The sequence below is a fragment of the Herbiconiux aconitum genome, assembly GCF_024979235.1.
GTDB lineage: Bacteria > Actinomycetota > Actinomycetes > Actinomycetales > Microbacteriaceae > Herbiconiux > Herbiconiux aconitum.
This window is the reverse complement of the sequence record NZ_JANLCM010000001.1, coordinates 2,215,256-2,270,170: the sequence shown is the minus strand read 5'-3', so window position 1 is coordinate 2,270,170 and position 54,915 is coordinate 2,215,256. Positions and strand designations below refer to the sequence as shown.

General features: G+C 66.7%; 64 protein-coding genes and 1 pseudogene (1 of these 65 running past the window's edge). 21 read left to right on the top strand and 44 right to left on the bottom strand.

What is annotated here, in order from left to right; all coding sequences use genetic code 11:
• The first annotated feature begins 176 nt into the window (after positions 1-176).
• Positions 177-1,232 (top strand): AI-2E family transporter, encoded by a 1,056-nt coding sequence (locus N1027_RS10810; RefSeq protein WP_259507624.1) that lies wholly within the window; start codon positions 177-179, stop codon positions 1,230-1,232.
• A 7-nt stretch (positions 1,233-1,239) separates the two neighbouring features.
• Here N1027_RS10810 and N1027_RS10805 read toward each other — a convergent pair whose 3' ends face one another.
• The 16 genes from N1027_RS10805 to N1027_RS10730 form a co-directional block, all read right to left on the bottom strand.
• A complete protein-coding gene (locus N1027_RS10805) occupies positions 1,240-1,962 on the bottom strand; it encodes an alpha/beta hydrolase (protein ID WP_259507972.1) in 723 nt (240 codons plus the stop codon).
• 37 nt (positions 1,963-1,999) lie between these two features.
• Complete coding sequence (locus tag N1027_RS10800) at positions 2,000-2,296, bottom strand: Rv1322 family protein (RefSeq protein WP_259507623.1); 297 nt, start codon at positions 2,294-2,296, stop codon at positions 2,000-2,002.
• A gap of 85 nt (positions 2,297-2,381) precedes the next feature.
• Positions 2,382-4,019, bottom strand: coding sequence for a Na+/H+ antiporter (locus N1027_RS10795; protein WP_259507621.1), 1,638 nt, complete (start codon positions 4,017-4,019; stop codon positions 2,382-2,384).
• A gap of 76 nt (positions 4,020-4,095) precedes the next feature.
• Positions 4,096-4,746: an aggregation-promoting factor C-terminal-like domain-containing protein gene (locus N1027_RS10790; RefSeq protein ID WP_259507620.1), complete on the bottom strand. Its 651-nt coding sequence runs from the start codon at positions 4,744-4,746 to the stop codon at positions 4,096-4,098.
• A 5-nt stretch (positions 4,747-4,751) separates the two neighbouring features.
• Positions 4,752-5,438: an aggregation-promoting factor C-terminal-like domain-containing protein gene (locus N1027_RS10785; RefSeq protein ID WP_259507619.1), complete on the bottom strand. Its 687-nt coding sequence runs from the start codon at positions 5,436-5,438 to the stop codon at positions 4,752-4,754.
• Positions 5,439-5,510: 72 nt separating this feature from the next.
• Positions 5,511-7,229, bottom strand: a complete 1,719-nt coding sequence (locus tag N1027_RS10780; protein ID WP_259507617.1) for a dipeptide ABC transporter ATP-binding protein — start codon at positions 7,227-7,229, stop codon at positions 5,511-5,513.
• Complete coding sequence (locus N1027_RS10775) at positions 7,226-8,266, bottom strand: ABC transporter permease (RefSeq protein WP_259507616.1); 1,041 nt, start codon at positions 8,264-8,266, stop codon at positions 7,226-7,228. Before N1027_RS10775 ends, N1027_RS10780 begins: the two co-directional genes overlap by 4 nt.
• A 2-nt stretch (positions 8,267-8,268) precedes the next feature.
• Positions 8,269-9,354 carry an ABC transporter permease gene (locus tag N1027_RS10770; RefSeq protein WP_259507614.1) on the bottom strand — a complete coding sequence of 362 codons (1,086 nt, stop codon included), beginning with the start codon at positions 9,352-9,354 and terminating at the stop codon, positions 8,269-8,271.
• Between the two features lie 74 nt (positions 9,355-9,428).
• Complete coding sequence (locus tag N1027_RS10765) at positions 9,429-11,051, bottom strand: ABC transporter substrate-binding protein (protein WP_259507970.1); 1,623 nt, start codon at positions 11,049-11,051, stop codon at positions 9,429-9,431.
• 230 nt (positions 11,052-11,281) lie between these two features.
• On the bottom strand, positions 11,282-11,839 hold the full coding sequence (locus N1027_RS10760; protein ID WP_259507613.1) for a DivIVA domain-containing protein: 558 nt from the start codon (positions 11,837-11,839) through the stop codon (positions 11,282-11,284).
• Positions 11,840-11,887: 48 nt separating this feature from the next.
• Positions 11,888-12,850 carry a phosphatidate cytidylyltransferase gene (locus N1027_RS10755; RefSeq protein WP_259507612.1) on the bottom strand — a complete coding sequence of 321 codons (963 nt, stop codon included), beginning with the start codon at positions 12,848-12,850 and terminating at the stop codon, positions 11,888-11,890.
• Positions 12,851-12,866: 16 nt separating this feature from the next.
• Positions 12,867-13,421, bottom strand: a complete 555-nt coding sequence (gene frr / locus N1027_RS10750; RefSeq protein ID WP_259507609.1) for a ribosome recycling factor — start codon at positions 13,419-13,421, stop codon at positions 12,867-12,869.
• An 89-nt stretch (positions 13,422-13,510) separates the two neighbouring features.
• Positions 13,511-14,233, bottom strand: a complete 723-nt coding sequence (pyrH, locus tag N1027_RS10745; RefSeq protein ID WP_259507608.1) for a UMP kinase — start codon at positions 14,231-14,233, stop codon at positions 13,511-13,513.
• 126 nt (positions 14,234-14,359) lie between these two features.
• Positions 14,360-15,187: a translation elongation factor Ts gene (gene tsf / locus N1027_RS10740; protein WP_259507606.1), complete on the bottom strand. Its 828-nt coding sequence runs from the start codon at positions 15,185-15,187 to the stop codon at positions 14,360-14,362.
• Positions 15,188-15,238: 51 nt separating this feature from the next.
• A complete protein-coding gene (gene rpsB, locus N1027_RS10735; RefSeq protein ID WP_259507604.1) occupies positions 15,239-16,288 on the bottom strand; it encodes a 30S ribosomal protein S2 in 1,050 nt (349 codons plus the stop codon).
• A 195-nt stretch (positions 16,289-16,483) separates the two neighbouring features.
• The gene (locus N1027_RS10730) at positions 16,484-17,977 is read right to left on the bottom strand and encodes a sugar porter family MFS transporter (RefSeq protein WP_259507602.1); all 1,494 of its coding nucleotides are present in this window, start codon (positions 17,975-17,977) and stop codon (positions 16,484-16,486) included.
• Positions 17,978-18,057: 80 nt separating this feature from the next.
• Between N1027_RS10730 and N1027_RS20240 the strand changes: the two are divergent.
• Positions 18,058-18,648 (top strand): annotated as a pseudogene (locus N1027_RS20240) (M23 family metallopeptidase); the annotation flags it as partial.
• A gap of 60 nt (positions 18,649-18,708) precedes the next feature.
• Here N1027_RS20240 and N1027_RS10725 read toward each other — a convergent pair.
• From N1027_RS10725 to N1027_RS20130, 3 genes are all read right to left on the bottom strand, one after another.
• Positions 18,709-19,635 (bottom strand): tyrosine recombinase XerC, encoded by a 927-nt coding sequence (locus tag N1027_RS10725; protein ID WP_259507601.1) that lies wholly within the window; start codon positions 19,633-19,635, stop codon positions 18,709-18,711.
• A 413-nt stretch (positions 19,636-20,048) separates the two neighbouring features.
• Complete coding sequence (locus tag N1027_RS10720) at positions 20,049-20,939, bottom strand: phosphodiesterase (protein WP_259507600.1); 891 nt, start codon at positions 20,937-20,939, stop codon at positions 20,049-20,051.
• 43 nt (positions 20,940-20,982) lie between these two features.
• Positions 20,983-21,477, bottom strand: coding sequence for a DNA-processing protein DprA (locus N1027_RS20130; protein ID WP_372499721.1), 495 nt, complete (start codon positions 21,475-21,477; stop codon positions 20,983-20,985).
• A 17-nt stretch (positions 21,478-21,494) separates the two neighbouring features.
• On the opposite strand from N1027_RS20130, the gene N1027_RS10710 reads away from it, so the two are divergent.
• The 11 genes from N1027_RS10710 to N1027_RS10660 all read left to right on the top strand — a co-directional run bounded on the left by N1027_RS10710 (position 21,495) and on the right by N1027_RS10660 (position 27,788).
• Positions 21,495-22,940, top strand: coding sequence for a recombinase family protein (locus tag N1027_RS10710; protein WP_259507599.1), 1,446 nt, complete (start codon positions 21,495-21,497; stop codon positions 22,938-22,940).
• Between the two features lie 413 nt (positions 22,941-23,353).
• Positions 23,354-24,154 (top strand): hypothetical protein, encoded by an 801-nt coding sequence (locus N1027_RS10705; RefSeq protein ID WP_259507598.1) that lies wholly within the window; start codon positions 23,354-23,356, stop codon positions 24,152-24,154.
• On the top strand, positions 24,151-24,396 hold the full coding sequence (locus N1027_RS10700; protein ID WP_259507596.1) for a hypothetical protein: 246 nt from the start codon (positions 24,151-24,153) through the stop codon (positions 24,394-24,396). The genes N1027_RS10705 and N1027_RS10700 overlap by 4 nt, the downstream gene beginning before the upstream one ends.
• A gap of 96 nt (positions 24,397-24,492) precedes the next feature.
• Positions 24,493-24,714, top strand: a complete 222-nt coding sequence (locus N1027_RS10695) for a hypothetical protein (RefSeq protein ID WP_259507594.1) — start codon at positions 24,493-24,495, stop codon at positions 24,712-24,714.
• 17 nt (positions 24,715-24,731) lie between these two features.
• Positions 24,732-25,406 (top strand): hypothetical protein, encoded by a 675-nt coding sequence (locus tag N1027_RS10690; protein WP_259507592.1) that lies wholly within the window; start codon positions 24,732-24,734, stop codon positions 25,404-25,406.
• Positions 25,406-25,624 (top strand): hypothetical protein, encoded by a 219-nt coding sequence (locus N1027_RS10685; RefSeq protein WP_259507590.1) that lies wholly within the window; start codon positions 25,406-25,408, stop codon positions 25,622-25,624. The genes N1027_RS10690 and N1027_RS10685 overlap by 1 nt, the downstream gene beginning before the upstream one ends.
• Positions 25,621-25,758, top strand: a complete 138-nt coding sequence (locus tag N1027_RS10680) for a hypothetical protein (RefSeq protein ID WP_259507588.1) — start codon at positions 25,621-25,623, stop codon at positions 25,756-25,758. Before N1027_RS10685 ends, N1027_RS10680 begins: the two co-directional genes overlap by 4 nt.
• 178 nt (positions 25,759-25,936) lie before the next feature.
• A complete protein-coding gene (locus N1027_RS10675) occupies positions 25,937-26,245 on the top strand; it encodes a DUF7169 domain-containing protein (protein ID WP_259507587.1) in 309 nt (102 codons plus the stop codon).
• A gap of 60 nt (positions 26,246-26,305) precedes the next feature.
• Complete coding sequence (locus N1027_RS10670) at positions 26,306-26,713, top strand: hypothetical protein (protein ID WP_259507584.1); 408 nt, start codon at positions 26,306-26,308, stop codon at positions 26,711-26,713.
• A 443-nt stretch (positions 26,714-27,156) separates the two neighbouring features.
• The gene (locus N1027_RS10665) at positions 27,157-27,492 is read left to right on the top strand and encodes a terminase (RefSeq protein WP_259507582.1); all 336 of its coding nucleotides are present in this window, start codon (positions 27,157-27,159) and stop codon (positions 27,490-27,492) included.
• A 2-nt stretch (positions 27,493-27,494) separates the two neighbouring features.
• Positions 27,495-27,788, top strand: coding sequence for a hypothetical protein (locus N1027_RS10660; protein ID WP_259507581.1), 294 nt, complete (start codon positions 27,495-27,497; stop codon positions 27,786-27,788).
• 202 nt (positions 27,789-27,990) lie between these two features.
• Here the strand turns inward: N1027_RS10660 and N1027_RS10655 are convergent, their stop codons facing one another.
• Together N1027_RS10655 and N1027_RS10650 are read right to left on the bottom strand one after the other, a co-directional pair.
• Entirely contained in the window at positions 27,991-28,206 is a 216-nt protein-coding gene (locus N1027_RS10655) for a hypothetical protein (protein ID WP_259507580.1), read from the bottom strand.
• A 39-nt stretch (positions 28,207-28,245) separates the two neighbouring features.
• A complete protein-coding gene (locus N1027_RS10650) occupies positions 28,246-28,578 on the bottom strand; it encodes a hypothetical protein (RefSeq protein WP_259507578.1) in 333 nt (110 codons plus the stop codon).
• Positions 28,579-28,868: 290 nt separating this feature from the next.
• On the opposite strand from N1027_RS10650, the gene N1027_RS10645 reads away from it, so the two are divergent.
• Positions 28,869-29,804 (top strand): DUF2510 domain-containing protein, encoded by a 936-nt coding sequence (locus tag N1027_RS10645; protein ID WP_259507577.1) that lies wholly within the window; start codon positions 28,869-28,871, stop codon positions 29,802-29,804.
• Positions 29,805-29,898: 94 nt separating this feature from the next.
• On the opposite strand, the gene N1027_RS10640 is transcribed toward N1027_RS10645, so the two are convergent.
• From N1027_RS10640 to N1027_RS10585, 12 genes are all read right to left on the bottom strand, one after another.
• Positions 29,899-30,171 carry a hypothetical protein gene (locus N1027_RS10640; RefSeq protein ID WP_259507575.1) on the bottom strand — a complete coding sequence of 91 codons (273 nt, stop codon included), beginning with the start codon at positions 30,169-30,171 and terminating at the stop codon, positions 29,899-29,901.
• A gap of 235 nt (positions 30,172-30,406) precedes the next feature.
• Complete coding sequence (locus N1027_RS10635; protein WP_259507573.1) at positions 30,407-30,664, bottom strand: hypothetical protein; 258 nt, start codon at positions 30,662-30,664, stop codon at positions 30,407-30,409.
• A gap of 181 nt (positions 30,665-30,845) precedes the next feature.
• The gene (locus N1027_RS10630) at positions 30,846-31,295 is read right to left on the bottom strand and encodes a hypothetical protein (RefSeq protein ID WP_259507571.1); all 450 of its coding nucleotides are present in this window, start codon (positions 31,293-31,295) and stop codon (positions 30,846-30,848) included.
• A 226-nt stretch (positions 31,296-31,521) separates the two neighbouring features.
• Complete coding sequence (locus N1027_RS10625) at positions 31,522-31,830, bottom strand: hypothetical protein (protein WP_259507569.1); 309 nt, start codon at positions 31,828-31,830, stop codon at positions 31,522-31,524.
• Between the two features lie 55 nt (positions 31,831-31,885).
• Entirely contained in the window at positions 31,886-32,752 is an 867-nt protein-coding gene (locus tag N1027_RS10620) for a DNA-processing protein DprA (protein WP_259507568.1), read from the bottom strand.
• On the bottom strand, positions 32,749-34,284 hold the full coding sequence (locus N1027_RS10615) for a YifB family Mg chelatase-like AAA ATPase (protein ID WP_259507966.1): 1,536 nt from the start codon (positions 34,282-34,284) through the stop codon (positions 32,749-32,751). The genes N1027_RS10620 and N1027_RS10615 overlap by 4 nt, the downstream gene beginning before the upstream one ends.
• Positions 34,281-34,640 carry a YraN family protein gene (locus tag N1027_RS10610; protein WP_259507566.1) on the bottom strand — a complete coding sequence of 120 codons (360 nt, stop codon included), beginning with the start codon at positions 34,638-34,640 and terminating at the stop codon, positions 34,281-34,283. Before N1027_RS10610 ends, N1027_RS10615 begins: the two co-directional genes overlap by 4 nt.
• A gap of 120 nt (positions 34,641-34,760) precedes the next feature.
• On the bottom strand, positions 34,761-35,084 hold the full coding sequence (locus N1027_RS10605) for a DUF2469 domain-containing protein (protein ID WP_092555240.1): 324 nt from the start codon (positions 35,082-35,084) through the stop codon (positions 34,761-34,763).
• Positions 35,085-35,096: 12 nt separating this feature from the next.
• On the bottom strand, positions 35,097-35,999 hold the full coding sequence (rnhB, locus tag N1027_RS20125; RefSeq protein ID WP_308199793.1) for a ribonuclease HII: 903 nt from the start codon (positions 35,997-35,999) through the stop codon (positions 35,097-35,099).
• Positions 35,996-36,796 (bottom strand): signal peptidase I, encoded by an 801-nt coding sequence (gene lepB / locus N1027_RS10595; protein WP_259507563.1) that lies wholly within the window; start codon positions 36,794-36,796, stop codon positions 35,996-35,998. Before lepB ends, rnhB begins: the two co-directional genes overlap by 4 nt.
• A gap of 87 nt (positions 36,797-36,883) precedes the next feature.
• Entirely contained in the window at positions 36,884-37,231 is a 348-nt protein-coding gene (gene rplS / locus N1027_RS10590) for a 50S ribosomal protein L19 (RefSeq protein WP_092555233.1), read from the bottom strand.
• 173 nt (positions 37,232-37,404) lie between these two features.
• A complete protein-coding gene (locus tag N1027_RS10585; protein WP_259507560.1) occupies positions 37,405-37,911 on the bottom strand; it encodes a hypothetical protein in 507 nt (168 codons plus the stop codon).
• A gap of 94 nt (positions 37,912-38,005) precedes the next feature.
• Between N1027_RS10585 and map the strand changes: the two genes are divergently transcribed.
• Positions 38,006-38,776: a type I methionyl aminopeptidase gene (gene map / locus N1027_RS10580; RefSeq protein ID WP_259507558.1), complete on the top strand. Its 771-nt coding sequence runs from the start codon at positions 38,006-38,008 to the stop codon at positions 38,774-38,776.
• Positions 38,777-38,798: 22 nt separating this feature from the next.
• Here the strand turns inward: map and trmD are convergent, their stop codons facing one another.
• The 5 genes from trmD to rpsP form a co-directional block, all read right to left on the bottom strand.
• Positions 38,799-39,539 (bottom strand): tRNA (guanosine(37)-N1)-methyltransferase TrmD, encoded by a 741-nt coding sequence (trmD, locus tag N1027_RS10575; protein ID WP_259507556.1) that lies wholly within the window; start codon positions 39,537-39,539, stop codon positions 38,799-38,801.
• Positions 39,540-39,561: 22 nt separating this feature from the next.
• Entirely contained in the window at positions 39,562-40,491 is a 930-nt protein-coding gene (locus tag N1027_RS10570) for a type IV toxin-antitoxin system AbiEi family antitoxin domain-containing protein (protein WP_259507554.1), read from the bottom strand.
• Between the two features lie 82 nt (positions 40,492-40,573).
• Positions 40,574-41,155, bottom strand: a complete 582-nt coding sequence (gene rimM, locus N1027_RS10565; protein WP_259507964.1) for a ribosome maturation factor RimM — start codon at positions 41,153-41,155, stop codon at positions 40,574-40,576.
• Positions 41,148-41,384, bottom strand: coding sequence for an RNA-binding protein (locus tag N1027_RS10560; RefSeq protein ID WP_092555221.1), 237 nt, complete (start codon positions 41,382-41,384; stop codon positions 41,148-41,150). The genes rimM and N1027_RS10560 overlap by 8 nt, the downstream gene beginning before the upstream one ends.
• A gap of 2 nt (positions 41,385-41,386) precedes the next feature.
• Positions 41,387-41,872, bottom strand: a complete 486-nt coding sequence (gene rpsP, locus N1027_RS10555) for a 30S ribosomal protein S16 (protein WP_259507552.1) — start codon at positions 41,870-41,872, stop codon at positions 41,387-41,389.
• A gap of 175 nt (positions 41,873-42,047) precedes the next feature.
• Here rpsP and N1027_RS10550 point away from each other — a divergent pair, with 175 nt between their 5' ends.
• Positions 42,048-43,181: a glutamate--cysteine ligase gene (locus N1027_RS10550; protein WP_259507550.1), complete on the top strand. Its 1,134-nt coding sequence runs from the start codon at positions 42,048-42,050 to the stop codon at positions 43,179-43,181.
• A 12-nt stretch (positions 43,182-43,193) separates the two neighbouring features.
• Here N1027_RS10550 and N1027_RS10545 read toward each other — a convergent pair whose 3' ends face one another.
• Both N1027_RS10545 and ffh read right to left on the bottom strand, forming a co-directional pair.
• Positions 43,194-44,000 carry an LLM class F420-dependent oxidoreductase gene (locus N1027_RS10545; RefSeq protein ID WP_259507548.1) on the bottom strand — a complete coding sequence of 269 codons (807 nt, stop codon included), beginning with the start codon at positions 43,998-44,000 and terminating at the stop codon, positions 43,194-43,196.
• A 51-nt stretch (positions 44,001-44,051) separates the two neighbouring features.
• On the bottom strand, positions 44,052-45,629 hold the full coding sequence (gene ffh, locus N1027_RS10540) for a signal recognition particle protein (protein WP_259507547.1): 1,578 nt from the start codon (positions 45,627-45,629) through the stop codon (positions 44,052-44,054).
• 117 nt (positions 45,630-45,746) lie between these two features.
• Between ffh and N1027_RS10535 the strand changes: the two genes are divergently transcribed.
• The 4 genes from N1027_RS10535 (at position 45,747) to N1027_RS10520 (ending at position 48,960) form a co-directional block, all read left to right on the top strand.
• On the top strand, positions 45,747-46,178 hold the full coding sequence (locus tag N1027_RS10535; RefSeq protein ID WP_259507546.1) for a MarR family winged helix-turn-helix transcriptional regulator: 432 nt from the start codon (positions 45,747-45,749) through the stop codon (positions 46,176-46,178).
• Complete coding sequence (locus N1027_RS10530; RefSeq protein ID WP_259507545.1) at positions 46,175-47,530, top strand: MFS transporter; 1,356 nt, start codon at positions 46,175-46,177, stop codon at positions 47,528-47,530. Before N1027_RS10535 ends, N1027_RS10530 begins: the two co-directional genes overlap by 4 nt.
• 227 nt (positions 47,531-47,757) lie before the next feature.
• Positions 47,758-48,642 (top strand): LLM class flavin-dependent oxidoreductase, encoded by an 885-nt coding sequence (locus N1027_RS10525; RefSeq protein ID WP_259507543.1) that lies wholly within the window; start codon positions 47,758-47,760, stop codon positions 48,640-48,642.
• Between the two features lie 60 nt (positions 48,643-48,702).
• A complete protein-coding gene (locus tag N1027_RS10520) occupies positions 48,703-48,960 on the top strand; it encodes a DUF6458 family protein (RefSeq protein WP_259507541.1) in 258 nt (85 codons plus the stop codon).
• 9 nt (positions 48,961-48,969) lie between these two features.
• Here the strand turns inward: N1027_RS10520 and N1027_RS10515 are convergent, their stop codons facing one another.
• Entirely contained in the window at positions 48,970-51,297 is a 2,328-nt protein-coding gene (locus N1027_RS10515; protein WP_259507540.1) for an LLM class flavin-dependent oxidoreductase, read from the bottom strand.
• A 64-nt stretch (positions 51,298-51,361) separates the two neighbouring features.
• Here N1027_RS10515 and N1027_RS10510 point away from each other — a divergent pair, with 64 nt between their 5' ends.
• Positions 51,362-51,805, top strand: a complete 444-nt coding sequence (locus tag N1027_RS10510) for a winged helix-turn-helix transcriptional regulator (protein ID WP_259507539.1) — start codon at positions 51,362-51,364, stop codon at positions 51,803-51,805.
• Positions 51,806-52,985: 1,180 nt separating this feature from the next.
• Here N1027_RS10510 and N1027_RS10505 read toward each other — a convergent pair.
• The 3 genes from N1027_RS10505 to N1027_RS10495 form a co-directional block, all read right to left on the bottom strand.
• Entirely contained in the window at positions 52,986-53,459 is a 474-nt protein-coding gene (locus tag N1027_RS10505; RefSeq protein WP_259507537.1) for a hypothetical protein, read from the bottom strand.
• Between the two features lie 460 nt (positions 53,460-53,919).
• Positions 53,920-54,219: a hypothetical protein gene (locus N1027_RS10500; protein WP_259507536.1), complete on the bottom strand. Its 300-nt coding sequence runs from the start codon at positions 54,217-54,219 to the stop codon at positions 53,920-53,922.
• Between the two features lie 110 nt (positions 54,220-54,329).
• Positions 54,330-54,915 carry the end of a PA14 domain-containing protein gene (locus N1027_RS10495; protein WP_259507534.1) on the bottom strand. It continues 6,278 nt past the right edge of the window, so only the last 586 of its 6,864 coding nucleotides appear in the window; the start codon falls outside the window, past its right edge; its stop codon occupies positions 54,330-54,332.

Sequence of the window (54,915 nt, the reverse complement as noted above, 5' to 3'; positions counted from 1 at the left end):
CTCCTGACAAAGACATTAAAAGATAGCCGATGCCGCCGACAGTCTCCCACAGCGAACGTTCAGGGGGCGTTCACTACGACACGATCGGGGTGCGCGGAGATACCGGATCGTGACCTCCACGGCCCCGTAGTATTGAGCAACGCCCACCCGGACGACGCCTTCGAGGGAGCAACTGAGTGAAGATCCAGAACGCGTTCACCCTCGGACTCGTCGCAACGCTCGGGGTGGGTGTCGGCCTTCTGATCCTTGGTGCCGTGGCGAGTTTGGCCACCATCCTCACTTACATCGGCGTGGCGATCTTCATCGCTCTGGGCCTCGATCCGATCGTCTCCTGGCTCGAGCGGAAGCACTGGCCGCGCTGGCTCGCGATCCTCACCGTTCTCGTAGCAGTTCTGGGCGTCTTCACAGGCCTGGTGTTCGCCGTGGTGCCCATCATCGTCGAGCAGACCTCCCAATTGATCACGCTGGTGCCGAACCTCATCAACCAGATCCTCGACCAGAATTGGCGCGACACGGTCACAGAGCAGCTCGGCGGTTTCATCGACGTCAACGAGGTCTACAACGCCGTCGTCGACTATTTCAAAGACGCCGGAAACGTCACCGCTCTCGCCGGTGGCGCGCTCGAAGTGGGCATCGGTATCGCGAGCGGCGTGTTCGGCGCCATCATCGTGCTGATCCTCACCCTCTATTTCACGGCGTCGCTGAACGGCATGAAGCGCGCGGTCTACCGCCTGGTGCCGGCCTCGAAGCGCGAGCGCTTCGCCGACCTCAGCGAGCAGGTCACGGGGGCGGTCGGCCGTTACGTGGTCGGTCAGATCAGTCTCGGCCTCATCAACGGCGTGCTGAGCTTCATCTTCCTGTCCATCATCAACGCACCGTTCTCGGCCGTGCTGGCCTTCCTCGCCGGCATGCTCTCACTGATCCCGCTGGTCGGCACGCTCTCCGGCTCGGTGATCATCGTTCTGGTCTGCCTCATCCCCGGCCTCGGATCGCCGCTCACCGCGCTCGTGGCCGCCATCTACTACATCGTGTACATGCAGGTGGAGGCCTACCTGCTGAGTCCCAAGATCATGAACCGCGCCGTGTCGGTGCCGGGATCGATCGTCGTCATCGCGGCTCTAGCCGGCGGCACCTTGCTCGGCGTGCTCGGGGCGCTCATCGCCATCCCGATCGCGGCGTCGTTCCTGCTCATCATCAAGCAGGTCGTCATCCCGATCCAGAACGAACGCTGAGCCGCGCTCAGTCGGTCGACGACGACGCGTACGTGGTCGGCAAGGGGTAGGCGGCGGCGTTGACGCGCGCGACGATCTCGTCGAGCACCCGCCGGGTCTGCAGTTCCCCCACCCAGAGATGCTTGCCGCCCTCGACCTCCACGAGCTCGACGCTCGGCACGGATGCGAAGCGCTCCCGCGCCTCGGCGGGCCGCAGATAGTCGTCGAACTCGGGAATGACCGCCACGAGGCGTTTGCCGTTGCCCTCCCACGCGGCGACATCCTCAGCGCTCGCGCGGTGCAGCGGCGGGGAGAGCAGGATGGCGCCGTCGATCGGGTACTGGGCTCCGTAGCGCAGCACCAGTTCGGTGCCGAACGACCATCCGACGAGCCACGGGTGCGGCAGGCCGCGATCGGCGACGAAGTCCATCGCGGCCTTCACGTCGAATCGTTCGCTGTCGCCTCCGTCGAAGGCGCCACCGCTCGTGCCCCGTGGTGAGCTGACGCCCCGCAGGTTGAACCGCAGCACCGCGAGGTCGGCGAGGGCGGGAAGGCGGGCGGCAGCCTTGCGGAAGATGTGCGAGTCCATGAATCCGCCGTGGGTGGGCAGCGGATGCAGCGTCACCAGCGTCGCGACCGGGTCGCCCGAGAGCGGCAGGGCGAGTTCGCCGACCAGGATGTGCCCGTCGTCGGTGTGCAGCTCGATCTCCTCGCGGCGCGCGGGCAGCTCGGTGGCGCTGCGGATCTCGATCTCGGTCACGGCGTCGGACTCCTCATGTCGGTCACGGTCAGGCCCCGATTCTCCAGCAGTGGCTGTGCCAGTGCCGTCGGGCGGCCAGGTCGCTCGCATCGCCGAGCACGCCGTCGGCACGCCAGGTAACCAGGTGGGCGACGCCGGGTGACACCACCAGGCCGCAGCCCGGGCAGAGGTATTCCTTCACGGCAGAAGCACCAGAGACGGGCTGTACGTTCCAGTCGCCGTCGCGACGATGCTCGACGCGGCGCCATCCGGTCATCAGGTGCGTCAGATCGGATTCCTCGTCGCCGTCACCCGCGCGTCGGCGCGGACGGTTGTTGCGAGGCATGCACCCATTCTAGGAGCGCCCGTGGTTCCCATGTCGGCCGACGGCTGGGAGGCCGCCGAGGCCTCCCCGGCTGATGGTGAGAGCGTCAGCGCATGTCGGAGCCGTCGGTCTGCTGCAGCCGCGACTCCTCCTGATCGAGCATGAGCTGCGCCCGCACCAGGATGCGCGAGGCGTACTCTCCTCGCCGGCGCGCATCGAGCAGCGCCGATCGCTCGGCCTTCAGCACCTCGAGCCGCAGCACCCGGTACTGCCGATGCGGCGCACCCACCGACTCGTTCTCGGAGTGGGCGCGTTCCCACGCCGATTCGCTGCGCAGATCGGCGTCGCTCCGCACCCGGTCGACCACGCTCTCGTCGACCCGCTCACCGCTCGGCAGACTGATCTCCGGACTCTCGAGCACCTGCAGCCCCGCGGCCCGCAGTTCGTCGACGAGGGTGGCGAACTCGGTGTGATCGGCGAGCTCGTCGACGCCCTTCAGCTTCGTGATCCGGAGGATCCACGGCAGAGTTCCGCCCTGCAAGACGAGGGTGACGATCGAGACCGTGAAGGCGATGAGCACGAGCTGGTTGCGGTAGGGGGTCGCCTCCGGCAGCGACTGGGCGGCCGCAACGGTGACGACCCCTCGCATCCCGGCCCACGAGAGCACCACACCGCCCTTCCAGCCGGTCGCCTCGAGGGCTTCGGCGCCCGTGGGGTCTCGTCGCCGTGCCCGGGCTCTCTGCACCGACAGCAGCGGTGTCACGAAGGCGAAGCGGACGAGCAACAGCACCAGCGCCGCGCCGAGGCCGAGCACCACCGCTCCGACGGCATTGAGATTGTCGTTCTCGTCGCTCTCCTGAATGGCGGCGATGAAGATGTCCTTCAACTCGAGGCCCATCAACAAGAACACGCCGTTCTCCAGCAGGAACTGGATCGTGCGCCAGTTCAGCCGCTCACTGATGCGGGTCGATGCGGAGAAATACCTCGCCCCCATGTGCCCGGTGTAGAGACCGGCCACCACGACGGCAAGCACTCCGGATGCGCCGATCGTCTCGGCGGGGATGTAGGCGATGAAGGGGATGACGAACGAGACCGCGGTCGTGAGCACCGAGTCGCTCAACTTGGATCGCAGGAACACGGTCACGAACCCGACGGCCAGGCCCACTGCGACGGCCACGACGGACGAGTAGGCGAAGTCGAGCGCCACCCCGCCGGCGCCGGCGAACGCCAGTGTGCCGGACGTCGCGCCGATCGCCGTGCGCAGCAGCACCAGCGCCGACGCGTCGTTCACGAGGCTCTCGCCTTCGAGCACTGCGATCAGTCGCGGCGGCATTCCGAGGCGTTTGCCGATGGACGTCGCGGCCACCGCATCCGTGGGGCTGATCACGGCGCCCAGCGCGATCGCTGCTGCCAGGTTCAGGTCGGGCAGGATCATGAACAGCAGGAAGCCGGTGATGAGGGCACTGACGATCACGAGCAGCACCGACAGCATCGAGATGGCGCCGAAGTTCTTGCGGAAGTCGACCAGCGGCAGGTTGATCGCCGACGAGTACAGCAGGGGCGGAAGCACGCCGGCGAGGATGATCTCCGAGGGAATGTGCACGGGGGGTACGCCGGGAATCAGCGAGATCAGGATGCCGATCACCACGAGCACGATCGGCGTCGCCAGCCGCAGCCTCGGGGAGAGGACGGAGACACCGACGATGATGATCAGGCAGATCACTGCGACGATCTCGGGCCTCATGCGCTCAGCCTACTGAACGCCCCGGGCACGCCGCGGTCGGATGACGGATGCGCCTGGAAGGGTCACCGCGTGAGTCCTAGTACCAGCCTTGGTTCTCCGACGTGGCCCAGGCCTCGCAGGGCGTGCCGTAGGAGCCAGCGATGTATTGCAGACCCCAGTTGATCTGCACATTGGGGTCGGACTCCCAGCCCGGGCCCATCTTGCTGCCGGGAAGGGCTTGGGGGATTCCGTAGGCGCCGGACGGGTTCGATGCGGTCGGGTTCCAGCCCGACTCCCGGTTCCAGAGCGCCAGCAGGTAGTAGTAGTTCTGCTCGCCCCACCCATAGCCCATGACGGCTTGGTAGGCGATGTCCTGCAACGACCCGGGCGCGGGCGGGCCCGGCGTCGGAACCACGTTCGCCTCGCAGCCGGCTCCTGCGGCAGCGGGAGCGTCGGTCGAGGGCTCAGCCTTCACCGCGACCGGCACCACCACGGGCTCCGGAGCGGGCGGATCTTTCACCGTGTAGCCGTCGCGCGTCACCGATTGGGCCGATCCGGCCGCCACATCGAGCGACTGCTCGCCGCCCGCCGCGGCGACGACGGTCGGCTCGAAGTTCTGCGACGCGTTGGCGCCGACGGAATGAGGATCGACCGCGAAGAGCAGCACGAATGCGGCCGCGACGCCGAATGCCATCACCTGAATGCCCGTGCGGATGACGGGGTTCGTGGAGGTGCGTGTGGAATGCATCGGTATCAATACCAGTGCTCTGCGTCGGAATGCGCAAGTGCTGCGATGGGATCGCCGTACCTGCCTTGGATGTAATTGAGGCCCCAGGTGATCTGCGTGGCGGGATTGGTCTGCCAATCCGGTGCCACGTCGCCCATCTTCTTGCCGGGAAGGGCCTGCGGAATGCCATAGGCGCAGCTCGAGCTGTTCAGCGCATTGACGCGCCATCCGGATTCGCGGCTCCACAGTGCGACGAGCGCGTCGAACTGTGCGCCGGTCCAACCGCGTTCGGCGGCGAGCGCGGCGGCGACGACTTGGGCTCCGGCGGGGTCGGCGACCGCCAGATCGGGGTCGGGGCACCCCGTGTCGGCGCTCGTGCCGGTGTCGGCTTTCGCCTCGATGACGACGGGCACGGGCTTCGGCGCCTCGGTCACGCCGTAGGCGTCTCGGAAGACGCTCGCCGAGACCGTGCCGTTCACGCTGAGCGTCTGCGCCGTGGCTTGGCCCTCCGAGAAGTCGCCGTCGAACGACGATGACGCGGTGGCTGTGGCCCCGACATTCGGAGCCACCACGGTGACGAAGGCGCAGGCCGTCACCGCCGCCAGTCCGAGCATCTGCAACGAGAACCGGCCGAGGTTCGTGGTTCGCCGACCGACGCCACGAACCTGGGTTGAGGTCTGCGTGCGCGCTTCGATCAGGGAGTGCTTGGCCACGATTCGACCGATTTTAGCCCATCAGGCTGTGTTCCGTCGGTGACTCTTTTCGGGGAAGGCGGCACCAGCCCCCTAGATCTGCGCACTCTTCGCCTCGGCTTCGGCCTGAATACGGGCCAGAACGGTCCGCCGGGCCGCCTGCTCGACCGGATCGGGAACCGGCAGCGAGGCGAGCAGTCGACGCGTGTACGGGTCTTTCGGGTCGCCGAGAACCTCGGCGCCCGTGCCCTCCTCGACGAGTCGGCCGTGGTAGAGCACCGCGATCCGGTCGGCCAGGAGATCCACCACGGCGAGGTCGTGACTGATGAACAGGGCGGCGAAGCCGAACTCGAGTTGCAGCTCGGCGAAGAGCTCGAGCACACGCGCCTGCACCGAGACGTCGAGGGCCGAGGTCGGCTCGTCGGCGATCAGCAGTTTCGGCTGCAGCGCCAGGCCGCGGGCCAGACTCGCGCGCTGACGCTGCCCGCCACTCAGCTCATGCGGGAAGCGGTCGCCATAGCTCTTCGGTAGCTGCACCGCCTCGAGCAGTTCGTCGACGCGCGCACGCGCCTGCCGCGGGTTGGACGCCCGCCCCTGGATCACGAGCGGCTCGGCCACCGCATCGGCGATCGTGAGCAGCGGGTTGAAGCTCGCCGCCGGGTCTTGGAACACGAATCCGATGTCGGCCCGCAGGGGCTTGAAGCGGCGCTCGGCGAAATCGAGCATCTCGAAGCCGAGCACCTTCAGCGAACCACCGGTGATCCGCGTCAGACCGCCGATGGCACGACCGATCGTGGTCTTGCCCGATCCGCTCTCCCCCACCAGGCCCAGCACTTCGCCCGGACCGATCCGGAACGACACGTCGTCGACGGCCCGGAAGCCCTTGCTGCCGAATCGGCCCGGATATTCGATGGTGAGATTCGTCGCCTCCACCACCGGCACGTCGACGACGCCAGCGGATGCGCGCTCTGCTCGCACCTGCTGCCGCTCCTCGGTGCGCATGCGGCCCTGACCGATGCGCGGAACGGAGTCGAGCAGCCGTTTGGTGTAGTCGGCCCGCGGATGCGCGAACAGCGTCTTCGCATCCGCCTCCTCCACGACCTTGCCCTGGTACATCACCGCGACACGATCGGCGAGATCGGCGACCACGCCCATGTTGTGGGTGATGAGCACGATCGCGGTGTCGAACTCGTCGCGGAGCCGGCGCAGCAGGTCGAGGATCTCGGCCTGCACCGTCACGTCGAGCGCCGTCGTCGGCTCGTCGGCCACGATCAGTCCCGGGTTGAGCACCAACGCCGATGCGATGACCACACGCTGCTTCTGACCGCCTGAGAACTGGTGCGGGTAGTAGTTGACGCGCAGCTCGGGCTCGGGGATGCCGACCTTGCGGAGGATCTCGACCGCTTCGCGCTTCGCTTCGGCTTTCGAGAACTTGCCGTGGGCGCGCAGCCCCTCCGCGATCTGCCAGCCCACCGTGTACACCGGGTTCAGCGCCGTCGAGGGCTCCTGGAACACCATCGAGACATCCGCCCCACGCACCGCGCGCAACTGCTTCTTGTTGAGCGACACGACGTCGGAGACCGAGGTGCCCGCCCGATTGGAGAGCAGCACGGCGCCGCCGGTCGTCGCCGTCTCAGGCAGCAGACCGAGGATCGTCTTCGCGGTCACGGTCTTGCCGCTCCCGGACTCCCCCACGATGGCCAGCACTTCGCCGCGGTTGACCGACAGGCTGACCCCGTCGACCGCGTTGACCGCGCCGGCATCGGTGGCGAAGGAGATGGTCAGGTCTTTGATGTCCACGACGTGACTCATGATGCGTTCTCCTCGAGGATGTCGACGTCGGAGGGCAGTGTCTGGTCGACCGAGGTGGCCGACACAGCACCGGACTTCGCCTTCACACGCTTGCGGCCGCGCAGGCGCGGATCGGCCAGGTCGTTGAGGCTCTCACCGACCAGGGTGATGCCGAGCACGGCGAGAACGATCGCGAGGCCCGGGTAGAGCGCGGTCCACCAGATGCCGCTGGTCACGTCCGAGAGCGCCTTGTTGAGGTCGTAGCCCCACTCGGCGGCAGCGGTCGGCTCGATGCCGAACCCCAGGAAGCCCAAGCCTGCCAGCGTCAACAGGGCCTCAGAGGAGTTCAAGGTGAAGATGATCGGCAGCGTGCGCGTGGCGTTGCGCAGAATGTGCCGGAACATGATGCGCGGTGTGGAGGCTCCGAGCATCTTCGCCGACTCGACGTAGGGCTCCGCCTTGATGCGGATCGTCTCGGCCCGGATGACGCGGAAATACTGCGGGATGAACACGACCGTGATCGACAACGCCGCCGCCAGGATGCCGCCCCAAAGACTGGACTGGCCTCCCGAGATCGCGATCGACAGCACGATCGCGAGCAGCAGCGACGGGAACGCGTAGATCGCGTCGGCGATCACCACGAGCACTCGATCGAGCCAGCCGCCGAGATAGCCGGAAATCAGACCGAGCAGGATGCCCAGGAAGATCGAGCAGAGCACCGCGATGACGATCACCAGGATGGCGGTCTGTGCCCCCCAGATCACGCGGGAGAAGACGTCGTAGCCGCCGACCGTCGTGCCCATGATGTGGGCGGCACTCGGTGGCTGCTGAGCGCCGAAGGGCCCTGCGGCGTCGCGCAGCTGGGCGAAGCCGTAGGGGGCGATCAGCGGTGCGAAGATCGCGACGAGAACGAAGATGGCCGTCATCACGAGGCCGGCGATGAGCATCCCGCGTTGCAGGCCGACGCTCTGACGCAGTTGCTTCAGCACCGGGAGCCGGCTGAAGAAGCCGGGCTCGGTCGGTGGCAGCGCGGTGACGGGTTCGGCGGTGGTGGTCATCACTAGTACCTCACTCGCGGATCAATGAGCGCCGCGATGATGTCGACGACGAAGTTGGTGAGGGCGACGATCACGGCCAGAAGTGCCACGATCCCCTGCACCGCGACGAAGTCGCGGGCCGCGAGATAGGCGGCGAGCTGGAACCCGAGACCCTTCCATTCGAAGGTGGTCTCGGTCAGCACCGCGCCGCCCAGCAGAAGGGCGATCTGCAGTCCGATCACGGTGATGATCGGGATGAGGGCCGGCTTGAAGGCGTGCTTGCGCACGAGCCGCCCCTCTCCGACACCGCGCGACCTCGCCGCATCCACGTAGTCGGTGCCGAGAGTGCCGATGACGTTGGTGCGCACCAGACGTAGGAACACCCCGGCTGTCAGCAGGCCCAGGGTGATGCCGGGCAGCACGGCGTGCAGGAGCACATCGCCGACGGCTGCCGGGCTGCCGAGTTGGATCGCGTCGATGAGGTAGATGCCGGTGCGGTTGGGCAGGGTCTGCATCGCGAGCTCGGTGCGCGTCGTCGCTCGCCCGGCCACCGGTAGCCACTGCAGGTAGACGGAGAACACGAGCTTCAGCAGCATGCCCGCGAAGAACACGGGGGTCGCGTACCAGAGGATGGCGATGATGCGCAGAACCGCGTCGGGGAACCGGTCGCGATAGTAGGCGGCGAGCATGCCGAGCGGGATGCCCACGATGAACGCCACGACGAGGGCGTAGAAGGCCAGCTCCAGAGTCGCGCCGCCGAAGGTGAGCAGCACCTCGGTGATCGGGCGGTTGTCGCTGATGGTGTTGCCGAAGTTGCCGGTGAACACCTGCCCGAGGTACTCGAAATACTGCACGATCACCGGGCGGTCGTAACCGGCGGCGTGGATGCGCTCCTGCAACTGCTCGGCCGTGAGCCGACCGCCCTGCGCCGCCGTGATCGGGTCGCCGACCGTGCGCAGCAGAAGGAAGACGAGAGTGACCAGGATGAAGATGGTCGGGAAGATCAGGAGGAACCTGATCAGCAGGTAACGCCCGAAGCCGCCACCCGAGCTCTTGGGTTTCGGAGCGATCACCGACGGGGCGTCGGTCGGAAGCAGACTTGTCGTCATCGTTGCCTATCAGTCGGGGACCGAACGAAGGGCGGCCGGTGTGAACCGGCCGCCCCCCATTGCGGATGTGTGTATTAGCCCTTTGTCAGCGGAGCGTAGCGGAACTTGAACGATGCGTCGAGGGTGACCCCGTCGACATCCGTTCCCGCCACGGCAACCTGAGCACCCTGCAGGTAGGGCACGGTCGACAGATCCGCACCCACCTTGGCCTGGATGTCCTCGATGATCGCCTGACGAGCGGCCGGGTCGGTCGTCGACGACTGCTGCAGGATGAGGTCGTTGACTTCCTGGTTGTCGTAGTGGTTGCCGAGGAAGTTCTCGGTGAGGAAGAACGGCGTCAGGTAGTTGTCGGCGTCGGAGTAGTCGGGGAACCAACCCAGCTGGTAGGCGGGGTAGAGGTCTGCCGTACGGTCTTTCGCGTACTGCACCCATTCGGTGGACTGCAGGTTGACCGTGAAGAGTCCATCGGCTTCCAGCTGGTCCTTGATGAGCGCGTACTCGTCGCCCGAGGAGGGGCCGTAGTGGTCGGGGCTGTACTGCAGGTTCAGCTCGACCGGCGTGGTCACGCCTGCGGCCGCAAGCGTCGACTTCGCCTTGTCGGCCGAGGGGCCGCCCTGGCCGTCGCCGTAGAGGTCCTTCAGCACCTCGGTGGCACCGGTCAGACCGGCGGGAACGAAGGAGTACAGCGGCGTGTAGGTGCCCTTGTAGACCTGTGAGGCGATCTCGTCACGGTCGATGAGGTCGGCGACGGCCTGGCGCACGGCCAGGGCCTTGACTGCGTCGGGCTCCGACGAGGTCACACCGAAGGGCTGCGTGTCGAAGTTGAACGTGATGTAGCGGATCTCGCCACCCGGGCCGTCCCACACCTTCACCTTGTCGTTCTTCGAGAGGTCATCGACGTCAGTGGCCGAGAGGCTACGGAAGGCCACATCGATGTTGCCCTCCTGCACGTCGAGCTTGAGGTTCGACGAGTCGGCGTAGTACTTCGCGTTGATCGGCGAGACCGCGGCCGGCAGAACGCCCTTGTAGCCGTCGAACGGCTCGTAGGAGATCAGGTTGTTGAAGTCGTAGCTCGTGATCTTGTACTGACCGGCGAACGCCTCGCCCTTGACGATGTCTTCGTCGGGGGTGACCGAGTCGGCGGAGAAGACCTCTTCGTCGACGATCGGGCCGGCGGGGCTCGACAAGATCTGCGGGAAGACCTGGTCGTCGGGGTTCTTCAGGTTGAAGACCACGGTGAGGTCATCGGGCGTGTCGACGCTGTCGAGGTTGTAGAGCAGCGACGAGGGGCCGTTCGGATCGGCGATCGCGATGTCGCGGTCGAAGGTGAACTTGACGTCGGAGGAGGTCAGCTCGTTGCCGTTGGCGAAGGTCAGACCCTCCTTCAGCTTCACGGTGTAGGCGGTGGGGCTCGTGAACTCGGCGCTCTCCGCGATGTCGGGCTCGACGTCCGGGCTGCCGTACGGCGTGTTCATGAGGAACGGGAAGACCTGGTTCATCACGGCGAAGGAGCCGTTGTCGTACGAACCGGCCGGGTCGAGCGTGGTGACCTTGTCGGTCGTGCCGACGATGATGGCGTCTCCGGCGGAGGCGGTGCTGCCGGAGTTGCCGGCGCAGCCGGTGAGCACCAGCGCGAAGGCGGCACCTCCGGCAGCCACGACGAGCGCGCGTCGGGCGAATGTGGATGCGGATGTCATATCCGTCATTACCTCTTCCTGATCATGTTGCGGTGCGCACCGGGCGCACCGAAGGGCGCACCGCACGCAATTGCTGTGAGACATGGTTAACACACTCCGGAGCCGTGACCCAACCGGGGGACGCTCAGAGCGGTATTTCTTTACGCGATCGAAATGTACGGCGCAGGAATTCGGATGCGCACGCACGATCCTGCGATGCTCCGGGCACGCGATGCAGGATTCCTTCTTCGTTACCGAACGGCGAGCATCACATCGACGACGGCGTCGAGCACGGCATCGACCTGCGCTTCGTTGTAGCCCCCGCGTCGCGACCGGAAGACGACGGTGCGCACATCGGTCACGGTCACGTCGGCACCCGACCGGAAGTACTCGACGAGGTAGTCGGCGAAGGCGTCGACGTCTTTCGGGTGGTAACCCACTCGGAGGAATCCCGCGCGCCGGAACTTCTGGCCGTCAGGCCGCTCCAAGCGCGCCAGTATCTCGGCGGCCCGGCCGCGGGCGCTCGCGAACCAGGCCTCGTCGCCGGCAGCCTGGTAGGCACGGTCGCGCTCCCGCAGGGCGAAGGCGTCTTCGAGCCGCTCGAGGGCCGCGTCGACGGCGGGGGCGTAGTAGCCGCCCTTCTGCATCGTGAAGGCGGTGTGCCGAACCGTGTCGCTCGTGAGCGGAGACGGGCCGGAGCCCGCGGTTCGCTCGTCGTAGGCCATCCGCGCCTGCGCGAGGAAGTCGTCGACCTCATTGACGTCGTAGCCGAGGGTCGAGTTGCGGGTGCGGGGAAACGGTACGCTCACGGCTCTATTGTGCCAACGATTTGCTGGCAACTCCGCACCGCGGTGCCGCTAGCTCGCGAAGATCACCCAGAGCACGTAGGCGGCGGCCGCCGAGGGCAGGATCGAGTCGAGTCGATCGAGGATTCCGCCGTGGCCCGGAAGCCAGCTGCTCATGTCTTTGATGCCGATGTCGCGCTTCAGCAGCGACTCGCAGAGATCGCCCACCGTCGCCGTGATGACGATCACCGCACCGAAGATGAGACCGAACCACCACGGCTGCTGCAGCATGAAGATCGCCAGCAGCACTCCGCCGATCAGGGCCACCACGACGGCCCCCGCCAGGCCCTCCCAGGTCTTCTTCGGGCTGATCGTCGGGGCCATCGGATGCTTGCCGAAGTTCAGTCCGCTGGCATACGCCCCGACGTCCACCAGCACCACCACGACGATGAAGGCCAGCACCCACCACTGCCCGCCGTCTTTGGAGAGCAGCAGAACCGAGACGCTGGCGAGGAAGGAGACGTAGACCTGCACGAAGGTCGCGGCCGCGACATCCCGCACCGTGCCGGCGAATCCCGGCCGCGGCGGAATGAACGCCACCTCGAGCACCCGCCAGAGCGCCACGAGCACGACGCCTCCGAGGAAGACCAGCCACTGCCCCTCGGCGCCCCAGTAGTAGGCCGCGGGCACCAGCGCCACACCGGCGATGACCGTCGGGATGCGCGGCACATGGATTCCCGCGTGCTTCAGAGCCGTCGCGAGCTCGAGCGTGGCGAAGGCCACCAGCACGGCGGCCAGGGCCATGAAGATCTCTTTGACCACCACCAGGCTGAACACCATGACGGCTGCGAGCACGAGGCCGATCGCGATGGCCGAGAGGAGATTGCGGCCGGAGCGTTCCGTTATCTTCTCGTTCGCCTCGTCGAACTGCTCTTTGCGCGCCCTCACCTGGGCCTGGATGTCGGCGCGCGACAACGACCGCCCACGCCGCGACGGCGGCGTCCGGGTGGGGTCGGGGTCGGAGGCGTGGCTCATGAGCGGCCGATCGAGGTCAGACCTCGAGGAGTTCGGCTTCCTTGCGCTTCAAGGCGTCATCGATGGCGTCGACCGCCTTCTTGGTGATCGACTCGAGCTCCTTCTCACCGCGCGACACCTCGTCGTCGCCGACCTCGCTCTTCTGCGCGTCGAGATCGTCTTTCGCCTTGCGCCGGATGTTGCGGATCGCCACCTTGCCGTCTTCGGCCTTGGTGCGCACGATCTTCACGTATTCCTTGCGCCGCTCCTCGGTGAGGTCGGGCAGGGTGATGCGGATGATGTTGCCGTCGTTGGTGGGGTTGGCGCCCAGGTTGGGCACGTCGCGGATGGACTGCTCGATGTCGCGGAGCGCCCCCTTGTCGTACGGCGTGACGATGAGGGTGCGCGCCTCGGGGTTCTGCAGAGACGCCAACTGGGCGAGCGGCGTCGGTGTGCCGTAGTAGGGCACCATGATCTTCTGGAACAGAGCCGGATTCGCGCGCCCGGTGCGGACGTTCGAGAAGTCGTCCTTGGTCACCTCGACGGCTTTGTTCATGCGTTCGGTCGCATCGGCCAGTACATCCGCAATCACGGGAACTCCTTCGTGGATCAGTCGTCACAAGTGTAGTCAGTGGTGCCGTGGGTGACCCGGAACTCGGTGCCGGGAACTCAGGGCCGGGTTCAGTGGCTGGTGGCCACCAGCGTGCCGATGCGTTCGCCCCGGATCGCCTTCGCGACGTTGCCCGCCGGCTCCATGCCGAAGACGTGCATCGGCATCCCGTTGTCCATGCAGAGGCTGAAGGCCGTGGAGTCGACGACCTTCAGGCCCTTCACCAAGGCCTCGTTGTAGGTGAGGAACTCGAGCTTCACCGCAGCCGGATCGACGCGCGGATCGGCCGAGTAGACGCCGTCGACACCGTTCTTGGCCACGAGCACCTCATCGGCATGGATCTCGAGTGCCCGCTGTGCCGACACTGTGTCGGTCGAGAAGTACGGCAGCCCGGCGCCGGCGCCGAAGATGACCACGCGGCCCTTCTCGAGGTGACGGATGGCGCGACGCGGGATGTACGGCTCGGCGACCTGGGTCATCGAGATCGCCGACTGCACGCGGGTCTCGGCGCCGGCCTGCTCGAGGAAGTCCTGCAAGGCGAGAGCGTTCATCACCGTGCCGAGCATGCCCATGTAGTCGGCCCGCCCGCGGTCCATGCCGCGCTGGGAGAGCTCGGCGCCACGGAAGAAGTTGCCTCCGCCGACGACGATCGCGACCTCCACATCCTTGGCCGCTTCGGCGATCTCCCGGGCCAGGCCGCTGACGACGTCGGGATTGACCCCGAGGGCCCCGCCCCCGAACGCCTCACCGGAAAGTTTGAGTAGTACCCTGCGTTTGGTTTCCGGCTCTGACATCCGTCATGCATCCCTTCGTCGTGCCCGTGTTCAGGCTACCGTTACCTGTCGAGTGCCCGGGGTCCGGGCAGAGAAAAGGCCCGAGTCGATGACCGACCCGGGCCTTTCCTGAGTTCTCACACTCGGTTACGCACCGACCTTGAAGCGGGCGAAACCGGTGACCGTGATGCCGGCATCCGCCAGCACCTTGGAGACGGAGAGCTTGTTGTCCTTCGCGTAGTCCTGCTCGAGCAGGGCGACCTGCTTGAAGTAGGCCTGCACGCGACCCTCGACGATCTTGGGCAGAGCCGCTTCGGGCTTGCCCTCGTTCTTCGAGATCTCGGTCACGATGGCGCGCTCCTTCTCGACGGCGTCGGCGGGGACGTCGTCGCGGGAGAGGTACTGCGGATCGGCGAACGAGATGTGCTGCGCGATGGAGCGAGCGGTCTCGGCATCCGAACCCGTGTAGGCCACGACCACGCCGACCTGCGGAGGCAGGTCTTTGCTGGTCTTGTGAAGGTAGACCTCGAACGCGTCGCCGGTGAGGCGCACGATGCGACGGAGCTCGATCTTCTCGCCCAGGATGGCGGCCTCATCGTTGATGAGGTCGGCCACGGTCTTGTCGCCGGCGGGGGCGGCGAGCGCCTCCTCGACGGTCGTGGCATCCGCGGCGAACGTCGCGTTCAGCACGGCGTCGGCGAGAGCGATGAACTTGTCGCCCTTGGCGACGAAGTCGGTCTCGCAGGCGAGCTCGATCAGCGTCGCAGCGCCGTCGCCCTGCTTCGCGGCGACGAGGCCCTCGCTCGTGGAGCGGTCGGCACGCTTCGCGTTGCCTTTCGCACCCTTGAGGCGCAAGATCTCGACGGCCTTCTCCATGTCGCCATCGGCCTCGACGAGCGCGTTCTTGGTGTCGACCATGCCGGTGCCGAGCTGCTCGCGCAGCGCCTTCACATCGGCCAGGCTGATATTTGCCATGTTGCTACTGACTCCTTGAAAGAATTGTCTGTTGGACGGAGCGGGGCAGAGTTACTCGGCCGCCGGAGCCTTCTCGGCGTCGGCCGCGGGAGCCTTCTCGGCGTCGGTCGCCTCGGCCTCGATCTTGGCCTCGGTCTCGGCGTCGGACTCGACGTGGTGCTCGACGACCAGCTCGGGGTCGGTGATCTCGGCCAGATCGGCCTGAGCTGCGGCGTCGGCGTCGTTCTCCTCGGTGGGCGTCTCGGCCGCGACGACCTCGGCCACGGCCTCGGTGTTCACCTCGCCCGTGATCTCACCGTCGACGGCCTCGATCTTCTCGGCCTCCGACTGCGGGTTCTCGGATGCCTGGAGCAGCTCGCGCTCCCACTCGGCCAGCGGCTCGGCGGGGGCGTCGCCCTCTTCGGGCTTCTGGTGACGCTGGATGAGGCCCTCGGCGGCGGCGTCGGCCACGATGCGGGTCAGCAGGGCGACGGAGCGGATCGCGTCGTCGTTGCCCGGGATCGGGTAGGTGACCTCGTCGGGGTCGCAGTTGGTGTCGAGGATGCCGATGACCGGGATGCCCAGCTTCTTGGCCTCGTCGATCGCGAGGTGCTCCTTCTTGGTGTCCACGACCCACAGCGCCGACGGCGTCTTGGTGAGGTTGCGGATACCGCCGAGCGACTTGTGCAGCTTGTCGAGCTCGCGCTTCTTGATGAGCAGCTCCTTCTTCGTGAAACCGCTCTTCGCGGTGTCTTCGAAGTCGAGCTCCTCGAGTTCCTTCATGCGCGCAAGACGCTTGGAGACCGTCTGGAAGTTGGTGAGGAGGCCACCGAGCCAGCGCTGGTTCACGTAGGGCTGGCCGACGCGGGTCGCCTGCTCGGCGATGGACTCCTGAGCCTGCTTCTTCGTGCCGACGAAGAGGATGGTGCCACCGTGGGCGACCGTCTCCTTGACGAAGTCGTAGGCCTTGTCGATGTAGCCCAGCGACTGCTGCAGGTCGATGATGTAGATGCCGGAGCGCTCGGTGAAGATGAATCGCTTCATCTTCGGGTTCCAACGGCGGGTCTGGTGCCCGAAGTGAACGCCGCTGTCGAGCAGCTGGCGGATTGTGACGACGGCCATTGCCGTACTCCTTCTGTTCTCGGTTTGCTCCGCGACGATGGCCGCGAATCCTGGTGCCCGGCGCGCATCCCGCCCGGTCTCGAGATATCTCGAAAGCGGGACCGAATGGATGCTGCTGCCTCGCGGGCACGCGAAGTCACCCCGACAGGCGGGGTGCTCCGAGAACTATAACACTTCGGGCGACGGCTACTGCGGCTATTGCGGGGCGACCACGCGGTCGCGCCTGCGCACGACCTTCAGACTGTCCATGCTCTCGAGCGACCGGCCCTTCGTCTCGGGAACGGCGAAGAATACGAAGAAGAACGAGACCAGAGCGAAGAACGTGTAGAGCCCGTAGGTGAACGCCAGCGAGAAGCTCGACAGCGCCGGGAAGGACACGGTGATGGCGAAGTTCGTGAGCCACTGGGCCGCTGCCGCGATGCCGAGAGCACGGGCACGGATGCGGTTGGGGAAGATCTCGCCGAGCAGCACCCAGACGATCGGACCCCAGGTGGCGCCGAAGAAGATGACGAACAGGTTCGCGCCCACCAAGGCCAGGGGACCCCAAGCGCCGGGCAGCTGCGGAGCGCCGTCGACCAGGACGGACTGCGAGAAGGCGACCGCCATCAGGCCGAGCGAGAGCGCCATGCCGGCGGAACCGGTGAGCAGCAGCGGACGGCGACCGATCTTGTCGACGAAGAAGATGGCGACGAAGGTGACGGCCACGTTGACGATGCTGGTGACGACCGAGATCGTGAAGCTGGTGGATGCGTTCGTGGTGTCGAAGCCGACGGAGCTCCAGAGACTGGTGGAGTAGTAGAAGATGACGTTGATGCCCACCAGCTGCTGGAACATCGAGAGCAGGATGCCCACCCAGACCACCGGCAGCAGACCGAACATCTTGCCGCGGAGAGATCCGGTGCGGGCATTCTCCTTGTCTTGCTTGAGCGACTGCTCGATCTCGGAGAGGGCGTCGTCGACTTCAGATTTCGGCATGACGGTCTCGAGCACTTTTCGAGCGTCTTCCTGACGGTTCTTGCCGGCGAGATAGCGGGGCGATTCTGGGAGTCGCCAGGCCAGCAGGCCATACACGAGCGCGGGGATCACGCAGGCCACGAACATCCAACGCCAGGCATCGGCGCCGAACCAGAGCGGTTCATTCGCGCCACCGGCTGCACCCTGCAGCAGGGTGTCGGAGAGCAGGGCCGCGAAAATACCGAGGGTGATGGCGAGCTGCTGCAGGCTGGCGAGGCCACCGCGCACCGCCTTCGGGGCGATCTCGGCGATGTAGGCCGGGGCGATGACGGACGCGATGCCGATGCCGAGACCACCGATGACGCGCCACAGGATCAAGTCCCAGACGGCGAAGGCGAAGCCGGAGCCGATGGAGCTGACGAGGAAGAGGGCGGCCCCGATCAGCATCACCGGGATGCGGCCGATGCGGTCGGCGATGCGGCCGGCGAAGTAGGCGCCGATCACACTACCGAGGAGCGCCGATGCAACGGTGAAGCCGCTGAGCAGCGGCAGGTCTCCGAGGTTGAAGTCCTCTTCGATCGCCTTCACCGCGCCGTTGATGACGGAGGAGTCGAATCCGAAGAGGAAGCCGCCGAGCGCCGCGGCGATGGAGAGGGCAATGACTTTGCGACGAAGACGTCGTGCGCTGGCATGGTCGTCAACCGCTCCGCGGGTGGCAGGTTCACTCGAACTCATGACGAACTCCTTCGTTCCGGCCGGATCGGGGTGCGGGCTTTCTCGTCCACTCCCCCACATCTCCGATTTTGGCACGGTTCATGCACCAAAGTCGTCATCGAATATCGGCGGAGTCGGAATTCGGCGAACGTGTCGGGATGAGACGTGGTGCAGTGCGCGGGGTTCGGCGCGGAGTGGTGGTTCTGCTGGCGGTTGGGGCGGTTGTCGGAGGTGGGGGCGTTCCGGGCGTGGGCGTGGGTGAGGGTGTGGGTGTGGGTGTGGCTTCGTCGGGCGGTGCTGCTTCGGGATGGGTTCGGCCGGCGAGCTTCGTTCGAGCGATGGCCGTTCGCTCGTGGCAGTGGCCGGTCCACGAACCCGCGATGGTGACTGCGGAGTTCCTGGCTCCAGCGACGAAGTACAGTGCCGGACACCGGGGCGTCGATCTCGCGTCGTCGGCCGATTCGCCGGTACTGGCCGCCCGAGACGGCGTGGTGGCATTCGCCGGGCAGGTCGCCGGCCGACCGGTCGTCTCGATCGATCACTCGGGCGACTATCGCTCGAGCGTCGAACCCGTCGTCGCGACGGTCGCCGTGGGTGACGCAGTGCAGCGGGGGCAGGTGATCGGCACAGTGGGGTCCGGTGGGCACTGCGGCGCGGAGTGCCTGCATTTCGGCGTGCGTCTGCATGGCGAGTACGTGAACCCGCGGGGTCTTGTCGGCACGATCCCTCGCGCGATCCTGCTGCCCCGCATCTCAGGCGCGGGGGTGGGCCGCCTGGTAAGAGGCGCGGAGGCGCTCGACCGTGACGTGGGTGTAGATCTGGGTGGTGCCGAGGCTGGCGTGTCCGAGCATCTCCTGCACGGCCCGCAGGTCGGCGCCACCATCGAGCAGGTGGGTCGCTGCGGTGTGCCGCAATGCGTGCGGGCCGGCCGGCCCCCCGCCAGGAACGGCCTCCAGGAGCCCGGATACCAGTTCGTACACCGAGCGGGTGCCGAGCCGCCCTCCTCGAACACCGAGGAACAGTGCCGCGCTGGGCCGGGCGGCGGCGGTCGTCGACCGGCGCTCGAGCAGACTCCGGCGGGAGCGGCCGAGGTAGTCGACGAGCGCGAAGTGGGCGGGCACTCCGAAGGGAACGATGCGTTCCTTCGAGCCTTTGCCGACCACCCGAACCGTCCGTCGATCGAGGTCGAGGTCGTCGATGTCGATGCCGACGAGTTCGGAGACGCGCAACGCCGACGCATACAGCAGTTCGACGACGGCGACGTCTCGCACAGCGACGGGATCGGCTTCCGCGGCCCGTGAGTGGAGCACCTCGAGCACGCCCTTCATGGAGTCGCCCGACAGAACCCGAGGCAGCGTGCGGTCGGGTTTGGGTGCGCGCAGGCGGATCGCCGCATCGATCTCGATCCGCCCGGTGCGCCGCAGCCACGCCGAGAACGTCTTGGCCGTGGCAGCGCGCCGGGCGAGGGTCGACTTGGCGAGTTCGCGCTGCGCCGCGGCCCAGAGCCAGTCCCGGTAGAACGACAGGTCGAGGTCGGCGACATGGATGATGCCGCGCGCTCGGGCGAACGCTTCGAGATCGGTCAGATCGGCGCCATAGGAGCGCACGGTGTGCGCGGAGTAGCCGCGTTCCAGCCGCAGATAGCGGTCGTACTCGCCGCGTGCCTCGGAGATCTCCACCCCACAAGCATCCCCTGCGCTCGGCCGAATGTGCTCACCCGCGCACGTGTGTTCCCCGCGCGTTGAGCCCGGGCGCCGTGCGAGCGCGGAGGGCGTGCGCCGACTCCGATGGCTGAGGTCGGCGTGCGGATTGGCAGTGGCGTGCAGGTACGCAGTGTGAGGGCGCGCCCCCGCCCGGGAAGCTCGGTGGCTATGCGGGCGCGCGGCAGTTGAGGGGTTGCCGTGGCCCGACCGGCTCAGATCGTGCGGGCGCGCGCAGTGGTTGAGCCTTACGCCCGCCCGAGTGGCTCAGGTCACCGTGCGGCCGCGCACAGTGGTTGAGGCTTGCGCCCGCGCGAGTGGGTCAGGCTACCGTGCGGCCGCGCGTCGGTAGTGGGCCGTGCGCCTGCCCGAGGGTTGCGCCTGACCGAGGGTCAGGGCTTTCGCTGACGGGAGAAGGCCTCGAGGCGGTCGTCCTCGGAGAGGGCGTCGAGGCGATCGACGAAGGCGTTGTCGAAGCCCGAGACCACCGGGAAGTCGCCGATCGGAACCGTCGAATGCACGATGCGGTCGTCGTAGACGTGCACGATCGAGAACGACTGGCCGCCTCCGAGGCCGGAGAGCCGCCCCCGCGGCGCCGCCACGTCCATCGTGTAGCAGGTGGCCGCAGCGACCGACACGGGCACCCCCGCGAACAGGCTGTGCGTCGAGTAGTGCAGATGACCTCCGAGAATGGCCCGCACGTCTGTGCCCCGGATGACCTCGGCCAGCTCGTTCTGCCGCTGCAGCTCGAGAATGGGCATGAGCGGGATCGTCGTCGGGATCGGCGGGTGGTGCAACGCGATGATCGTGCCCTCGGGCGCCGTGCTGGCGAGCTCGCCCCGCAGCCACTCGAGCTGCTCGGCCGAGAGTTCGCCGTGGTGGTAGCCCGGCACGCTCGTGTCGAGCGCAATCAGGCGGAGCCCGCCGAGAAGGATGCTCGTGACCACCGGATCGGCCAGAGGCTCCTCGTCGAGCAGTTCGACGCGCATCCGGGCCCGGTTGTCGTGGTTGCCCATCACCCACAGCACTCGCGACCCGAGTCTTTCGGCTGCCGGGCCCACGATCCCGCGGATGCGGCGGTAGGCATCGTCTTCTCCGAGGTCGGCGATGTCGCCCGTGAACACCAGCGCTTCGGGCCGGATGCCCGAGCCCTCCAGCTGGCGCAGCGCTTGCGTCAGGGTGGCATCGGTGTCGACCTTGCCGTAGAGCGGCTGTTCTTCCGCCAGGAAGTGGGTGTCGCTGAGGTGGACGATCGTGTGCAGGGGCTCGCCGTACTGGGCCATGATTTCCAGTCTTGCAGATCCAGGAGCCCGGACTCGTCGGCGCTCACAGCCTTAACCAGCCGTTCTCGTTCTCGTAGGCTGCTCCGTCGAGCGCGAGCCCTCCGAGCGTCACGGCCACGGCCCGCGGAGCCATTCCGGTGCGCCGAGCCAGGTCAGAGACCCCGCGGGCGGATCGTGCGCTCAGGGCGTCCAGCACCCTGGTCGCATCCGGACCGGAAGCCGTCCGGGCACTCGCCGAATCTCCGGTGGCCGTCGCTGTCGCCCCTGCAGGGGAGGATGACCCGACCGAACGGGCGTCCGGTGACCCCAGCACCATCTCGACGACGTCGGCCGTCGACGTCACACACACCGCGTCGTATTCGCGGAGGAGACGGTGACAACCCGCCGAAGTGACGCTCGTCACCGGTCCGGGGACTGCTCCGAGCGGACGCCCCAATGCTGCGGCATGGCCCGCCGTGTTGAGCGATCCTGACCGTTGACCCGCCTCGACCACGACCGTCGCGTGACTCGCTGCGGCGATCAACCGATTGCGCTGCAGTAATCTACGATGAGCGTGTGACCCACAGCCGATTGCGCGCCGCTATCTACCTTCGCATCTCTCAGGACGCCACCGGCGAGGGCCTGGCGGTGGAGCGCCAGCGGGCCGACTGCGTACACATCGCGCAGAGCCGCGGCTGGGAGGTGGTCGGCGAGTACAGCGATACCGTGAGCGCCAGCAATCGGCGAAAGAAGCGACCCGAGTACGACCGTATGGTCGAGGACTACGAGCGCGGTCGATTCGACGCCCTGGTGTGCTGGGATCTTGACCGGCTCACGCGGCAACCGCGGCAGCTCGAGGACTGGATCGACCGCTCGGAGGAGCGTGGGCTCGTGATCCTCACAGCCAACGGCGAAGCCGACCTTGGAACTGACAACGGTCGGCTGTTCGCCCGCGTCAAAGCCTCCGTCGCCCGTTCCGAGGTTGAGCGGAAAAGCGCACGGCAACGACGAGCGAACGAGCAGCGCATCGAGACGGGGCGCCCAACGCCCGGTCGGCGCCGCTACGGCTACGAGATCGACGGCGTCACTCTTCGCGAGGCCGAGGCAATCGTGGTGCGCCGGATGTACGAGCATGTCGCCGACGGGGGTTCGCTGCGGTCGCTCGCAAGCGCGCTAACGGCCGAGGGTGTCGACCCTGCGCCCGGCGCCTCGTGGACCCCCCGGCGCGTGCGATACATCCTCGACAGCCCCGTCTACGCCGGCAACATCGTGCGACGCGGCGAAACCCTCCCGTCCGCCTTCGTCCAGCCCATCGTCGAACCAGCGTTATCAGAGGCCGTCCGAGCGCTCCTTGCCGATCCCTCGCGCCGCACAAGCCCCGGCCCGACTCCACGGCATCTACTGAGCGGGATCGCCGTGTGCGGGGACTGCGGCGGGCCGCTCACCTACCGTCGTGGCTATCTGTGCACCGCGAATCTGACTCACCCTTTCATCAAGAAGGATCTGCTCGAAGACCTCGTCCGAGAGGCCGTCGCTCGCGCATTCATCACGTCCTCGGCTGAATTGTTCCCCCGCACAGCGGGGGGCAGGGAAATCGTCGATCTCGTGGCGGCGCACGAGCGCAACGTGGAGACAGTGGAGGTGATCATCGCCGACCGCGACGAAGGACTGGTCCCGGCCCCGCTAGCCCGTCGCCGTTTGCTCGAGCTGCGCGATGAGCGCGTGACACTGGAGGAGCAGCTCGAGCGCGCCCGCACATCGAAGAGCGCTGGCGCCGTCCTCCTCGGTGCTGTGCACGACATCATCGACGACCTACCGGGGGCTGGTGCCGACTACGCCGACCTCGAGGCGGAGGTGCTAGCTCGTTTCGACCAGCTCGACTTAGACCGGCAGAGAGACCTCGTCCGTGCTCTGCTCGATGTTCAGGTCGATCATGGGCGCAACGCGCGTCGGCGGGTGCGCGTCTGGCACCGCCTCGCGACCCACCTGAACCCTGATGTGATCCTGGCCGAGGCGGACTGAGCAAACCCTGCCGACCAGGCTGACTACGCGAACGCCCACCCGCCGCCGTGCTGCGAATATCGCGCCGGCGAAACTTGGTGTCCACTCTCTGAGCAGGCCCGGGGCCGCTGGCCCTCTCCTCTGGCATGACCACGCCGGCGAGACGCCGGGAGCGGACCCCGTTCGGGTGAAGTTCTGTGTGTAAGTGACGCTTCCCACGCTGTCTCTAATGAGTGTTCTAGAGCTTCATCTCTCTAAGCACAGAAGAGATATGGATGGGAAGCGACACATACACACGAAGTTTCACCTTCACCGCTGCTCGGTCTGCGCTCCTCCTCTTCTGGCGATCCGGGAGGCCGGCGCTCGCGCGCCCCGGCGAGAACGGGATGGGCACGCCTCTGCTCACTGGATCGCCGCCCGAATGGATCGCCACCATGAACCCTGAAATCCTCACACTCCTCTGCACCTACAGGTCGGCCGACGTGCTCGACGGCTCCGTCGACGTGGTAGCACCGCAGGCACTCGGCGCAGTCGCCGCACCACTTCTCGCGGATGCTGGCTACCGTCGCCAGGACTACTGGGAGACGACCCGCACCTTCCGTGTTGGCGATGCGTGCAGCCGCGTCAGCTACTCGGACTTCTCCGCCGAGACGAAGCAAGTCGTGATCAGCATCCTTGACGAGGCAGCCCCTCGCGCCGAGGGCAACGCCCAGCGCCGCATCACCGCGACACGCACGGCACTCGTGCGGGACGAACGCGGTGCGCGGTCATGGCTGCGGCGCGCTGTGGAGGTGGCCCGCGACCAGATCCCGGACCTCTCCGCCGAGGAAGAGGCACGCATCCCGGCGCCCGTTCGCTCGACTGTTCCAGCTCGCCCTCCGCGGCGCGAGGATGTCGCTATCCAACGTGCGTTGGAGCGCGCGTCCGCCGAAGACGACGCTCGTGTCGTGCTCTCGCGCTGGCTTCCAACGCTGCCTGACGGACCGCATCCGCTGCCCGAAGTCTGGGAGGCGTTCGACGCCGCGCGTCAGCAGTCGAAAGGCGGCCTCGACGCGTATCCCGGAGCGCTCCTGATCGGTCGGAACGCGTTCTATCGGATCGCCGCCGAGCTGGCGGACGTGCGCTCTGTTGGCGCTCGGCGCCGCGTGCTCGAGATCCCGTACGAGTTGCGAGTGCGCTCGCTCCTTCGGCGTCGCCAACTCGTCGCCGCGCTCCGGCTCCAGCGCGCACGATGACGCCCGAAGAGCGACTCGTCGAGATCGCCAACGGCTACGACCCCGACGGCGAGCTCGCCGCCAGCGTGCTCCGACAACTCGCCTGGCGGCTGCGCCACTCGGGAAAGGACTGCGCCAACTGCGGACGAGCACTGGCAATGACCGAGTTCGGCCGCGACGTTCGCAAACGCGACGGTCTCGAGGACAGGTGCAAGGCCTGCGAAGCAGCGCGCCGGCGGCGCATCCGTGCCCTGTCCCGCTAGGGCGGCCCTCTCCTCTTATGACCCAGAAGAGAGCCGTGACCGCCTCGCGCGGTCGCTTATTTTTTGCCGATCTGCCGAAATTCCGGGAGTACCCACATGCCCACCTGCGAGAGATGCGGCGCCGACCTCATCGACCGGCGACCCGAAGCACGGTTCTGTAGCGACAACTGCCGGGCGAAGGCGCGTGCAGCACGCCGCGACCTTCGCCTCGCGACCGCCGAGGAGCTCTGGCACCGCCAGATCGAAGCCATCCACGCCGGCGACACCGACGCCGTCGTCGACACCATCCAAGAGGCCGAGCGCACACTGCTCGGCTGACCACGAAAGGACACCCTATGACCACGAAGTTTCAATCCCACGACGGAGTAGCGGAGTATCTCTTCAGCCACGAACGGCCGCCAGCGTGGCTCGTCGCCGCCGTGCCCGGCGCACCGGCCGCGCAGCGCTCGTGGCAGGCCGCCAACGCTGCTGGCGTCCAAGCGCGCCGCGATCGTCGCGTCTCGACCGTCGCTCTCGCTGCCTTCCGAGCGACCAACCCGCTCGCGGTGGATCTCGAGAAGGCCGAACGTGCGCACCAGGACACCATCGACCGGCTGAACGAGGCGACCCGCACGTCGCTCGCGAAGCTGCGAGCCTTCGACGCGAAGGTCACCAGCACCGACGTCGGCAACGTTCAGAAGGTCGCCTCGACGTTCGCGCTCGAGCAGCACGCCAGGGTCGAAGCCGCCTGGGCGCAGCTCGTCGAAGCTGCGGACGCTCGCGACGAGGCCTACCGCGCCGCCGGCGCCCCGGGAGTGCCCTGGACCGAGCGAGCAGCGCTCGGCGCGAAGGGCGACAACGCGGACGGCGGTAAGCGGTACGCCTTCGAGGTGCTGAACGCCTTCGTGTTCGGTTTCCCGGTCGATGCGGTGGGCGAGGTTCGAGATGGCACCGCCGTAGCGCTGCGCCCAGCCCCGCAAGAGTTCGAAAGCCTCAACGCCTCTGAGCGCAGGGTCATGGGCTTCAAATGATGTCCGCCGAAGAAATCCGAGCCATCGCCGCCGAGGTCATCCTCCGGCACCCGCAGCCCGCGCGCCTCGCTGACACCGACGAGCAGACTCAGCTCACTGCCCAGCGCCGAGCCGAGCGCGACGGCACGACCGCGGAAGCCGTCTACGCGGCGGCCGTCGCCGAGTCGCTCGACCCGTTCGACGCCGCTGCCATCGCACGAGAGGCCCGCCGCCGATGACCGACCCGCAACCACCGGCCAACGCCAAGCCGATCATCATCAACGAGACCGTCTACGTCCCCATCGGCGACAACCCCGACGGTCTCGCCGACTACTTCCCGCTCCTGGATTTCAGGGACCTCGAGCGGGACTAACCGCGGGCCCCGCAGATGCCCGGCCACTGTCGTCCGGCATCCTCGCCCCGCACGCGCGGCGGCTCGAGCCTGCGAGCCCCGCGCACCCCCGCTGTCCGGACGTGTCCCTTTCCGCGCCCGGTCAGCGGGACCACCCCACGACGCGCCACCCGCACCGGCGGCGCCACCTAGGAGACCCATGCCAGAGCCCCTGCCCGCCTTGGTCCGCACCCTCGCCGAGGAGGCGCTCCTGCTCGCACGCACGTTGCACGAAGCCTCGGAGGCGCAGTTTCAACCGGCGCTGACCCCGAAGCCACGCGAGGACACCTCCGAGCGCTCCCGTGGTGGGCATGGTGATCCCGTCGGCGACACGGTCGCAGACCCGCGCCGCCTCGCTCTGCGCGCCCAGGTGGTCGCCGGTGAGGTCCTCCTCGAATCCGCTGTCCGTGCCCTGATCGTCACGCGCCGCCGCGTTGATCGCGCCCTCGCGAGCTGGAACGGCGAGTAGCCATAGCCACAACCCACCTCCTCCCCGCCCAGCGTGCCGATACCCAGAGAGCGAACACCCATGCCTAACCCAGCACCCGCCCTGCTCGCCGAGAGCTACACCCGCCGCATGACGCGCCTCCTGCGCTTCACCGACAGCGACGCACACCTCGTGCCCTACGGACTGAGCGAGCCCCACAACGTGGCCGCGTGGATGAGCCTGCCTGTCGCCGAACGTGTCGCGCACCTGGAGCTCCGCGTCAAAGAGCAGCTCGAGGCGGCGGCCGCCCACCGCAAGCCCGCCAAGGTCACAGCCCCCGCCAGCCCCGCACCACTGCGGCGGCCAGCGGCTGCACCCGAGACTCAGTTCGTCCCCGGGCGCTATTACTCCCCCTGCTCCGGCGGGTGCGGGCGGATGCTGCCCGCCCGCTCTGGCCGCCCCACCGTCACCTACTGCGCCCCGCACTGCCCGGCAAAGGCCAAGCGCTGATGGGATGGGAGACCTCGACCCGACGCGACCGACTCCCTCCCGACTGGCAGCGTCGGCGCCTGGTCGTCCTAGGACGCGACGGCTACCGCTGCCAGGCTCGTGACTCACAGGAGAACCAGTGCACCGAGCGCGCCAACCAGGTCGACCACATCGAGCACGGCGACGACCACAGTCTCGGCAACCTCCAGTCTCTATGCCGATGGCACCACGCCCGCAAGTCCTCCGCCGAAGGCCATGCCGCACAGCGGCCCCGGCTTCGTCGCGCACGTGACCCCGAGCCTCACCCCGGAGCGATCTGAGTGATCCTCGGACCTGGGGAGGGTCTCTAAGGGGTAACGACGCATCGCCGTTTCGGCATATAGGCGCTGGCAGAGCGGGGCCTAAACCGAATCGACCTATCTCGCCGGAGGCGACTCCGCACGCAATCGAAAGGCCCTCAAATTATGACGACCCCTGAATCGCTTGACCTCGGAGACTCCGGCTCCGCGCTCTGGACCGCCCTCACCGAGCTCGTCGACTTCGACGTCCACGAGACCTCCCTACTCACCGAGGCGTGCCGCATCAAAGACCGACTCGACGCGCTGGACGTCATCATCCGCGCCGAAGGGGTCACTGTCACATCGCCCCAGGGCGTGAAGGCACACCCCGCCGTCGTCGAAGCCCGTAACCAGCAGCTCACGCTCGCGCGACTCCTCGCCTCGCTCCGCATCCCGGACGAAGACGACGTCCGCCCGCAGCGTCGCGGCGCCGCCCGGGGCAGCTACTCCCGGAAGGTCTGACCATGGCGACCCGCAGGCCCCGCACACCGGCGCCCCAGGTCGACGCCAACGGCCGGCACCCCGTCGCGGCGCTGCCGCCCCTGCCACTCGACCCGGCGCGCGTCGCCGAGGTCGGCGCGCTCCGTGCAGCTGTGGACGCCGTCGCCCTGCATCCTGTTGTGCTCGATGCCCAGGCGTACGCCCGTCAGACACGGCCGCGTGACATGGCCATCTTCAACCTCACTGGCGCGCTTGCCGCCCGCACCGCGCAGCGCGCGCACGACGATCCCGCCCCCTTCCGCGGAGCGCCCGTCTGAGCTCCTCAAGCCGCTCCGTGTCCCAGACCCTCGCAACGTTACTGAAAGGCGCTGAACAATCCGCCTGTGATTTGTCAACGGCGCGTCGTCAGCACTGGAGAACCCCCCGACTTGCGACTTCCCCGCCCTCGCTGGCAACCCTCACGGGTCGTCGAGCGGGGGCTTTTCGCGTTTGGACCGGCGCCACGTCCCGGCCATCGGTCTAGAGGATCTCGCGCAGTCTCGTCACGGCGTCCTCGGCAGTCATGAACGCGCCCAACGAGTAGCCGAATTCGGTCTGGTCACTGTCGTCGGCGTGGCTGAGTCGGTATCCATCGGCCTCGTGCTCGACCCGCCACGGAGTCTCGATGAGGGCGCCGTCGATCTCCTGAACGACCCAGTAGTGATCGTCTTCGATGCCGCGAGCCAGGAAGAACATGCCGCCGATCGTACGCCGTTGCTTATTCCATGATGCTGATCAAGCCTGCTGTGATTTCTGACCGGCCTTAACGACGATCAGGGCGACGATCATGACTACGCCGAGGACCGCTAGCGCGATTCCAAATATGATCCACCCTTGAAACTCTGAGCCTGCATCGAAATCCAGGTACTCGAGCCCACCGAGCATCGTTAGCAGGTCGTTAGCGTTTCTTGCGTCTTGAGCGGCGTTGTTCGCAACAGCCGCAATCACGCCCCCGATCACAACCAATGCAGCGCCCCCGAAGGCGAGGAATCGTTGGGCCGGGTTCTGCAACGCATCGAGCAGTTTGTCGATCCAGTAGGCGGGTTCGTACTTCTTGAGCGTCACCATTTGGTAGTCCTCCGCGGTAATCCTGAGCCGAGCAGTCCTCTAGTCAATAGTCAGCACCGAATCCATTCCGCGATAAGGGTGATACGAGAACGCATCTGGGTTGCGCCTGCGACCGAGGGCGCTTCTCTTCCGCAATGGCTGTCGTCGAAGTTGCTGATCATGGTGACCCCCGGTGCTGTGCCTGAAGCCTAGCGGGATCGACAAATGTCGAGAGGACCCCATTTGGGGGCCAATGCAAATGCATGGAGTCCGCTAGCGTGATCCTTCTCACAGCAACAGGGGGAAGCACCATGAGTCACGCAGCACCGCCACCGCCCGCAGGTTGGTACCCAGACACCGACCAGCCCGGAAACGAACGCTACTGGGATGGCACCCAGTGGACCGACACCCGCAGACCCGTCCTTACCGCACCGCCGCCCTATGTTCCGGCAGCGCCGCCTGTCAAGGCTCCCGGCCAGGGCCTCGCCACGGCAGCTCTCGTGCTCGGCATCATCGGCGCCGTGTTCGCATTCATTCCTGGGGTCACCGGCCTAGCTATCGTCCTAGGGCTGCTCGCAGCGATCTTGGGCGGCGTCGCCCTGATGCGCAAGACACCCGGCCGTCAGCGGGCCGCCATCGGCTCCATTCTTGGCGGCGCAGCGTTCATCGTCGCAATCGTCATGACAATCGTGTACGGGGTCATTGGCGCGGGGGCCATCAACGCAGCAGTCACATCCGAGACGTCGCAAACGGCTCCCGCCGAACCGGCACCGACGCCAACGGAGGCACCAGAGCCAACGTCGACACCGACACCGACACCGACACCAACTCCGGAGCCGATTCCGGAACCAGTCGCCGCACCGTTTGATCCGGCCCAGTACCTCGAGGCTGCTGACCGCGACTATGCGCTGCTGGTGAAGACACCTGACGACCATGTCGGAGACAAGATCGTCTCGTACGGTGAGATCATCCAGTTCGACTCCGCGACCGGCCCGTGCCAGTTCCGAGCCAGCACCTCCGGTACGCAGAAGGAGTACTCCTACGAGTACGACCAGAACACGCTGATCTATGCAGGCGACAGCGAGACAAGCTGCCCGCTCCTCGACGCCACGGTGCAGGGCGATATCGTCAAGATGTACGTGACGGTCATGGGTAGCTACTCCTACGACACCCAGATCGGCGGCAACACCACGGTGCCGCTGTTCCAGGTGGACGGACTCGAGCTCCTACCACCCACCGAGTACTGAGCAGCCTACGCGCGTTCACTCCGAGGCTTCTGAAGGAACAGCCCCCGCCGGCAACCCTCACGGGTCGTCGAGCGGGGGCTCTTCGTGCTTGGCTTTACGCCACGTCGCGGACCCACGTCCAGGTCTGCTCCCGAAGCCAACCCTTCATGCCGCGAAGGTCGAAGTCCGTCGCGAGCACGAGATCGTTGTCGTCGACGATCTCCCGTGCAGCATCGAACACCGTTTGCGACGTGATCGACGCCCCGGTGATGATCCAGGTGGAGTCCATCACATGCGCCCACGCGCCCATCGACTTCAGCTTCTCGTAGAGCTTCTCGTACTTCTGACCCGGTGTCTTGAGGTCGTAAGTGAGCAGTACAGCGGTCATTCTTGTTCTCCTCGGAACGTCCCGCCGCTTCCCCGTACGGCCCCGCGTGTCATTCGCATCTTGCGCACGCGCGGCCTATCCTGATGGTGAATCTCCGTCTAAAGCGATTCATCAGGAAGCCCGAGTCACGGCGAGAGCCCGCACTTCGGGCTTTCTGTGTTCCTGCAATCAGCCTCCCAGTCAACTGGGGCCTCTGGGTCGCGACACGCCGTGAGTCAATGCAAATCTGTGTGACTCAGCTGTGACAGGATTGTCTGTTTTCCGCGGCGCCGTGGCCAAACTCGGTGTCGAGAGGACGCGCCGGGCTTTTCTGCGTTTGGGCACCCAGACGGGCAGCGGTGAGCGCCTGCTCGCGTATCCAGGTCGACGGCGCCATCTCGTCGCGATCTGCGGCAGCCTCGACGAGAGCATCCTCCTCGGGCGTGAAGCGCACACTTCGCGTTCGCGTCAACGTCGGGTCGACAGACTTGGGGCGCCCTCCTGCGTGCTTCACAGCCTCAGTATATCCGTAACACGAAAACTAGTTTCCGTGTTACAGTTTCCTCAACTACCAGGGGGCAAGAATGAGTGACGTATTGCAGTCCATCGCCAGCGACCTTTATGCCGTGGTGGGCGACGCCATCGACGAGGTCGAGTTTGCACGCCTCGTCGACACAGTCGCCGCGCACAGACTGCTAATCGATGGAGGCATCGGCGCCGGGAACTGACGCTCGCCTAGGTTCATCGGCGCCGGAACGACCCTCGGCTGCGCTCCAACTGGGCACCAGCGAGCGCGTCTGCCAATCTCCGACCGCCGTTACAGTGCTGCTCTTTCCTTTTCGCCGCCTGACCCGTGTCACATATTCGACGACCGGGCGTCCACGGTCAAAGTGCGCGATCGCCGGGCTGGTGTCGACCCCGCGAGTGAAGACCCACTGCACATGACCATTTCGCCCTATCGAGTACGGCACCGCCGGATCACGGACGCCGTCCAGGACGAGGTATCCCGGTTCGGTTGCCACCTCGATGATTCCGCCCGGCGCGTCCGAGCGGCGCACGCGCAGCTCGCTACCGTCAGGCTGGGCGAGTTCCCAGTAGGCGTCGACGATCTGGGTTGACGCATCCCCGACGTTCGTGACGATCATCTCGAGTTCCCAACCCGTAGAGGTCACCCGCCCTGTGCTGACGTTTATTTCGCCTGTGTCCCGCATGAGACCCGAGACCGAGAGAACTGGCCTATCCCACCGAGCCACCCTGACCAACTGCCACCCTAGGGAGAATAAGGCGAGCGCGAAGGCCAAAGAAGCGACGATGTCAGCGTACATGGCGCCAACCTACCAAGCCCCTTCGCCCACTCCGGCACGCCATGCCTCACTGACTTCGCCCGGTCGGCACGCCCGTCACCGCCGACGCCCACACCCAGACCCGATGGGTCGCACCGCTGCGCATCTCGAACTCGACCCAGAAGGCTCGGTCGGTCCACGCCACGGCACGGCCACGCACCCGCACCGGCGTCTCCGGGAACCGCACCCACGCCTCGACCTCGGGCGGCTCCTCCGCCTCGCGCACCGCGCCGGCGCCACGCTCCGCCTCTGAGAGCGAGATGGGCATCGGCCGCGTGACCGCCTCGGTGACGGCGGCGTCGGTGAGATCCGATCCGTAGCGGCGATTCTGCCCCATGATTCGAACATATCTTCGAACTACGCGACTCGCCAAGCGAGCGACTCTCACGCACTTATTTGCAATTGCGCTGCAGAAAGCGCCACTTCGTGGGCGACGACCCGCACGGGAGCTCGGACACGATCGCCCCGGAGGATGCGACACGCAGCAGCAGGTCGTGGTGCGCCGCCGGGTACAAGCGGTCGACACCACCGGCGAGGAACGCGATCGTGGTGCCGCGACTCGCGAGGCAGGCGCGATGCGCCATGCCGTCGATTCCATACGCGGCGCCGGAGACGATGGCGAAACCGCGATCACTCAGACCGGAGGCCAGGTCCATCGCCACATGTTCGCCGTAGTTCGTGGCGTCGCGGGACCCGACGATCGCGATCGCACCACCAGGGCGATCGAGTGCCGCGACATCGCCGCGCACCCAGAGACCGATCGGGGCGTGCTCTCCCAGCACCTCGAGCGACCCGGGCCAGGCGGGATCGGCCGGCGTGACGAAGCGGGTTCGGCACTGGATCGCCGATCGCAGAGCCGCGACCACCAGCTTCGACGACAGTCTCGGTCGCCAACGCTCACAGGCTGCGACGACGTCGCCGACACCGAGCTCGAACGATGAGTCCACTTCCGCGCAGGCGGCGAGCCAGTCCTGCGGCGAGCGCCCTTCGATGAGCATCGACAGCGCCCGGTCGGCGCCGATCGAACCCACAAGGAGACCGGCCACGGCATCTCCGGGCTCGACGAGCGCCGACCACGTGGCGGTGGCGAAGATGCGCGCGACCGTTGCGTCGTCGAGCTCAGGGATCCCCCGCTCTTCCGAAGCGGCGTGAGTCGGCGCCTCACGGGCCGCAGCGCGACCGGGCAGATCCGCGGACCCTCGGCTCACCGCTTCGACGAGCGACCGCACGAGCGGCCGTTCCAGGTGATGCACCCTCACGACGCCACCGACTTCCGCAGAAAGAGAGCCCAGCCCACGTGGTCGCTCGTGGGCGTTGATGCCCCCTCGAGATCCGCGATGGTCCACGCGACCCGGAGCACGCGGTCGTACCCGCGCATCGTCAGGCTTCCGCGCTCGAGCGCGCGATCGATCGCGGCTGTGGCACCGATGGGGAGCCGCCGCTCCCCCGAACGGAACCACGAGCCCGGCACCTCGGCGTTCGTCTTCCAAACAGTGCCGGCGAGGCGCTCCCGCGCGACGGCCCTGGCCTGTTCCACCCGCAACCGTGCGGTGCGAGTGGACACGCGCGATCCTTCGTCGCTCATCAGCCGGACCGCCGAGGTCGTGACGCGCTTCACCCGCAGCTGCAGGTCGACCCGGTCGAGGAGAGGGCCCGACATCCGCGACAGGTAGCGCCGGCGCATGATGGGTGTGCAGGTGCACGGGATGTCTGACGTTCCGAACTGACCGCACGGGCACGGGTTTGCAGCGAGCACGAGCTGAAACCTTCCAGGAAAGTGGGCGACGGCCGCCGCGCGATGGATGGTGATGCTTCCGGACTCCAGCGGCTGACGCAGCGCGTCGAGCACGGCGGTCGGGAACTCCGGCGCTTCGTCGAGAAAGAGGATCCCGTGCGCAGCCCGCGCGGCGGCACCGGGACGGATGACCTTCGATCCACCACCCACCAGCGCCGCTGCCGACGACGTGTGGTGCGGGCTCTCGAGCGGCGGCCGCGTCAGCAGACCGTTGACCGGGCGGCCCGAGAGTGACGACAACGAGGTGACGACGAGCGATTGCTCGGCGTCGAGGTCGGGCAGAAGACCCGGCAGGCGCTCCGCCAGCATCGTCTTGCCGGCTCCGGGCGGCCCGAGCATCATCAGGTGATGGCCGCCGGCCGCCGCGACCACCAGCGCCTCGACCGCATCGGGATTGCCCACCACGTCGGCCAGGTCGCCTGCGGAAGGAGCAGGTGGCGACAGCGCGATCTGCCGGATCGTCTCCACCGGGTTCGGTTCGAGGTCGGCCCCATGGCGGATCAGCGCCTCGCGCAGCGACGCCACCGTCATCACCTCGACGTCGGGCACGAGCATGGCCTCGTCTTCGTTGCCCCTCGGCACGACGAATCGCCGAAAGCCGGCTGCCCGAGCCGCGACCATGGCGGGCAGAAGACCCTGCATCGGCCGCACCCGCCCATCGAGGCTCAGCTCCCCCAGGTGCACCACGGAGGAGATCGCGTCGACCGCGATACCGCCCTCTGCCGCCAATACGGCGACAGCGATGGCCAGGTCGTAGGTGGAGCCTTGTTTCGGCAAGGAGGCCGGGGAGAGGTTCACGACGATCTTCTTGGCCGGCAATGGGCATCCGTTGTTCGCCGCCGCCGCGCGCACGCGGTCTTTCGCGTCGGAGAGCGCCGCATCGGGCAGCCCGATCAACTGGAAACCCGGGATCTGGTTGGCGATGTGCGCTTCGACTTCGACCACGGCGCCCGTCATTCCGAGCAGCGCCACCGAGAGTGTGCGCGCCACCATCAGGACACACCCCGCAGATGCTGGATGCTCGGCTCGCCGTACCCGGGCCACAGGATTCCCACCACGTCGACCCGGCACTCCGGATGTCGCCTCCCCGGGTGTTCGGCCAGCCAAGCCGAGGCGAGCAGGTGAAGGCGTCGGAGCTTCGCGGGTGTGATGGCCTCGAATGGATGACCGAACGCATCCGATGTTCGCGTCTTCACCTCGACGACCACGAGCACCGGCCCGTCGTAGGCCACGATGTCGATCTCGCCCACCGGGCAGCGCCAATTGCGCGCCACCAGCCGGAACCCCGACTTCTCCAGGGTGCTCGCCGCGAACTCCTCGCCGCGCCGGCCCAATTCATCTTTCGCCTTCATCACTACCTCCGCGACAAGAGTGCCGAGGCAGGAGGAGCGGAAGATCGAGTGGACGAAAACTGGGGACGGCTACCCACTCACCCCGAAGATGTGCAGGAGTGGAGGGGCGAAGGGAGATCCCTACTCGTCGAGCGCGAGTTCCTTGGGCAGTTCGAAGTCTTTGCTCGAGAGCTCTTCGACATTGACGTCTTTGAAGGTCAGCACGCGCACCGACTTCACGAAGCGGTCGGAACGATAGACGTCCCACACCCAGACGTCGTTCATGGTGAGCTCGAAGTAGAAGTCGTGCTCGGTGTCGCGGCGAGCCAGTTCGACCTCATTGGCGAGGTAGAACCGGCGCTCCGTCTCGATCACGTACTTGAACTGCGAAACCACGTCGCGATACTCGCGGTAGAGCGCCAACTCGACCTCTCGGTCGTAGTCTTCGAATTCGTCGTCGTCCATCGTGGCTCCAGTCTAGGCCGCGGATCCGTCGGCCGTCGCCCCGAGCGACTCCCGAGCGAGCTGCACACGGTCCTCGAGCCCGAGACCATCGACGGCCTCCAGACCCTCGACGCCTTCCAGACCGTCGAGTGCGATCGAAGCCTCCTCCGTCGGCGCGGCCATCATCTTGCTGAGCCAGGTGTGCCGATGCAACTCCGACGGGCCGTGCGAAAGGATCGCGTCGCGGTGCTCCTCGCTCGCATACCCCTTGTTGCGCACCCAGCCGTACTGCGGGAACGAGCCGTCGTGCTCGATCATCAGGCGATCCCGCGCCACCTTCGAGATGACGGATGCGGCGGCGACGGATGCGCAGTCACGGTCGGCCTTGATCCTGGTGCGGACCGTCAGCGGTCGAGACACGGCCGGCGTGAGCCAGTCCCACTGGCCGTCCAGGATGATCGTGGCCGACGACACGTCGATGCCCGCAGCGGCGAGCTCCTCGAGTGCTCGAGCGCCGGCGAGTCCGAGGCACGCGCTGATGCCGATCCGGTCGATCTCGAGCGCTGAGGCATAGCCCACGGCGTGCGCCAGACCCCAGGCGCGGGCGACCGGTGCCAGTTCTTCGCGGCGGGGCTCGGCCAGCATCTTCGAGTCCCGCAGACCCTTGGGCACCGACCGGGTTGCCCGAACGTCGATGAGGCACAGTCCGACGGCCACCGGTCCGGCGAGAGCACCCCGGCCGACCTCGTCGCAGCCGATCACGAGTCCGCTGTGCGGCGGCCCGGCAGCGACATCCGCAACATCGGCGACCCCGACCCCGCCCCCGACCTCGATCGGGAGGCCACCGTCAACGACTCGCGGTGCCGCCCTGCGCCGCCGACCGAGTCCGACGATCTCTCGCTCGAACTTCAGCGTGGGGTCGGCGACGGGGGTCATTCGTCGGGCCCCGCACCCACACTCGTGGACGTCGGAGCCCCCACCTCGGCGGGTGCCCCATCCGGAATTCCGCTGAAGACGTTGCCGTAGTTGTCGAGCCAGGTCCAGTGATCGGCCGGCCAGGTCACGAGGATGGCGCGACCCACCACATTGCCCTCAGGCACGAAGCCGTTGCCCGGTTTGTCTTGATTGAACCGGGAATCGGCCGAGTTGTAGCGGTTGTCGCCCATCACCCAGAGCGAATCCGGGGGCACTGTGATGTCGAAGGGCTCCTGCGAGACGGCGGAGACCCCATCCGGGAGCTTCAGATAGGCCGTCTCGTCGAGCGGAATGCCGTTCACCGACATCTGCCCCAACGCGTTGCAGCAGACGACGTGATCGCCCGGCAAGCCGATGACGCGCTTGATCAGGTGGTCGTTCGCGTCGTCGGCTGCGAGGCCCACGCCTTCGAGCACCCAGTCGATGCCGGCGGCCAAGGGATTCTTGTCGGGCTCGGCCGTGGGCGGCAGCCAGCCGCCCGGGTCTTTGAACACCACGACGTCGCCGCGCGAGAGCGGCATCACGTTCGGCTCCAGCTGGTTCACCAGGATGCGATCGTCGATCTGCAGAGTGTTCTCCATCGACCCCGAGGGGATGTAGAACGACCGCACCAAGAACGTCTTGATGAGAACGGACGCGAGCAGTGCGATCAAGAAGATGATCAGCAGGTCGCGAACGAAGAGCCACGCGCTCCGGGATCGCCTCGGACGCTGGTCGTCCGCTTCTTCTTCCCGCGAGGGCAGGGATGTTTCTGTCATTTAACCGCCTGAGCTCCCGAACCACTGTAGTGGTCGGGAGCTCAGGATAATCGACGTCATGCGCGAGGCATGCAGCGAATTCGGAGACTACGCGTCGCGCTTCTCTTTGATCTTGGCCTTCTTGCCGCGGAGGTTGCGGAGGTAGTAGAGCTTCGCGCGACGGACGTCACCGCGGGTGACGACCTCGATGTGGTCGATGACCGGGGAGTGCACCGGGAAGGTACGCTCGACGCCGACCTGGAAGCTGACCTTGCGCACGGTGAAGCTCTCGCGCACGCCCTCGTTCTTACGGGCGATCACGACGCCCTGGAAGATCTGGATACGCGAACGCGTACCTTCGATGATGTTCACGTGCACCTTGACGGTGTCGCCGGCACGGAAGTCGGGGATGTCGGTGCGGAGCGAGGCCGCATCGACGGAATCGAGGATATGCATGAGTGTGTTCGCAATCTGTACCCGCCACAGGTCGACTACGGCTTCGGTTTCAGTAGAAGATGTGCCTGAGAAATGCTGGCTCCCCTGTGGCAGAGCCTGGCCGCGGCACAAGGGTCAATTGTGCCATAGATGACGCGGGCCGCGCAAAGCGGTGCAGATCTGCGGAATTCCGGTCAGACCCGGGGCGGCATCGGGCGGTCGCTCGTCTCGATCACGATGTACTCGCCATCCATCCGCGGCTTCTGCGGCGGGCTCTGCAGGCGCGAGGCCTGCTGCGCCTGCGCCTCGAAGGCGGCCAGCGTGGCGCGCACTCGGCGCCGGGTCTCGACGACCAGTTGGATGATTCCCGACCAGAACAGCGCGATGACCGCGACTGCGGACAGCGTTCCGAGCAGGGCAGTGACCGGGGTGAAGAACCCCACGGCCACGATCAGCCCGTGCAGCACGGTCAGCAGCCCCACGTCGAGCCACGAGACGGCGCGTTCGGAGCGCACATCTTTTCGGGCGAAGATCAGGCCCGCGGTGGCCAGCATGGCGACCGTGAGCAACATGACGCCGACGATCAGTCCGATGATCTGCCAGCCGGTGGCAGCGAACACTCCCCAGCCCACCAGTATCCACGCGGGCAGGATCACCGCGGCAGGGAACTGCCAGTAGAAGAAGGCCCGACGGATGATCACCAGACAAGAGTATGCAGCGACTCCGGATGTTCGCTGAGACTTCGGTCGGTAGGGTCTTCATGGGCGCCATGAAATGCCCTGGGAGAGGAACACGATGATCGAGCTCAAGACACCGGCCGAGATCGAGCAGATGCGTCCGGCGGGCGCCTTCGTCGCCGAAGTGCTGACGGAGCTGGCGTCTCGCGTCGCCGTCGGCATGAATCTCCTGTCGCTCGACCGGATCGCGCACGACATGATCCGCGCCCGAGGGGCCGAATCGTGCTACATCGACTACCACCCCTCCTTCGGCGCCTCGCCCTTCGGCAAGGTGCTGTGCACGAGCGTCAACGATGCCGTGCTGCACGGGCTGCCGTACGACTACGCGCTCCGCGATGGAGACGTGCTGAGTCTCGACTTCGCGGCATCCGTCGAAGGGTGGGTCTCCGACTCAGCGCTCACGGTGGTCGTGGGGTCGCCGCGCTCTGCGGAGGACACCCGGCTCATCGAAGTCACCACCGCTGCGCTCGCCGCCGGCATCGCCGCCGCGCAGCCCGGTGGCCGCCTCGGCGACATCTCGGCCGCGATCGGCGCGGTGGCGACCGCCGCGGGCTACGGCATCAACACCGACTTCGGCGGACACGGCGTCGGCCGCACGATGCACGGCGACCCGCACGTGCCGAACAACGGCCGCGCCGGGCGGGGGCTCCCCCTTCGGGCCGGGCTCGTCATTGCGATCGAGCCGTGGTTCCTCGAGACGACCGACAAGATCTACACCGACAAAGACGGGTGGACCCTGCGCTCGGCCGATGGCTCGAACGGGGCGCACATGGAGCACACCGTGGCGATCACGGAGGACGGACCGCTCGTTCTCACCGCCCGGGCGTAGGGCGCCGCCGAGGCTGGGGCGCTCAGGCCTCGGCCGTCTCGGCCTTCTCGGGCGTCTCGGCCCGCAGCAAGTCGGGGCGCACTCGACGGGTGCGCTCGAGCTGCTGCTCGCGGCGCCACGCGTCAATCGCCTTGTGATTGCCGCTCAGGAGGATCGGCGGCACCTCGAGCCCCCGCCACTCCGCCGGCTTCGTGTAGCTCGGATACTCGAGCAACCCGTCTTCGTGCGACTCCTCGACGAGGCTCTCGGGGTTACCCACCACACCGGGGATCAGCCGCCCGATCGCCTCGATCATGGCCATCACCGCGACCTCTCCCCCGTTCAGCACGTAGTCGCCGATGCTCACGAGGCGCACTTCGGCACGCGTGGCGACGTGATCGAAGACGCGCTGGTCGATGCCCTCGTAGCGACCGCATCCGAAGATCAGATGCTCGCGATGCGCCAGCTCGCGGGCCATCTTCTGGGTGAACACCTCACCGGCGGGCGACGGGAAGATGACGAGCGGGGCGGAGGCGTCCGCCCTCTCAGGCGTCGCGTCACCGAGCAGCTCGTCGATCGCCTCGCCCCAGGGTTCGGGCTTCATCACCATGCCCGCGCCGCCACCGTAGGGCGTGTCGTCGACCGTGCGGTGCCGGTCGTGCGTGTACTCGCGGAGGTTGTGCGCCGAGACGTCGAGAAGGCCGCTCTGGCGCGCCTTGCCGAGGAGCGAGATGTCGAGCACGTCGAAGAATTCGGGGAAGATCGTGACGACGTCGATGCGCATCCCCACAGCCTAACGGCGGGCGTCAGAGCAGTTCGGCGCCCGTTCCCAAGCCTGCGCGGAGCTGACGGGGCGACCATCGGTGTTCGTCGCGAGCGACGATCGCGCGGATCACAACGACCACCCGCTCCCACTCGTCCATCACCTGTGCGTAACTGAGACGCAGCACGAGGTATCCGAGCTCGGCGAGGGCGAGGTCGCGGCGGCGGTCCTCGAGGTAGGCGGCGGGCTTGGTGTGCCATTCGCGGCCGTCGGTCTCGACGACGAGGCGGTCTCCGATGAGGAGGTCGACGTTGCCGACCCCGCGGATCTTCACCTGACTGCGCGACGCGATGTTGTAGCGGCGAAGACCGAGGCGCGCCTTGGTCTCCAGGCCAGAGGCTGCGTTCGGATCGGTGAGGGCGAAGTAGGCGCGGAACGTTTTCTGGAGGCCCGCGGCAAGGAATTCGAGTTCAGTGAGCGAGATGCGACCCTGTTTGAGAGCGCTGTCGAGGGTGACGATGGCGTCGATCTTGCTCTGGCACGTGATCGAGTGCAGGAGCGCCCACGCGAAAGAATCGACCGGGCCTTCCGGCTCGTCGAGGAACTGGGCACGATGGGAGCGGTGCAGCACGATGCCGAAACGCTCGGGGCGGCCGAGGGGCACGCGGCGATCGTGGGGCGAGGAGAGGTTCTGGGCGTCGGCGGGCACGCGGATGTGGAGACGGCTGTCAGTCGCGCACCAAAGGTCGTGGCGTTTCAGCACGGACAGACACGAGAGTCTGCCTCCCACGCGCACCGCGCGAATCACGTCGGGCGGCGCATCGGGGAGGCTGACCCAGCCGCGCCGCAGGCGCAGCAGCGAGCCGCGCGCGACGGCGTTGTTGAGTGCCGGTGCCGGGACGCCACGCGCGGCGAGGTAGTCGTTGGACGCGACGCCGCCTGCAGCGGCCAGAATCTCGAACAGATGAGTCATGCTCACCATGATGATGATTAGTTACTACCAAAATGAAGAGGACCGACCCCATATACGGGGTCGGTCCTCTTCATTTACGTAGTTACTCGGCTTGAGGCGGCGCGGGAGCCGGCTCGGGCTCGTCGGGGAGGTCTTCGAAGAGGCCGGCCGGCGGCGTGACCGTCACGATTCCCGTCTCGAGGTCGACCGACGGCACGATCGCCTTGACGAACGGCACCATCACCTCGCCCGCCGGGGTTTTCACGATCAGCAGGTCCTGCGCCGGCATGTGCTCGACGAGACGCACGGTTCCTACCTGCTCGCCCTCACGCACGACCCGCAGGCCGATCAGCTGGTGGTCGTACCAGGCATCGTCTTCGGGCTCTTCCGCGGCCTCGTCGAGGTCGATCCAGAGGATCGCCTTGACGAGACCCTCGGCCGCACTGCGGTCAGGGACTCCCTTGAAGAAGCCGACCGGATGCCCGTTGTACCAACGCATCTCGGTCAGTTCGAGGGTCTTGCCGTGCCAGGGCGACGAGGTCGGCACCTGCAGAGTGAACACCGCGCCCGGAACGAATCGTCGTTCCGGGTCGTCGGTGAACAGCTCCAGCTTGATCGCACCCTTCAGGCCGTGGGCCTTCAGCAGCCGACCCACCCGGAGTTGGGTCTTGTTGTTCTCAGTAATCGGTGTCCACCACGTCTACACGCACACGCTTGCCATCGGCGAGCGCAGTGACGAGGGTGCGCAACGCTTTCGCGGTGCGCCCGGAACGGCCGATCACGCGGCCGAGGTCATCGGGGTGCACCCGCACCTCGAGCACCTCGCCGCGCGGCGAGCTCTTCGTGATGACGCGTACCTCGTCGGGATTGTCGACAATCCCCTTGACGAGGTGCTCGAGAGCCGGAGCGAGCAAGGTCAGGCCTTGTCCGCTGCGTCGTCGGCAACCTCGGCCGCGATCTCGGTGGTCTCGGAGTCGGTCGCCTCAGCGGCCTCGGCGTCGGCAGCAGCCTCGGCCTCGACAGCGGCTTCCTCGACCGGAGCAGCCTTCGGCTCGGCCTTGGGCTTCAGAACCGGCTTCTTCTTCTCGTCGGCGACGAAGGCTTCTTTCTCACCCTTGACGCGAACGGTCGAAACCGCATCCTTGTCGCCCTTGAACTTGCCCCAGTCGCCGGTGAGCTTCAGCAGCGCAGCGACCTGCTCGGTCGGCTGAGCGCCGACCGACAGCCAGTACTGGGCACGCTCGGAGTCGACCTGGATGACCGAGGGCTCCTCGGTGGGGTGGTAGAGACCGATCTCTTCGATGACGCGACCGTCGCGCTTGGTGCGCGAGTCGGCGACGACGATGCGGTAGTACGGCGCGCGGATCTTGCCCAGGCGCTTCAGACGGATTTTGACAGCCACAATTCTCCTGTGTGATGTAAAGGTGGGCGAACTGACAGCCGTGAGCGTGGGGGCACACTCGGCAAAAGCTCTAAGGGAATCCATGCCGCCTGATTAGAGGGTCGGGCGAGGATGGACTCGACTGGCTATTCTGACAGATATTCCCGTCGAAGCGGTAATTCCCGAGAGGTCGCCCATGGAGATCACGTTCGCCGAGTCCCCGCGCTCGACCCTCGGCATCGAATGGGAGATCGCCCTGGTGGAGCAGAGTTCGGGCGATCTGGTGTCGGTCGCCGGCGACGTGATGGATGCGCTGAAGCAGCCCGACGGATCTCAGCACCCCAAGATCACGGGCGAACTCCTGCTCAACACCGTCGAACTCGTCACGGGGGTCCACGACCGCGTGGAGGATGCCGTCAAAGACCTGCAAGGCCAGCTCGCCGAGGTGCGTGCCATCACCGACCCGCTCGACGTGGAACTGATGTGCGCCGGCTCGCATCCGTTCGGTCAGTGGTTCGAGCAGACCGTGACCGACAAGGAGCGCTACCACAAGCTCATCGACCGCACCCAGTGGTGGGGCCGCAACATGATGATCTGGGGCATCCACGTGCACGTCGGCATCGACGATCGCGAGAAGGCGCTGCCGATCGTCAACTCCCTGCTCAACTACTACCCGCATCTGCAGGCCCTCAGCGCCTCGAGCCCGTTCTGGGGCGGCGTGAACACCGGCTACGCGAGCAACCGCGCCCTCATGTTCCAGCAACTGCCCACCGCCGGTCTCCCCTACCAGTTCGGCAGCTGGGCGAACTATGAGGAGTACGTCGACGACCTCATCAAGACCGGCGTCATCAGCGACCACACGGAGGTGCGCTGGGACATCCGCCCGAGCCCGCAATGGGGAACCGTGGAGATGCGGGCCTGCGACGGCCTGTCCAGCCCGGAGGAAATCGGTGCCGTGGCGGCGTTCATCCAGTGCCTGGTCGACGACATGTCGGGTCGCCTCGACGCCGGCGAGGTGTTGCCGACGATGCAGCCCTGGTTCGTGCGCGAGAACAAATGGCGGGCCGCCCGCTACGGCATGGACGCCGAGATCATCCTCGATTCCGCCGGAAACGAAGAACTGGTGACGGATGCGGTGCGCCGCGAACTGGAACGCCTCGCGCCGACCGCGGAACGGCTCGGCTGCGCGGCCGAACTCGATCAGGTGAACCTCATCCTGTCCGGCGGCGCGAGCTACCAGCGCCAGCTCCGCGTCGCCGAGGCGAATGGCGGCAGCCTGCGGGCCGTGGTCGCCTCCCTCACCCGTGAACTCCGCCACGGGTTGAGGTAGATCGACGGCGCCCTAGTTCAGGCTGTCGCGCCACGCCACCAGGTCGCGCGCGCCCTGCAGGTCGATGTCAGGGCCGGAGATGCCGAGCGTGAAGAGCGTCACCCCGAGCTCGAGCTGCTTCTCGAGTTGGGGGACTTCCTCGCCCGATGCCCCGCGCACGCCCGTCGAGATCTCGATCTCGCCGACGTCGCGACCCACCTTCTCGCACCAGTCGCTCAGCACCACGAGCTTGCGCTCGAGCGTCTCGACGTCGGAGAAGGAGTGCCAGATGTCGGCGTGCTCGGCCACGATGCGCAGCGTCTTCTTCTCGCCGCCACCACCGATCAGCACCGGGATGTCGCGCGTGGGCGCCGGGTTCAGCTTCTCCCAGCGAGCCTCGATGCGCGGCAGCGCCTCCGAGAGCGAGTCGAGCCGCGTGCCCGGCGTGCCGAACTCGTAGCCGTACTCGTCGTAGTCGCGCTCGAACCAGCCCGAGCCGATGCCGAACACGAGGCGCCCTTCGGCACCGTCACGGGCGCTGATGTGGTCGACGGTGCGTGCCATGTCGGCGAGCAGGTCGGGGTTGCGGTAGCTGTTGCAGGTGACGAGCGGGCCGAACTGGATGCGCGAAGTCTGCTCGGCCCAGGCGGCCAGCATCGTCCAGCCCTCGAAGTGCAGGCCGTCGGGATCGCCTGAGAGCGGGTAGAAGTGGTCCCAGTTGAAGGCGATGTCGACGCCGAGGTCTTCGAGTTCGGTCAGGGTGTCGCGGATGACCTGATAGGAGGAGTGCTGCGGGGCGATCTGCACGCCGACACGAACCGGCCGAGAGGAAGTTGTCATGTGACAAGCATATTTTCCCGGTCGGTCACCCGATGACCACCCGCTGAATTCTCAGCGAAGGAACCGCTGCAGCGCCTCGAGTTCTTCGGGGCTCGGGTTGGGGGTGCCGTCGGCGGCCTTCGAACCGAGACCGAATCCTGCACCTCCGCCGTTGCCGGCCGCGATCGCCGGCTTCTCACCCGACGCTCGCGCCGCGTTCTCGGCCGCACGCTTCGCGGGGTTGCCCGAGCGGGATCCGCTCTTCTTCTTGGCCTGCGGCTTTCCGCGCCCGCCACCGAAGCCGGCGCCCGGGATCGGCCCCATGCCAGGAACGTTCGGCACCCCGCCCTTGGCCACCGTCTTCATCATCTTCGAGGCCTGCTCGAACCGCTGGATGAGCGAGTTCACCTCGGTGACCGTCATGCCCGAGCCACGGGCGATGCGAAGCCGCCGCGATCCGTTCAGCAGTTTCGGATTCTGCCGCTCGGCCTTCGTCATCGACTGGATGATCGCTTCGGTGCGCACGATCTCCTTCTCGTCGAAGTTCTCGAGCTGCTGCTTCAGGCCGCCCGCACCGGGGAGCATTCCCATCATCTTCTTGATGGAGCCGACGTTCCGCAGCTGCTGCATCTGCTTGAGGAAGTCTTCGAGGGTGAACGAGTCGGTGGCGAACTTCTCCGCGACCGCGCGCGCCTCGTCTTCGTCGAAGGCCGATTGGGCCTGCTCGATGAGCGAGAGCACGTCGCCGAGGTCGAGGATGCGCGACGCCATGCGGTCGGGGTAGAACGGCTCGAAGTCGTCGAGCGTCTCGCCGGTCGACGCGAAGATGATCGGGCGGCCGGTGACGGATGCGACGGACAGCGCCGCGCCACCGCGGGCGTCGCCGTCGAGCTTGGTGAGCACGACGCCCGTGAAGTCGACGCCCTCCTGGAACGCGCGGGCCGTGGCCACCGCGTCCTGGCCGATCATGGCGTCGATGACGAAGAGCACCTCGTCGGGGTCGACGGCCTTACGGATGTCGGCGGCCTGCTTCATCATGTCGGCGTCGACACCGAGGCGGCCGGCGGTGTCGATGATGACCGTGTCGTACTGCTTGTCGACCGCGAACTTGATGGAGTCTTTCGCGACCCGCACCGGATTTCCGACGCCGTTGCCGGGCTCGGGAGCGAAGACCGGCACGCCGGCCTGGCCGCCCACGATCTGCAGCTGGTTGACGGCGTTGGGGCGCTGAAGGTCGGCGGCGACCAGCAGCGGGGTGTGGTTGTCTTTCGCGAGCCACTTCGCGAGCTTGCCCGCGAGGGTCGTCTTGCCGGCGCCCTGGAGGCCGGCGAGCATGATGACGGTCGGCGGCTTCTTCGCGAACTCGAGCCGGCGCTGCGTGCCGCCGAGAATCTGCACGAGCTCCTCGTTGACGATCTGCACCACCTGCTGAGCGGGGTTCAGGGCCTTGTTGACCTCGTCGCCGAGTGCGCGCTCGCGCACCCTGCCCGTGAACTCCTTGACGACCTCGAGTGCGACGTCGGCGTCGAGCAGGGCGCGACGAATCTCGCGCACGGTCGAATCGACGTCGGCGGGGCTCAGCTTTCCCTTCGTGCGGAGATTCTTGAAGGTTTCGGCGAGCCTGTCCGAGAGAGTTCCAAAAGTAGCCATCGTGCATCCAGTTTAACCGGTCCGGGCTGACAGTCGGGCGAGGGCATGCAAGGCGTCTGCAGAACGGGTGTGTGCATCCGATTTCATTAGCCAAGCTAATGAGCGTATGCTAACTACATGACCGTCGACACCCCCTCCCGCTCGCTGAGCACGGAGCTGCGTGCGGCGACGCTGCGGCTGGCCCGCCGGCTCCGCCGCGAGAAGGCCGACGACGAGCTGAGCGACGCCCAGGCCGGAGTGCTGGCGGTGGTTCTGCGCGACGGCCCGATGACGCCGGTTGCCCTCAGCGCCCGCGAGCACGTCACGCCGCCTTCGATGAACCGCACCCTCAACGCCCTCGAGCGCTCGGGCTACGTGGTGCGTGCCCGCAGCGACGACGATCGCCGGCTCGTGCTCGTGACACTGACGGATGCCGGCCGTCAGGTCGTGCTCGAGACCCGCCGTCGCCGAGACGCCTGGCTCGACCGCCGCCTCGCCTCGTTGAGCGACGAGGAGCTCGACCTGCTCGAACGGGCCGCCGCCGTCATCCGCCGGATGGTCGACGAATGAGCGCGATGTTCCGCTCGCTCTCCAGCATCAACTACCGCATCTGGTTCGCGGGCGCCCTCGTGTCGAATGTCGGCACCTGGATGCAGCGCACGGCTCAGGACTGGATCGTGCTCACCGAACTCACCAACCACGATGCGGCGGCACTCGGCATCACGGTGGCGTTGCAGCTCGGCCCGCAGCTGTTGCTCGTTCCCGTGTCGGGCCTCATCGCCGACCGATTGAACAAACGACACACCCTCATGGTCACGCAGATCGCGATGGGTGCGCTGGGGCTCGCGCTCGGCATCATCGTGCTCACGGGCACGGCACAGCTGTGGATCGTCTACGTCTTCGCCCTGCTCCTCGGCATCGCGTCGGCGATCGACGCGCCCGTGCGCCAGACCTTCGTGGCCGAGCTCGTCTCGGGTGCGAACGTCTCGAACGCGGTCGCCCTCAACTCGGCGGCGTTCAACGCGGCCCGCACCATCGGGCCGGCGATCGCGGGGCTCCTGGTGGCGGTGATCGGTGCCGGGTGGGTGTTCATCATCAACGCCGTCACGTTCGCGGCGGTGGTGGTGTCGCTGAAGTTCATCCGTATCGGAGCGGCCCAGCTGATGAAGCAGGCGCCGCGGGCGAAGGGCCAGCTACTGGCCGGTCTGCACTACGTGCGAGGGCGGCCGGATCTGCTGATCATCTTCGTCATCGTGTTCGTGATCGGCACCTTCGGCTTCAACTACCAGATCTTCACCTCGACCATGGCGACCGTGGAGTTCGGTCAGGGTTCGGCCGGGTTCGGGTTGCTCACATCGATCATGGCGATCGGATCGGTCGCCGGTGCGCTGGTGTCGGCCAGTCGCGATCGGCCGCGGGTGCAGCTCGTTTTCCTCGCGAGCGCCGCGTTCGGCGTCAGCGCCCTGGCCGCGGCGCTCGCACCGAGCTACTGGGTGTTCGCGGGTGCGCTCGTGCTGATCGGGTTCTCGGGGCAGATCCTCATGACCACCGCCAACGGCACGGTGCAGACCACGACCGACCCCATGATGCGCGGGCGTGTGATGGCGCTCTACATGGCGATCTTCATGGGAGGCACTCCGATCGGCGCGCCTCTCGTGGGCGCCATCGCCAACACGCTCGGCCCGCGGTGGGCACTCGGGGTCGCCGCACTTGCAGGCGTGGTGGCGTTCCTCATCGGCGCTGCCTGGCTCGTGCTGCACCGAAAGCTGCGGGTGCGGCTCGGGCCCGACCGCCGCCCGCATTTCGTCTTCGGTCGCGCCGGCAACGAGACCCTCACGGGCTCCTTCGCCGCGGTCGCCCCGCGCGACGAGGAACTCGAGGAGGACTTCGCGCTGGACGAGGCGGACGCCAAGCGCGCCTGAAGATCGCCCCGGCACCGAACGCACCAGGCCGCACCCGAACGCCACGGTCCGTACGCGAACGCGAACGCGAACGCGATCGCGAACGCGACGGGCCGCTTCGGGCCGACCCAGGGTGAGCGCGCGGCCGCGTCAGCGACCGCACGCGAACATGTCGCGCGGCGCCGGGCAGGGACCGGCGACGCCCGAGGACGCCGCGCAAAGCACGGCGCCCGAGGCAGAATGGCCCCATGCGCTACGGAATCGTCATCCTCCCCCAAGACCCCTGGCCCGAATCGCGCCGCAAGTGGGTGCTGGCCGAGGAGCTCGGCTTCGATCACGCTTGGACGTACGACCACCTCTCCTGGCGCTCGCTCGCCGATGAGCCGTGGTGCGCCACCATCCCGCTGCTCACGGCTGCCGCCACCGCGACGACGCGCATCCGGCTCGGCACCTTCGTGGCCTCGCCGAACTTCCGGCATCCGGTTCCGCTCGCCAAAGACCTGGCCACTCTCGACGACATCTCGGGCGGCCGATTCACCTTCGGCGTCGGATCGGGTGGCACCGGATTCGACGCGTTCGTGCTCGGTCAAGAGCAGCTGACCGCGCGGCAGCGCCACGAACGCTTCGCCGAGTTCGTGGAGATGCTCGACGAACTGTTGCGTTTCGAGAGCGCAGGGTCGGGCGGGATCTCGGCGTCCGGAGACTGGTACACCGCGCATGAAGCCCGCATGGTGGGAGCGCCGGCGCAGGTGCCGCGGATGCCGTTCATGCTGGCCGCGAACGGACCGAAGGGGCTCGCACTCGTGGCGCGTTTCGGACAGAGCTGGGTGACGACGGGTGCCGAAGGCGCGACCGGCGAGGACTGGTGGCGGTCGGTGGCCGAGCTGTCGCACCGGCTCGACGATGCGGCCGAGGCCGCCGGGCGCGATCCGCTCTCGATCGATCGTGTGCTCTCCCTCGACAACCCGGAGGTGTACTCGCTGTCGAGTGTCGCCGCCTTCGACGACAGGGTCGGGCGGGCCGCCGAGCTGGGATTCACCGACGTGATCAGCCACTGGCCTCGGCGCGACGGCCTTTACGCTGGTTCGGAAGAGGTTCTCGAGGAGGTCGCGGCACGCATCCGTTCGGCCTGATAGGCGAAACCGGCCCGACGGGTCTGCGGTGATCGGCCTGACGGGTCTACGGTGTTCGGTATGAGTATCGGAGGCGGTATCGCGCTGATCGTCATCGGCGCCATCCTGGTGTTCGCGCTGAACATCCAACTGGAGTGGATCGACCTCGACCTGGTCGGTTACATCCTCATGGGTGCGGGGGTGCTGGTGCTGATCATCGGCATCGTCCTGCTGCTGCGGAGGCGGCAATCGATCTCGACCACGCGCACGGGCGTCGATCCGGCCAGCGGCGAGCAGATCACGCGCCGTACCACGGAGAGCGACGACCCGCTGCGCTGACCGGTCGGCTCACGAGACCTCGGCCACCTGCGCGACCGAGAAGTTGTCGCGGAACACGTGATCGGGATCGTAGCGCCGCTTGAGCGCCCGAAGACGTGCGAGGGTCGCGGTCGGGAAGGCATCGGTCACCCGATCCGGGCGGAGGTCCGTTTCGAAGCTCAGATAGAGCCCGTCGAAATGCACGAGCAGCTCGTCCCACACCTCGTCGAGGCGCTCCCGGCGCGATCCGAACGCCACCACGGAGAAGTTCGCTGAGCGGTGCGCATAGGCCGTGGCATCGGGGTCGATGTCGGCGACGGCTCCGCCCACCGAGCGGATCTGGAAGAAGTAGACCGCGCCCGTTTCGAGCATCCGGGTCGCCGCCTGGGCGAACTCAGGCGTGATGTGGTCGATCAGGCCGGATCGCGATGTCGGCTCGCCGCGCCCGTCGTGGTCGCCGCCTTGCGCATTCGCCATCACGGCGGAGTAGGGAAGGAGCTGCACCGACTGGTCGACCAGTGGGGCGGTGTCGGCGAGCGGCTGGAGGCGATCGACGATCGTCTCGGGGTCGTCGGAGTCGACCACGGCGAGCACCTGCGCGATGGCGGGCTGGCCCGGCCGCGGGCCGCCCATGATGAGAAAACTGGTGAGGTCGCGCGGCGCGTTCTCGACGGCGGAGCCCCAACGCTCGAGAAACCCGGCGGTGTCGCTCGCGTCGAAGGCGAGCTGGGCCCAGCCGACGTCGCCCACCGTGTCGACCTCGAACTCGAACGAGACCACGATGCCGACGTTGGCGCCGGCTCCACGCACCGCCCAGAAGAGCTCGGAGTTCTCGTCGTCGCTCGCCCGCACCAGCCGACCGTCAGCGAGCACGATCTCAACGGCGCGCAGGTGGTCGATGGTCAGCCCGTGTTCGCGCACCAGCCAGCCGATGCCGCCGGCCGTCGCGAGGCCCCCGACCCCCACTCCCCCGTAGTCGCCGGAGCTGAGGGCCCAGCCATGCTCGGCGAGTGCGGCGGCGACGTCCATCCAGCGGGCGCCGGGCTGGATGCGCACGCGCCGGGTCGCCTCGTCGAGCACCTCGATCTCGTTCAACTTCGACAGGTCGATCACGATGCCGCCGTCGTTCGTGGAGCGGCCGCTGATGCCGTGGCCTCCGCTGCGGATGGCGAGTGGCGCATCCGGATGCCGGCGGGCGAAGGCCAGCGCGTCCACGACCTGCTCGACCGTGCTGACCCGGAAAACGAGGCCGGGCGATCCGCCGCGCATGTAGGTCGAACGCACGCGAGGGAAGTCGAGGTCGCCGGGTTCGATCACGGTGTCGGTGAGCGAGTCGGGCACGGCGTCGTAGTCGATGCCTTCGCGTCGCTTGGCGAGTGCGATCGAGTTGCGCACGGTGCGTTCGACCGTGCTGTCGACGCCGAGTTCGCGTTCGACGGCCTCGCGCAACGCCGGTGCGACCTCTTCGGCGAACTGCTGCAGCGTCGCGGGGTCGTCGCCCATCAGGATGAGGGTGCCGATGCCCTCCTCCACCACCAGCGGGAGGAGCTGCTCGACCCATTGGGGGCTCGGGCCGGAGAGCTGGCCGCCGTCGCGGAGCGGGGCGGTGGGGGCGGCCGCGCCGCCGGCTCCCCCGCCGTTCGCCGGGCCGGAGAACCGCCCGCCGATGTTGAGAAGGCGACGGATCTCGCGCGGGTCTCGCCCGGCATCCGTCGCCGCCTGATCAATGGCCGCGTTGCCGGCGCGCAGGTCTCCGGGCTGGAGGTAGGCCAGGGAGGGCAGCCAGCCGTCGGCTTTGCGACCGGTGAGGCGGAGCATCCGGGGCTTGTAGGCGCCGACCCAGATGGGCACGGCGTGGGCGGGCGCGGGGCCGCGCTTGGCGCCGTCGAGGTGGTAGTAGTCGCCTGGGATGCGGAGGGGCGCGCGTTCGCCCGCGTTCCAGATGCCGCGTATCACGTCGATCGCCTCGCTCAGAGCGTCGACGGCCTGACCGGGGGTGAGGCGGCGGCCGCCCATGGCATCGATGGCGTCCCAGAAGCCGCCCGCGCCGAGACCGAGGTCGAACCGGCCGCCGGAGAGCAGGTCGAGGCTCGCGGCCGCGCGCGCAGTGACGGCCGGTGGGCGGAGCGGAAGGTTGAGCACATTCGGTGCTATGTGGATTCGTTCGGTCTGGGCGGCGACCCAGGTCATCAGGGTCCAGGTGTCGAGGAACGACGGCTGGTAGGGGTGGTCTTGGAAGGTCACGAGGTCGTAGCCGAGGCGCTCGCTCAGCTGGGCGCGGGCGATTGCGGCGGTGGGTGGGGAGTTGACGGGAGTGATGAAGGTGCCGAACTGCAGGCGGTGACCGTAGTGAGCCATGCGACAAGGATGCGCCTCCCGCGCGCTGCGACCAAACGGCACGTTAGTGACTTACACTAGGTAAGTGACTTCATCCACTCCACCCCCTGTCTGGCATCACATCGACGACGCCGAGTGCCGACGCTTCACCTCGTCTGTCGAACTCGTCGGCAAGCGGTGGAGCTCGGGCATCCTTCTCGCCATCGCGCAGGGCGCCACGCGCTTCAGCGACATCGTGGCGTCTGTCTCGGGGCTGTCGGATCGGCTGCTCGCCCAGAGGCTGAAGGAGCTCGAGCGGGTCGGCCTCGTGACCCGGTCGGTGATCGCCACGACGCCGGTGCAGGTGCGGTATGCCCTGACGCCGCGGGGCGCCGACCTCTTGCAGTCGTTGCAGCCGCTTGTTGCGTGGGGGCAGCGCTGGGAGGGCGAGTCCGCGGCGGCGGATGCGCCTGTCAAGGCTGCCGCTCCGTCGGCGGCGCCTCCGGCCGCTGCGCCGGCGCCGTCGGCTCCCACCCCCGCGCTGGGCTGAGCGGCGGTCGCTGCTTCAGAGTGTGCTCATATAGGCCACTTTGTGAGTATTTTTCGCTAAAATGACTCCGTGGATCCCAAAAGACGAATGCGAAAGTCGGCTGCGGTGGTCGTCGCAGTTCTGGCGATCACGTTCGGCCTTGCAGGGTGCACCCCATAAGGACTCATGGTGTTCGGGCGCGATGCAACCGACGACGATATGCCGCCGGAGGTAGCTCGCTTGGTTCTTCCCCAAGCTGTGGACGATGGATACAGACTTCTCGGTACGGTAGACAACTCGACCTACTACGCGGTGCTTCTCAAGGGTTCCAGGAATCCGTGGTGCCTTCTACTTATCGACCAGTACGGCGCGCCGTCCGCCACGTGTGCTACTGGTCCTCGGCTCGTCAGCTACTCGACCGGGGCGATCGTCGCGCTGTCCAATGAGCGCCCGGATAGACGTCGTAGTTGGACCAAAGTCGCGACCAGCTTCTGGGTGACAGACCTGTAATCACTCGAGCGCAATTGTCATGACGCGCTCTCAGCCGCAGTATGGCGTCGACGCTCGAGATCAGCAACCGTCTCACCGGGTGCATGAGGGCGAGATGGCGGACAACTGCATAGCCGGTCGTGGGGCTTCTCCACGGAACGTCAAGAGATCTCGATTTGTAATCTCGCCGAATCACAGTGATCTCGCGCCGGCTTCAACAATGAACACTCCTGTGGCCTTGAGAGGTTCGAGAACCGATGCCGGGGCTCCGTGCCGCTTCAGAAACGCCCGCACTTCAGGCTCCAACCGGACCGGATAGACCATCAGGTCGGGCCATTCCCTCCGCATCATAGGGACCTGGCGAAACTCAACCACGACCGGGCCAGCAGCAACAGCAGAGCTGTTCCCACGACTATCGCGGAGGCAGAACTCTGGCTGAGTAATCCGCGTTCAGGGCGTTTGAGAACGTGATCAAGAGTCCTAGCGCGTTGGAGATGCCGAAGACCGCCATGAAGGCATAAAAAGGGCGACAACGACAGCGACAGCGACAGCGACAGCGACAGCGACAGCGACAGCGACACGGAACGGCGTGGGATACATCCCGAACTCCTTACTGAATGGAGATGGCTGAGCACCGCGGCCAGAATCGCTCATTGCACTCTTCGTGCCACCCACTTGTGGCCCGCTGCTTGGTCGCGCTTCGCGATTGGTTTTACGACCCGTTCCCCGTCGCTTCAAGACGTCGATGCTCGAGTTTCTCCACAACCTGAGCAATTCGTGGGCCCTTGGCCGGAAGAACGCCCCAGGTCGACAGGATCATCACAGGTACGCGGATTTCCGACTCACCTTTGAAGACGATTACGCAGACGGGCCATTCGCCGACTCGAATCGGCATCGAGCCCACTTCGAAGCGATCGACCTCTGCAAGGGGCCGACGGACAGCGCAGAAAGGCTCCTTCGCGCCGCCCGACCAGAATTCGATGTTCTCGTTCTCCACGGCGAGTATGAAGTAGTAGTCGATTCCGAGCGTTCCATCGAACCGGCCTGAATCGTCGACAAGCCCGAGCGCCTCGAGTGTCGGAGCCTCCCTCCTGCAGTTAGTGATCCACGCGTCGGCGCGGAGCCTGGTGACTGCTCGCTTCCTCCTTCCCACAACCCAGGCGATGATCCAGACGATGCTGATCATGAGGGTGGTGATGACTGCTCCGGCAATCACAAAGCTCGTGCGACGCGCGAATACCACCGACTCCCTCCCTTTCAGCATGGGCGGCAGCAGTACGACCAGCCATAGGACGTGGGCTGACCCCGTTGGCCTTGATCCGCGGAAACCAGCGCGTCGAAATTCTTATCCGGCGTCGCCGGATAGAGCGCACGGTAGGCCGGTTCGATCTCCTTCGGTGACGCCATCTGACGGGCTAGCAGCTCAGGGCGGCGGGCAGGCCGAGCGCGCTGTCTCCAACGGGACGTCGTCGGAAGCTGCTCTTACCAACCACTCGTTGCGCTCTGAGCTGGTCATGACGAAAGTCGCGCGAGTAGAGCGTGCTCCTAAGTGCTTAGTTCGCGAAAGTAACCCACTTCGCGGTTCTAATCGACGCGAGTTACCCTGCCCCTCACTTTTGCGATCCGTACGCACGTATTCGAAGCCGCTACCAATAGGCGACTTCTCCGCTGGCATCACCGCCTGAGATCGCCGTCTCGTAAATCGCAAGATACTCAGCGCCGCTCGGGATGCCCGCCGCGACGGTATCGCCACTCACGATGCAAATAGCCACGAAGATGTCGCTGTTCCTCATCGAATCGACGTTGGGGTCGGCATTCGAGGGGTCGAAGCCGGTTATCAGGCCTACAACTCCACTTTGTGTGCTGCTGACGGCGCCGGATAAAGCGCTGTGGGCAGAATCGACCGGGACGAGTTTTCGACATATCTCCTCTGCCTTCGAGTTCATCTCCCCGACCGACGCTGACAGACCATCGACGACATCGTCTCGCGTTGGGATATCTCCGTGTTCCTTCGAACACGCGGTAGTTGCCGCGAGCGTCGCGGCGAGTAAGACGGTCAGTAGTACTTGATCTGCACGCCGTGAGGATCGCCGATTGCCTGCCATACGAAAATGTCCACATCTACTGGAAATTGGTTGAGATTTTGACCACCAAGGTCAGGATTGAGAGGCAATTCGGACCAGCTGCCCGGACTATTGGTCCAGCTCAGTATGGTTCCGATGCAGCCTGGATCCGGGGGGTTCGTGTGCGCACACCTGGAGTAGTCGATCAGCGCATTCGACTTGTCGAACTGCGCCGAGTATCCCGTGGCGTTCTGCCCAGGAATGATCGCAGGCAGGATTAACTGACGCGACTCCCGGACGTTTCCGAGTGCCCCGTCAACCGCAAACCTCGTGAAGGCCCCAGAGCGATTGGTTGCGGTCAGCTTGACAGGGCCGCTCCAGTCAAGGCCGACTGTGTCCGTCCCACCCCCGTTCGTATGAACAGTTCCAACTTTCACCCAAGCCCTTCCCTTAGTGACGCCCTTGTAGCTGCCGTGAGAGCAAGCGCCGCAGTCTTGCATCTCGCCGGAGAGGTCGAACATGTTGACGGGGTCGTTTGGGTAGTTGTAGTTACCGGTGTTGCCACCCTCAACAGGGTCG

Bases quoted from the DNA above. Each gene is read 5' to 3' on its own strand.
- N1027_RS10730 (WP_259507602.1), bottom strand. From the start codon at position 17,977: ATGAGTTCGAGTGAACCTGCCACCCGCGGAGCGGTTGACGACCATGCC.
- N1027_RS10570 (WP_259507554.1), bottom strand. From the start codon at position 40,491: ATGACTCATCTGTTCGAGATTCTGGCCGCTGCAGGCGGCGTCGCGTCC.
- lepB (WP_259507563.1), bottom strand. From the start codon at position 36,796: ATGACAGAAACATCCCTGCCCTCGCGGGAAGAAGAAGCGGACGACCAG.
- N1027_RS10765 (WP_259507970.1), bottom strand. From the start codon at position 11,051: ATGACATCCGCATCCACATTCGCCCGACGCGCGCTCGTCGTGGCTGCC.
- N1027_RS10515 (WP_259507540.1), bottom strand. From the start codon at position 51,297: ATGGCTCACTACGGTCACCGCCTGCAGTTCGGCACCTTCATCACTCCC.
- N1027_RS10660 (WP_259507581.1), top strand. From the start codon at position 27,495: ATGGCGACCCGCAGGCCCCGCACACCGGCGCCCCAGGTCGACGCCAAC.
- ffh (WP_259507547.1), bottom strand. From the start codon at position 45,629: ATGGCTACTTTTGGAACTCTCTCGGACAGGCTCGCCGAAACCTTCAAG.
- N1027_RS10680 (WP_259507588.1), top strand. From the start codon at position 25,621: ATGACCGACCCGCAACCACCGGCCAACGCCAAGCCGATCATCATCAAC.
- pyrH (WP_259507608.1), bottom strand. From the start codon at position 14,233: ATGTCAGAGCCGGAAACCAAACGCAGGGTACTACTCAAACTTTCCGGT.
- N1027_RS10550 (WP_259507550.1), top strand. From the start codon at position 42,048: ATGGAGATCACGTTCGCCGAGTCCCCGCGCTCGACCCTCGGCATCGAA.
- rplS (WP_092555233.1), bottom strand. From the start codon at position 37,231: ATGCATATCCTCGATTCCGTCGATGCGGCCTCGCTCCGCACCGACATC.
- N1027_RS10645 (WP_259507577.1), top strand. From the start codon at position 28,869: ATGAGTCACGCAGCACCGCCACCGCCCGCAGGTTGGTACCCAGACACC.
- tsf (WP_259507606.1), bottom strand. From the start codon at position 15,187: ATGGCAAATATCAGCCTGGCCGATGTGAAGGCGCTGCGCGAGCAGCTC.
- N1027_RS10690 (WP_259507592.1), top strand. From the start codon at position 24,732: ATGACCACGAAGTTTCAATCCCACGACGGAGTAGCGGAGTATCTCTTC.
- N1027_RS10605 (WP_092555240.1), bottom strand. From the start codon at position 35,084: ATGGACGACGACGAATTCGAAGACTACGACCGAGAGGTCGAGTTGGCG.
- N1027_RS10530 (WP_259507545.1), top strand. From the start codon at position 46,175: ATGAGCGCGATGTTCCGCTCGCTCTCCAGCATCAACTACCGCATCTGG.
- N1027_RS10775 (WP_259507616.1), bottom strand. From the start codon at position 8,266: ATGACCACCACCGCCGAACCCGTCACCGCGCTGCCACCGACCGAGCCC.
- N1027_RS10505 (WP_259507537.1), bottom strand. From the start codon at position 53,459: ATGATCAGCATCGTCTGGATCATCGCCTGGGTTGTGGGAAGGAGGAAG.
- N1027_RS10720 (WP_259507600.1), bottom strand. From the start codon at position 20,939: ATGGCCCAGTACGGCGAGCCCCTGCACACGATCGTCCACCTCAGCGAC.
- N1027_RS10685 (WP_259507590.1), top strand. From the start codon at position 25,406: ATGTCCGCCGAAGAAATCCGAGCCATCGCCGCCGAGGTCATCCTCCGG.
- rpsB (WP_259507604.1), bottom strand. From the start codon at position 16,288: ATGGCCGTCGTCACAATCCGCCAGCTGCTCGACAGCGGCGTTCACTTC.
- N1027_RS10675 (WP_259507587.1), top strand. From the start codon at position 25,937: ATGCCAGAGCCCCTGCCCGCCTTGGTCCGCACCCTCGCCGAGGAGGCG.
- N1027_RS10610 (WP_259507566.1), bottom strand. From the start codon at position 34,640: ATGAAGGCGAAAGATGAATTGGGCCGGCGCGGCGAGGAGTTCGCGGCG.
- N1027_RS10625 (WP_259507569.1), bottom strand. From the start codon at position 31,830: ATGGGGCAGAATCGCCGCTACGGATCGGATCTCACCGACGCCGCCGTC.
- N1027_RS10640 (WP_259507575.1), bottom strand. From the start codon at position 30,171: ATGACCGCTGTACTGCTCACTTACGACCTCAAGACACCGGGTCAGAAG.
- map (WP_259507558.1), top strand. From the start codon at position 38,006: ATGATCGAGCTCAAGACACCGGCCGAGATCGAGCAGATGCGTCCGGCG.
- N1027_RS10790 (WP_259507620.1), bottom strand. From the start codon at position 4,746: ATGCATTCCACACGCACCTCCACGAACCCCGTCATCCGCACGGGCATT.
- trmD (WP_259507556.1), bottom strand. From the start codon at position 39,539: ATGCGCATCGACGTCGTCACGATCTTCCCCGAATTCTTCGACGTGCTC.
- N1027_RS10705 (WP_259507598.1), top strand. From the start codon at position 23,354: ATGAACCCTGAAATCCTCACACTCCTCTGCACCTACAGGTCGGCCGAC.
- N1027_RS10670 (WP_259507584.1), top strand. From the start codon at position 26,306: ATGCCTAACCCAGCACCCGCCCTGCTCGCCGAGAGCTACACCCGCCGC.
- N1027_RS10525 (WP_259507543.1), top strand. From the start codon at position 47,758: ATGCGCTACGGAATCGTCATCCTCCCCCAAGACCCCTGGCCCGAATCG.
- N1027_RS10800 (WP_259507623.1), bottom strand. From the start codon at position 2,296: ATGCCTCGCAACAACCGTCCGCGCCGACGCGCGGGTGACGGCGACGAG.
- N1027_RS10650 (WP_259507578.1), bottom strand. From the start codon at position 28,578: ATGGTGACGCTCAAGAAGTACGAACCCGCCTACTGGATCGACAAACTG.
- N1027_RS10630 (WP_259507571.1), bottom strand. From the start codon at position 31,295: ATGATCGTCACGAACGTCGGGGATGCGTCAACCCAGATCGTCGACGCC.
- N1027_RS10665 (WP_259507582.1), top strand. From the start codon at position 27,157: ATGACGACCCCTGAATCGCTTGACCTCGGAGACTCCGGCTCCGCGCTC.
- N1027_RS10780 (WP_259507617.1), bottom strand. From the start codon at position 7,229: ATGAGTCACGTCGTGGACATCAAAGACCTGACCATCTCCTTCGCCACC.
- rnhB (WP_308199793.1), bottom strand. From the start codon at position 35,999: ATGACCCCCGTCGCCGACCCCACGCTGAAGTTCGAGCGAGAGATCGTC.
- N1027_RS10770 (WP_259507614.1), bottom strand. From the start codon at position 9,354: ATGACGACAAGTCTGCTTCCGACCGACGCCCCGTCGGTGATCGCTCCG.
- N1027_RS10695 (WP_259507594.1), top strand. From the start codon at position 24,493: ATGCCCACCTGCGAGAGATGCGGCGCCGACCTCATCGACCGGCGACCC.
- N1027_RS10795 (WP_259507621.1), bottom strand. From the start codon at position 4,019: ATGAGGCCCGAGATCGTCGCAGTGATCTGCCTGATCATCATCGTCGGT.
- N1027_RS10655 (WP_259507580.1), bottom strand. From the start codon at position 28,206: ATGTTCTTCCTGGCTCGCGGCATCGAAGACGATCACTACTGGGTCGTT.
- N1027_RS10700 (WP_259507596.1), top strand. From the start codon at position 24,151: ATGACGCCCGAAGAGCGACTCGTCGAGATCGCCAACGGCTACGACCCC.
- N1027_RS10535 (WP_259507546.1), top strand. From the start codon at position 45,747: ATGACCGTCGACACCCCCTCCCGCTCGCTGAGCACGGAGCTGCGTGCG.
- N1027_RS10755 (WP_259507612.1), bottom strand. From the start codon at position 12,850: ATGAGCCACGCCTCCGACCCCGACCCCACCCGGACGCCGCCGTCGCGG.
- N1027_RS10500 (WP_259507536.1), bottom strand. From the start codon at position 54,219: ATGAACTCGAAGGCAGAGGAGATATGTCGAAAACTCGTCCCGGTCGAT.
- N1027_RS10545 (WP_259507548.1), bottom strand. From the start codon at position 44,000: ATGACAACTTCCTCTCGGCCGGTTCGTGTCGGCGTGCAGATCGCCCCG.
- N1027_RS10520 (WP_259507541.1), top strand. From the start codon at position 48,703: ATGAGTATCGGAGGCGGTATCGCGCTGATCGTCATCGGCGCCATCCTG.